Origin of the sequence: Isoptericola chiayiensis (genome assembly GCF_013149805.1) — a bacterium.
Lineage (GTDB): Bacteria > Actinomycetota > Actinomycetes > Actinomycetales > Cellulomonadaceae > Isoptericola > Isoptericola chiayiensis.
In genome coordinates this window covers 450,160-505,746 of the sequence record NZ_JABEZT010000002.1, presented here as the reverse complement: position 1 = coordinate 505,746, position 55,587 = coordinate 450,160, and the positions used below count along the sequence as shown (strand labels likewise).

Annotated in this window: 53 protein-coding genes (2 of these 53 cut by a window edge); 27 read left to right on the top strand and 26 right to left on the bottom strand. The window is 72.2% G+C overall.

All coding sequences use genetic code 11. From position 1 onward, the window contains the following. The 4 genes from HDG68_RS05405 to HDG68_RS05390 all read right to left on the bottom strand — a co-directional run. A protein-coding gene (locus HDG68_RS05405) for an ATP-binding protein (RefSeq protein WP_172149992.1) crosses the window boundary here: on the bottom strand, positions 1-754 show its 5' portion. The gene continues 704 nt to the left of window position 1, outside the view; 754 of the gene's 1,458 nt are visible here — the first part of the coding sequence; the start codon lies at positions 752-754; its stop codon lies beyond the left edge, outside the window. 36 nt (positions 755-790) lie between these two features. Continuing rightward, positions 791-1,237: an alternative ribosome rescue aminoacyl-tRNA hydrolase ArfB gene (arfB, locus tag HDG68_RS05400; protein WP_172149990.1), complete on the bottom strand. Its 447-nt coding sequence runs from the start codon at positions 1,235-1,237 to the stop codon at positions 791-793. Positions 1,238-1,312: 75 nt separating this feature from the next. Next, the gene (locus tag HDG68_RS05395; protein WP_172149988.1) at positions 1,313-2,815 is read right to left on the bottom strand and encodes a basic amino acid/polyamine antiporter; all 1,503 of its coding nucleotides are present in this window, start codon (positions 2,813-2,815) and stop codon (positions 1,313-1,315) included. A 25-nt stretch (positions 2,816-2,840) separates the two neighbouring features. Continuing rightward, complete coding sequence (locus HDG68_RS05390; protein WP_172149986.1) at positions 2,841-3,038, bottom strand: hypothetical protein; 198 nt, start codon at positions 3,036-3,038, stop codon at positions 2,841-2,843. A gap of 416 nt (positions 3,039-3,454) precedes the next feature. On the opposite strand from HDG68_RS05390, the gene HDG68_RS05385 reads away from it, so the two are divergent. Together HDG68_RS05385 and HDG68_RS05380 are read left to right on the top strand one after the other, a co-directional pair. Continuing rightward, positions 3,455-4,759: an arginine deiminase gene (locus HDG68_RS05385; protein WP_172149984.1), complete on the top strand. Its 1,305-nt coding sequence runs from the start codon at positions 3,455-3,457 to the stop codon at positions 4,757-4,759. Positions 4,760-4,795: 36 nt separating this feature from the next. Further along, complete coding sequence (locus tag HDG68_RS05380) at positions 4,796-5,632, top strand: META domain-containing protein (RefSeq protein ID WP_172149982.1); 837 nt, start codon at positions 4,796-4,798, stop codon at positions 5,630-5,632. 68 nt (positions 5,633-5,700) lie between these two features. Here the strand turns inward: HDG68_RS05380 and HDG68_RS05375 are convergent, their stop codons facing one another. The 7 genes from HDG68_RS05375 to HDG68_RS05345 all read right to left on the bottom strand — a co-directional run bounded on the left by HDG68_RS05375 (position 5,701) and on the right by HDG68_RS05345 (position 13,658). Then, positions 5,701-8,385: a helix-turn-helix transcriptional regulator gene (locus HDG68_RS05375; protein ID WP_172149980.1), complete on the bottom strand. Its 2,685-nt coding sequence runs from the start codon at positions 8,383-8,385 to the stop codon at positions 5,701-5,703. A 128-nt stretch (positions 8,386-8,513) separates the two neighbouring features. Further along, positions 8,514-9,374 (bottom strand): MurR/RpiR family transcriptional regulator, encoded by an 861-nt coding sequence (locus tag HDG68_RS05370; protein WP_343037440.1) that lies wholly within the window; start codon positions 9,372-9,374, stop codon positions 8,514-8,516. A gap of 1 nt (position 9,375) precedes the next feature. Then, on the bottom strand, positions 9,376-10,158 hold the full coding sequence (gene phnE, locus HDG68_RS05365) for a phosphonate ABC transporter, permease protein PhnE (protein WP_246253570.1): 783 nt from the start codon (positions 10,156-10,158) through the stop codon (positions 9,376-9,378). Between the two features lie 62 nt (positions 10,159-10,220). Further along, positions 10,221-11,045, bottom strand: a complete 825-nt coding sequence (gene phnE / locus HDG68_RS05360; protein ID WP_172149976.1) for a phosphonate ABC transporter, permease protein PhnE — start codon at positions 11,043-11,045, stop codon at positions 10,221-10,223. Further along, a complete protein-coding gene (gene phnC / locus HDG68_RS05355) occupies positions 11,042-11,869 on the bottom strand; it encodes a phosphonate ABC transporter ATP-binding protein (RefSeq protein WP_172149974.1) in 828 nt (275 codons plus the stop codon). Before phnC ends, phnE (HDG68_RS05360) begins: the two co-directional genes overlap by 4 nt. Positions 11,870-11,874: 5 nt before the next feature. Beyond that, entirely contained in the window at positions 11,875-12,900 is a 1,026-nt protein-coding gene (gene phnD / locus HDG68_RS05350; protein WP_172149972.1) for a phosphate/phosphite/phosphonate ABC transporter substrate-binding protein, read from the bottom strand. 8 nt (positions 12,901-12,908) lie between these two features. Continuing rightward, complete coding sequence (locus HDG68_RS05345) at positions 12,909-13,658, bottom strand: HAD family hydrolase (protein WP_216648000.1); 750 nt, start codon at positions 13,656-13,658, stop codon at positions 12,909-12,911. A gap of 400 nt (positions 13,659-14,058) precedes the next feature. On the opposite strand from HDG68_RS05345, the gene HDG68_RS05340 reads away from it, so the two are divergent. The 4 genes from HDG68_RS05340 (at position 14,059) to HDG68_RS05325 (ending at position 18,758) form a co-directional block, all read left to right on the top strand. Next, positions 14,059-15,864, top strand: a complete 1,806-nt coding sequence (locus tag HDG68_RS05340) for a KAP family P-loop NTPase fold protein (protein WP_172149970.1) — start codon at positions 14,059-14,061, stop codon at positions 15,862-15,864. A gap of 502 nt (positions 15,865-16,366) precedes the next feature. Continuing rightward, positions 16,367-16,720 carry a hypothetical protein gene (locus HDG68_RS05335; RefSeq protein WP_172149968.1) on the top strand — a complete coding sequence of 118 codons (354 nt, stop codon included), beginning with the start codon at positions 16,367-16,369 and terminating at the stop codon, positions 16,718-16,720. Between the two features lie 5 nt (positions 16,721-16,725). Next, a complete protein-coding gene (locus tag HDG68_RS05330) occupies positions 16,726-18,006 on the top strand; it encodes a 7-cyano-7-deazaguanine synthase (RefSeq protein WP_172149966.1) in 1,281 nt (426 codons plus the stop codon). Continuing rightward, positions 18,003-18,758 carry a TatD family hydrolase gene (locus HDG68_RS05325; RefSeq protein ID WP_172149964.1) on the top strand — a complete coding sequence of 252 codons (756 nt, stop codon included), beginning with the start codon at positions 18,003-18,005 and terminating at the stop codon, positions 18,756-18,758. The genes HDG68_RS05330 and HDG68_RS05325 overlap by 4 nt, the downstream gene beginning before the upstream one ends. 98 nt (positions 18,759-18,856) lie before the next feature. Here the strand turns inward: HDG68_RS05325 and HDG68_RS05320 are convergent, their stop codons facing one another. From HDG68_RS05320 to HDG68_RS05310, 3 genes are all read right to left on the bottom strand, one after another. Beyond that, complete coding sequence (locus HDG68_RS05320) at positions 18,857-19,582, bottom strand: DUF4145 domain-containing protein (RefSeq protein WP_172149962.1); 726 nt, start codon at positions 19,580-19,582, stop codon at positions 18,857-18,859. Between the two features lie 127 nt (positions 19,583-19,709). Next, a complete protein-coding gene (metH, locus tag HDG68_RS05315) occupies positions 19,710-23,306 on the bottom strand; it encodes a methionine synthase (RefSeq protein ID WP_172149960.1) in 3,597 nt (1,198 codons plus the stop codon). Between the two features lie 145 nt (positions 23,307-23,451). After that, on the bottom strand, positions 23,452-24,096 hold the full coding sequence (locus HDG68_RS05310) for a TetR/AcrR family transcriptional regulator (RefSeq protein WP_172149958.1): 645 nt from the start codon (positions 24,094-24,096) through the stop codon (positions 23,452-23,454). A gap of 144 nt (positions 24,097-24,240) precedes the next feature. On the opposite strand from HDG68_RS05310, the gene HDG68_RS05305 reads away from it, so the two are divergent. Next, a complete protein-coding gene (locus tag HDG68_RS05305) occupies positions 24,241-25,020 on the top strand; it encodes a glucose 1-dehydrogenase (RefSeq protein ID WP_172149956.1) in 780 nt (259 codons plus the stop codon). After that, positions 25,017-25,493: a PNPOx family protein gene (locus tag HDG68_RS05300; protein WP_172149954.1), complete on the top strand. Its 477-nt coding sequence runs from the start codon at positions 25,017-25,019 to the stop codon at positions 25,491-25,493. Before HDG68_RS05305 ends, HDG68_RS05300 begins: the two co-directional genes overlap by 4 nt. 168 nt (positions 25,494-25,661) lie before the next feature. Here HDG68_RS05300 and HDG68_RS05295 read toward each other — a convergent pair whose 3' ends face one another. After that, entirely contained in the window at positions 25,662-25,802 is a 141-nt protein-coding gene (locus tag HDG68_RS05295; protein WP_172149952.1) for a hypothetical protein, read from the bottom strand. A gap of 225 nt (positions 25,803-26,027) precedes the next feature. Between HDG68_RS05295 and HDG68_RS05290 the strand changes: the two genes are divergently transcribed. Both HDG68_RS05290 and HDG68_RS05285 read left to right on the top strand, forming a co-directional pair. Then, positions 26,028-27,146: a GNAT family N-acetyltransferase gene (locus HDG68_RS05290; protein ID WP_172149950.1), complete on the top strand. Its 1,119-nt coding sequence runs from the start codon at positions 26,028-26,030 to the stop codon at positions 27,144-27,146. 20 nt (positions 27,147-27,166) lie between these two features. Beyond that, on the top strand, positions 27,167-27,865 hold the full coding sequence (locus HDG68_RS05285) for a lysoplasmalogenase family protein (protein WP_172149948.1): 699 nt from the start codon (positions 27,167-27,169) through the stop codon (positions 27,863-27,865). On the opposite strand, the gene HDG68_RS05280 is transcribed toward HDG68_RS05285, so the two are convergent. Further along, positions 27,834-28,547: a class I SAM-dependent methyltransferase gene (locus HDG68_RS05280; RefSeq protein ID WP_172149946.1), complete on the bottom strand. Its 714-nt coding sequence runs from the start codon at positions 28,545-28,547 to the stop codon at positions 27,834-27,836. The two genes, HDG68_RS05285 and HDG68_RS05280, sit on opposite strands and share 32 nt — an antisense overlap. A gap of 60 nt (positions 28,548-28,607) precedes the next feature. Then, complete coding sequence (locus HDG68_RS05275; protein ID WP_172149944.1) at positions 28,608-29,021, bottom strand: GNAT family N-acetyltransferase; 414 nt, start codon at positions 29,019-29,021, stop codon at positions 28,608-28,610. A 65-nt stretch (positions 29,022-29,086) separates the two neighbouring features. Here HDG68_RS05275 and HDG68_RS05270 point away from each other — a divergent pair, with 65 nt between their 5' ends. The 3 genes from HDG68_RS05270 to HDG68_RS05260 all read left to right on the top strand — a co-directional run bounded on the left by HDG68_RS05270 (position 29,087) and on the right by HDG68_RS05260 (position 32,351). Then, on the top strand, positions 29,087-29,794 hold the full coding sequence (locus HDG68_RS05270; protein ID WP_172149942.1) for an alpha/beta fold hydrolase: 708 nt from the start codon (positions 29,087-29,089) through the stop codon (positions 29,792-29,794). Positions 29,795-29,886: 92 nt separating this feature from the next. Beyond that, positions 29,887-31,494 (top strand): MFS transporter, encoded by a 1,608-nt coding sequence (locus tag HDG68_RS05265; protein WP_172149940.1) that lies wholly within the window; start codon positions 29,887-29,889, stop codon positions 31,492-31,494. A gap of 152 nt (positions 31,495-31,646) precedes the next feature. Continuing rightward, complete coding sequence (locus HDG68_RS05260; protein ID WP_172149938.1) at positions 31,647-32,351, top strand: transcriptional regulator; 705 nt, start codon at positions 31,647-31,649, stop codon at positions 32,349-32,351. A 47-nt stretch (positions 32,352-32,398) separates the two neighbouring features. Here HDG68_RS05260 and HDG68_RS05255 read toward each other — a convergent pair whose 3' ends face one another. The 4 genes from HDG68_RS05255 to HDG68_RS05240 form a co-directional block, all read right to left on the bottom strand. Then, positions 32,399-32,929, bottom strand: coding sequence for a hypothetical protein (locus HDG68_RS05255; protein WP_172149937.1), 531 nt, complete (start codon positions 32,927-32,929; stop codon positions 32,399-32,401). Continuing rightward, positions 32,926-35,412, bottom strand: a complete 2,487-nt coding sequence (locus HDG68_RS05250) for a DNA gyrase/topoisomerase IV subunit A (protein WP_172149935.1) — start codon at positions 35,410-35,412, stop codon at positions 32,926-32,928. Before HDG68_RS05250 ends, HDG68_RS05255 begins: the two co-directional genes overlap by 4 nt. 170 nt (positions 35,413-35,582) lie before the next feature. After that, positions 35,583-36,203 carry a hemerythrin domain-containing protein gene (locus HDG68_RS05245; protein WP_246253568.1) on the bottom strand — a complete coding sequence of 207 codons (621 nt, stop codon included), beginning with the start codon at positions 36,201-36,203 and terminating at the stop codon, positions 35,583-35,585. A 161-nt stretch (positions 36,204-36,364) separates the two neighbouring features. Further along, the gene (locus HDG68_RS05240; RefSeq protein WP_172149933.1) at positions 36,365-37,009 is read right to left on the bottom strand and encodes a hypothetical protein; all 645 of its coding nucleotides are present in this window, start codon (positions 37,007-37,009) and stop codon (positions 36,365-36,367) included. A gap of 143 nt (positions 37,010-37,152) precedes the next feature. Between HDG68_RS05240 and HDG68_RS05235 the strand changes: the two genes are divergently transcribed. From HDG68_RS05235 to HDG68_RS05215, 5 genes are all read left to right on the top strand, one after another. Further along, positions 37,153-39,855, top strand: a complete 2,703-nt coding sequence (locus HDG68_RS05235; RefSeq protein WP_172149932.1) for a bifunctional acetate--CoA ligase family protein/GNAT family N-acetyltransferase — start codon at positions 37,153-37,155, stop codon at positions 39,853-39,855. Positions 39,856-39,923: 68 nt separating this feature from the next. Beyond that, entirely contained in the window at positions 39,924-40,523 is a 600-nt protein-coding gene (locus tag HDG68_RS05230) for a DUF5998 family protein (protein ID WP_172149931.1), read from the top strand. Next, entirely contained in the window at positions 40,520-41,740 is a 1,221-nt protein-coding gene (locus HDG68_RS05225) for an alkaline phosphatase family protein (protein ID WP_172149930.1), read from the top strand. Before HDG68_RS05230 ends, HDG68_RS05225 begins: the two co-directional genes overlap by 4 nt. Continuing rightward, positions 41,737-42,957, top strand: coding sequence for an MFS transporter (locus HDG68_RS05220; RefSeq protein WP_172149929.1), 1,221 nt, complete (start codon positions 41,737-41,739; stop codon positions 42,955-42,957). Before HDG68_RS05225 ends, HDG68_RS05220 begins: the two co-directional genes overlap by 4 nt. A gap of 42 nt (positions 42,958-42,999) precedes the next feature. Continuing rightward, positions 43,000-43,644: a thymidine kinase gene (locus tag HDG68_RS05215; protein ID WP_172149928.1), complete on the top strand. Its 645-nt coding sequence runs from the start codon at positions 43,000-43,002 to the stop codon at positions 43,642-43,644. 28 nt (positions 43,645-43,672) lie between these two features. Here the strand turns inward: HDG68_RS05215 and sepH are convergent, their stop codons facing one another. Next, a complete protein-coding gene (gene sepH, locus HDG68_RS05210; protein WP_172149927.1) occupies positions 43,673-44,941 on the bottom strand; it encodes a septation protein SepH in 1,269 nt (422 codons plus the stop codon). A gap of 140 nt (positions 44,942-45,081) precedes the next feature. Here sepH and HDG68_RS05205 point away from each other — a divergent pair, with 140 nt between their 5' ends. Next, positions 45,082-45,927, top strand: coding sequence for an inositol monophosphatase family protein (locus HDG68_RS05205; RefSeq protein ID WP_172149926.1), 846 nt, complete (start codon positions 45,082-45,084; stop codon positions 45,925-45,927). A 259-nt stretch (positions 45,928-46,186) separates the two neighbouring features. Beyond that, positions 46,187-46,486: a DUF4193 domain-containing protein gene (locus HDG68_RS05200; RefSeq protein ID WP_172150359.1), complete on the top strand. Its 300-nt coding sequence runs from the start codon at positions 46,187-46,189 to the stop codon at positions 46,484-46,486. 129 nt (positions 46,487-46,615) lie between these two features. Here the strand turns inward: HDG68_RS05200 and HDG68_RS05195 are convergent, their stop codons facing one another. Beyond that, a complete protein-coding gene (locus tag HDG68_RS05195; RefSeq protein ID WP_172149924.1) occupies positions 46,616-47,113 on the bottom strand; it encodes a DUF3093 domain-containing protein in 498 nt (165 codons plus the stop codon). A 43-nt stretch (positions 47,114-47,156) separates the two neighbouring features. Between HDG68_RS05195 and dut the strand changes: the two genes are divergently transcribed. From dut to HDG68_RS05175, 4 genes are all read left to right on the top strand, one after another. Next, on the top strand, positions 47,157-47,642 hold the full coding sequence (dut, locus tag HDG68_RS05190) for a dUTP diphosphatase (RefSeq protein ID WP_172149922.1): 486 nt from the start codon (positions 47,157-47,159) through the stop codon (positions 47,640-47,642). A 91-nt stretch (positions 47,643-47,733) separates the two neighbouring features. Next, positions 47,734-48,528, top strand: coding sequence for a DUF3710 domain-containing protein (locus tag HDG68_RS05185; protein WP_172149920.1), 795 nt, complete (start codon positions 47,734-47,736; stop codon positions 48,526-48,528). A 5-nt stretch (positions 48,529-48,533) separates the two neighbouring features. Further along, a complete protein-coding gene (locus HDG68_RS05180) occupies positions 48,534-48,902 on the top strand; it encodes an OB-fold nucleic acid binding domain-containing protein (RefSeq protein WP_172149918.1) in 369 nt (122 codons plus the stop codon). After that, positions 48,902-49,684 carry a DUF3159 domain-containing protein gene (locus tag HDG68_RS05175; protein ID WP_246253566.1) on the top strand — a complete coding sequence of 261 codons (783 nt, stop codon included), beginning with the start codon at positions 48,902-48,904 and terminating at the stop codon, positions 49,682-49,684. The genes HDG68_RS05180 and HDG68_RS05175 overlap by 1 nt, the downstream gene beginning before the upstream one ends. Before the next feature lie 12 nt (positions 49,685-49,696). Here HDG68_RS05175 and HDG68_RS05170 read toward each other — a convergent pair whose 3' ends face one another. Next, on the bottom strand, positions 49,697-50,371 hold the full coding sequence (locus HDG68_RS05170) for a potassium channel family protein (RefSeq protein WP_172149916.1): 675 nt from the start codon (positions 50,369-50,371) through the stop codon (positions 49,697-49,699). Next, positions 50,371-51,027, bottom strand: coding sequence for a potassium channel family protein (locus tag HDG68_RS05165; protein ID WP_172150357.1), 657 nt, complete (start codon positions 51,025-51,027; stop codon positions 50,371-50,373). Before HDG68_RS05165 ends, HDG68_RS05170 begins: the two co-directional genes overlap by 1 nt. Before the next feature lie 93 nt (positions 51,028-51,120). On the opposite strand from HDG68_RS05165, the gene HDG68_RS05160 reads away from it, so the two are divergent. The 3 genes from HDG68_RS05160 to HDG68_RS05150 are packed head-to-tail and all read left to right on the top strand — an operon-like array spanning position 51,121 to position 54,899. Next, the gene (locus HDG68_RS05160; protein ID WP_172149914.1) at positions 51,121-53,112 is read left to right on the top strand and encodes an amino acid permease; all 1,992 of its coding nucleotides are present in this window, start codon (positions 51,121-51,123) and stop codon (positions 53,110-53,112) included. A 28-nt stretch (positions 53,113-53,140) separates the two neighbouring features. Continuing rightward, a complete protein-coding gene (locus HDG68_RS05155; RefSeq protein WP_172149912.1) occupies positions 53,141-54,433 on the top strand; it encodes a TRAM domain-containing protein in 1,293 nt (430 codons plus the stop codon). Positions 54,434-54,476: 43 nt separating this feature from the next. Then, positions 54,477-54,899 (top strand): hypothetical protein, encoded by a 423-nt coding sequence (locus HDG68_RS05150; RefSeq protein ID WP_172149910.1) that lies wholly within the window; start codon positions 54,477-54,479, stop codon positions 54,897-54,899. Between the two features lie 45 nt (positions 54,900-54,944). Here HDG68_RS05150 and HDG68_RS05145 read toward each other — a convergent pair whose 3' ends face one another. Then, positions 54,945-55,587, bottom strand: the 3' portion of a protein-coding gene (locus HDG68_RS05145; RefSeq protein ID WP_172149909.1) for a hypothetical protein. It continues 47 nt past the right edge of the window; only the last 643 of its 690 coding nucleotides appear in the window; its start codon lies off the right edge, out of view; its stop codon occupies positions 54,945-54,947.

The window sequence follows — 55,587 nt, the reverse complement described above, 5'->3', positions numbered from 1 at the left end:
CGAGCGTGAAGCGTGCGGTCGAGACCAACGGGCTGTACAGGTCGGCGAAGGAATCGGCCACGTACCGCGGCACGTTGCCTCCCGACCGTGCGAGGTCGGTGACGAGGCGGGGGTAGCCGCCCGTGACGAGGTAGGCGTCGAAGACCTCGGTCGGTGTGGCGTCGGGGAGCGCCTGGGCGATCTCTGCCGGGTTGAGCGGGTCGACGACGAGCGGGCGGACGCGCCCGAACAGCGCTCGGCCGTACTCGGAGAGCCGGTCCATCATCGCGACGTCGGACCCGACCAGGATGAGCAGCACCGGTAGCTCTTCCAGTGTCTGGTCCCAGAGGTTCTGGAGGGTGCCCTCGAGAGACGGGTCGGCGGCGACGGCCCAGGGGAACTCGTCGAGCACGACGACGGTCGGCCCTTGGCGTGCTGCGGCCTCGACCGCGCGGAACCAGTCGCGCCACGTGCGCAGGGGGAGGCCCCCGACCATCTCGGTGCCGGGTAACGGCCGGGTCGACGATGTGAGCGCCTCGGTCGCTTCGGCGACCTGGGTGCGCGTCGGCGCGCCGAGTGTTCCTGCGGCGAAGACGTACGGCACGGCGGTGCCGCGGACGAAGGTGTCGATCGCCGTGGACTTGCCGACCTGGCGGCGACCTCGGACTGCGACGATGCGTCCTTGCCCATGGGTCTGGACCGCGTCGAGATGCTTGGTCAGCGTGGCGACGATGTCCGAGCGGCCGTAGAACGGAGCCACGGATCGAGCAGTCATAGAAGTATCATACATAGATGTACGTAAGGCGTCCGGTCAGTCGTCCTGCGACGGCCGGGACGAACGCATCCGTTTGGTCGCGGACCGCTGCTTCTTGGCCTGCAGCCGGCGTTCCTGGGACCCGCGGGTGCGCCGGGTGGCACGACGGCGGGGGCCGGGTGGCGCGACGGCCTCGGCGACGAGTGCCGCCAGGCGGTGGGCGGCCGCGTCCCGGTTGCGCCGCTGCTCGCGGTGCTCGGACGCCGTGACCGTCAGGACGCCGTCGGCCAGCCGGTGACCTATCCGGGCGACGATCCGCTCGCGCTGGACGCGGCTCAGCACCGCTGAGCGCTCGACGTCCCAGCACAGCTCCACCCGCGAGTCGGTGGTGTTCACGCCCTGACCCCCGGGGCCCGAGGACCGCGAGAACCGCTCGGTCAGTTCGGCCCGGGGGATCGTCAGGGACGGGCTGACGACGAGTCCGTCGCGGGTCGGTGAGGGCATGCCCCCATGGTGCCGTGGACGGTGGCCGTCGTGCAGCCGACGACGGCCACCGGTGTCCACGCCGGTGCGGCACCCCTACAGGTGGATCGCACCCGTGGCCAGCAGGACCACGCCGACGACCCCGCACGCGAGGACCGTCAGGAAGGTCGCCAGTGCCGGGCCCGTGAAGACCCTGTTCCGTCGCTCGCGTCGAGCGACGACGTACAGCACCGTGGCCGGTGCCAGCAGGAGGCACGCCAGGAAGAGGAACACGTAGCCCGCTGCCCAGAGGAGGAACACCGTGTAGACGGTCGCCACGCCGGCGATCGCGAGCTCGAGGCGCCGGGTCCCTCGGGGGACGCCGTCATAGCCGTCACGGCGGACCGCGATCTTCACGGCGTAGGCGGCCGCCAGCGCGAACGGTGCCAGCGAGAGCGCTGCCGTGAGGTCCAGCGTGAAGTCGAGGGCGTTGTCCACGAACTGCACGGCGAACAGGATGAGGGTGACGAAGACCGAGGTCCACAGCACGGCGTTCTGAGGGGCCCCGCGGCGGTTCTTCCGGGCGAAGTACCTGGGCAGGTCACCGTCCTCGGCCGCGGCGTACACGACGTCTGCCGCCAAGAGCTGCCAGGCGAGATAGGCGCCCAGGACCGAGACGATGAGTCCGATCCGGATCAAGGTCCCGCCCCACGGCCCGACGGCGGACTCCAGCACTCCGCCGATCGACGGCTGCTGCAGCTCGGCGATCTCGGCGCGCGGGAGGATCCCGAAGGACAGGATCGAGATGCTCGCGAACAGCGCCAGCACGGACGTGAAGCCCAGCACGGTGGCGCGACCGACGTCGCGCCGCTTGGTGGCGTACCGCGAGTAGACGCTCGCGCCCTCGATCCCCAGGAAGACGAAGACCGTGATCAGCATCGTGCCCTGCACCTGGGAGAACAGCGAGTCACCTCCCGGCAGGTCGTACCCGCCGGTGAGGTTGCCCGTGAACACGTTCCAGTCGAAGGCGAAGACCACCAGGACGAGGAAGAGGACCAGCGGGACGATCTTGGCGATGGTCACGACGAGGTTGACGACCGCGGCCTCCTTCACCCCCCGTCGGATGAGGGTGTAGAAGCCCCACACGGCGGCGCCCGACAGACCGAACGCGAGCCAGGTGTTCCCCTCGCCGAGAGCGGGCTCGAGTCCCGGGAAGAGCTGGGACACGGTGGTCATGATGAGCACCCAGTAGAACGCGTTGCCGGCGCAGGCGGACGCCCAGAAGCCGAACGCGGAGAGGAAGCCCGGGTAGGCGCCGAAGCCTTCCCTCGCGTAGACGTACACGCCGTTGTCCAGCGTCGGCTTGCGCAGCGCGAGCTTCTGGAAGACGAACGCGAGCGCGAGCATGCCCAGACCGGCGATGCCCCAGGCGATCAGTGCCCCGTAGACGCCGGTCTCCCCGGCGAATCTCGAGGGCAGCTGGAACACTCCCGCGCCGACCATCGAGCCCACGACCATCGCGGTCAGTGCGGGCAGGCCGAGGGTGGCGGTGCGAGAGGTCGTCGAGGCCCGGCCAGCACCCTCGATGCTGTCGGCCGGCCGGATGTCGGTCGTCGTCATGGTGATCTCCGGTCAGGGTGGCGCGTCAGATGCGCGGGAGCGGGTGGGTGGGAGCGAGCTCGCGCACGAGGTCTGCCAGGTCGATCTCCTCGCCGAGCGAGTCGAGATCGAGATCCGCCTCGGGCGGCAGGAGACCGCAGTCCATCTCGCGGACGAGACGGAGCGCCGCCTCGATCTGGTGGAGCTCGGGGAGGTCGTGGAGCGGGTCGAGGTGCAGGGTCATGGGTCTCTCCGTGTGGTGGGGGGCGCTCGGTCGGCGCGCTCGGTCGCGATGACTGCTCCAGCCTGCTGTCCTCGAGGGCGCCCGGGAGGGGGTTCCCGGTGGATTCGCCCCCGGCTTCACCCCGCGGGGCGAGCGGGCCCCGCGGGACGGTCGGACGCCGGTGACGCGCGGCGCGGCGGGCCGTCGGTGGGGCGCTCGTGGGGCGCTCGTAGGGCGCCAGGCGGTGCTGCCGGGCGCCGGCAGCACCGTCGACGGGGCGGCGGCGCACCGCGGGGGCGAACCCCGGGGTGAGATCGCCGTCGGTCGGGGTCGGGCCCCTCCCCGGGGCGCGGAACCTTGAGGTGTCGGACCGGCGATGACGCGTTCGGAGCCCGGTCCCGACAGTCCCTTCCCTTCGCAACCTCGTGAGGTACCCCATGACCAGCTCCCTGATCGACCAGTCGGTGGCCCTGCCGCTCGTCCCCTCCGCTCTCGGCGCCGACGCCTCCGCGACCACGGTCGGCGTCCACTCCGAGGTGGGGCGGCTCCGCAAGGTGCTCGTGTGCCGCCCCGGCCTCGCGCACCGCCGGCTGACCCCGACCAACTCCGACCAGCTCCTCTTCGACGACGTCCTGTGGGTCGACCGGGCGATCGAGGACCACGCCCGGTTCGTCGGCGACCTCGACTCGCTCGGCGTCGAGGTCCTCGAGCTGCACGACGTGCTCGCCGAGACGATGGCCGCCCCGGGGGCCCGCGACTGGCTCCTGGACCGACTCGTCGTCCCTGACGCGGTGGGCACCGGCCTCGTGGACGCCACCCGTGAGCACCTCGAGCGGATGTCGTCCGAGTGGCTCGCCGAGCACCTGATCGGCGGGCTGGCCACCAGCGACGTCCCGGACCTGCCGGCCGGGTACCGCGCGCTCGCCGAGTACTCGCCCGGCGCGCGCGAGTACCTGCTGCCGCCGCTGCCCAACACGCTCTTCACCCGGGACACGACCACGTGGCTCTACGGAGGCGTCACCCTCAATCCCTTGTACTGGCCGGCCCGGCACGGCGAGACGATCCTCATGAAGGCCGTCTACCAGTTCCACCCCGAGCTCGGCGGCTCCACGGTCTGGTGGGGCGACCCGGAGACGGACCACGGCCAGGCGACCTTCGAGGGCGGTGACATCATGCCCGTCGGCAACCGCACCGTCCTGATGGGGATGAGCGAGCGGACCTCCCGCCAGGCCATCACGCAGGTGGCCTCGGCGCTGTTCGACGCCGACGTGGCCGACCAGGTGGTGGTCGGCGGCATGCCGAAGCTGCGCGCGGCGATGCACCTGGACACCGTGATGACGTTCGTCGACGTCGACGCCGTCACGGTCTACCCGCGCATCGTCGACGCGATCCACCCGTTCGTGCTGCGTCCCAGCGACCGGCCGGGGCAGGTCCACGTCAGCGACGAGGGGAACCGTCCCTTCCTCGACGTCGTCGCTCGGGAGCTCGGCCTGGGCTCGCTGCGCGTGATCGAGACCGGCGGGGACGTCTACGAGGCCGAGCGCCAGCAGTGGGACTCGGGCAACAACGCCGTGGCGCTGGAACCGGGGGTGGTCTTCGCCTACGACCGCAACACCACGGCGAACGCCGCGATGCGTGCCGCGGGGATCGAGGTGCTCGAGATCGCCGGAGGCGAGCTCGGCCGCGGCCGCGGCGGCGGGCATTGCATGACCGGCCCGATCGAGCGCGACCCCGTCTTCTGACCCCCGTCCCGCCCCGTCGACACCCCGGAGACCATCATGAACACCCCTGACCGCACCCATCCGCCCGCCCGCCGACGCCGACGCGACCGCTGGCGCCGACGCCTGGCCCCCGCGGTCGTCACCACCATCGCCGGAGCCCTGCTGGTCACCGGCGGGGCCGCCGTGTTCGCCACGGGCGACACGCCGGACGCCGATCCCCTCGTGGGACGGTCGTTCACGGCCGTCCCGGCACCCGGAGCCACGGGCCCGGCCGAGCCGGTCACAATCCGCTTCGAGGAGGGCCGCGTCGCAGCGTCGGCGGGCTGCAACACGCTCGCCGCGCGGGCGCGGTGGGACGGTGGCCGGCTGGAGCTCGAGGGTGCCCTCGCGACGACGGGCAAGGCCTGCAGCCCCGCGCAGGAGGAGGCCGAGCAACGGCTCGCGACCTTCCTGCGGTCGGCCCCGGCGCTGCAGGTCGACGGCGAGGAGATCCGGCTCGGCGACGCGCACGAGCTGGTCCTCACCCGGCCACGCGCTGACCGGCTCGGCGGCGTCGTGTGGCGGGTCACCCATGTCCGGCGGGACGGACGCGAAACGGCCGTTCCCCGCACCGTGCAGGCCGACGTCTGGTTCACCGAGGAGACGATGCGCCTGCGCACGGGCTGCAACAGCGGCGTCGGGTCCGTGACGGTCACGCCCGACGTCGGCGCGGACCGGGGCACGCTCGACGTCGACCGGTTGCTCACCACGACGGGCGCCTGCACCCCGCAGGAGACGCCCGTCCAGGCCGCGGTGATCCGCACCCTGCGGGGGACCTCGTCCTTCGCGGTGTCGGGGGAGGAGCTCCGCCTCGACGGCGGCGCGGACGGGCTGGTGCTGACCCGGCTGGGCTGAGGACCCGTCCCGGCCGCACCGTGTCCGCGGGCCCCGACGCCGGCCGGCGTCGGGGCCCGCTCGCGTCGTCAGGCGTCGACGTCCTCCAGCAGCCCCAGGTCCACGGCCCGTGTCAGCGCCTCGGCACGGGTCCTGGCGCCGAGCTTGGCGTAGAGCGTCCGGAGCTGTGCCTTGACGGTGTTCACCGAGACGACCAGCTCGGCGGCGATCTCGGTCCGCGAGTCCGTCCCGGCCAGCGCGTGCAGCACCTCCCGCTCCCGGGGTGTCAGGGCAGGAGCCTGGGCGCGCTGCCACAGCCGTCCGTCGACGATGGCGGGCACCCGCGTGAACGCCAGCGCGAGCGTCGTCGCGGCGTCCTGAGCACCGTCCTGCTCGAGCGCCGCGAGGACGCCGGCACGGTCCTCCTCGGCCAGGAGCGTCACGGGCCAGTGGATCCCGTGCTGGTCCACCAACGCGGCAAGGGTGGTGCCGAACGCCGTGGCGCTCACGGCGGCGTCGGTCCGCTGCGCCACCGTGACGCCGGCCACCGCCACGAGCGCGTCCTGCAACGGGGTGCCGATCGCGCCCTGCGCCTGCGCCAGGAGGGCGACGGCGTCCTCCTCCTGACCGCGGGCCGCGGCGATGATCGACCGCAGGGCGCTGTCGGCCGCCTGACCGCGACCGCGCAGGCGCTGGCGGGACTCCTCGCGGGCGGCGCCGGTGGCGAGCCGCAGGATCGTGCGCATCGCTCCCAGGCGCCCGACGACGCTGGGCAGCGTCGTCGGGCGCACGCGCTCGCGGCGCAGCTGTGCCAGTCGGCGCTCGGCCTCGGAGGCGTGCCCCTGGAGCGCACGGGCGACGGCGCCGGCGGCTCCGGCGAACTCCCAGTGCTCCAGGGTGTCCAGATGCGGGGCGAGGGGTTCGAGCTCGGCGAGGGCGGCCGCGGCGTCGCCGTCGTCGATGTGCACCCAGGCCTGGGCGATGCTGCGGAACGCGCCCTGGTAGCCGTCGACCCAACCCGTGGGCCAGGCATCGGGCTGCACGACGGCGAGCTCGGCACGGGCCGCGACGAATCGCCCGTCCAGGACGTCGGCCATGGCGCGGCCGCACGCCGCGACGTTCGCCAGGTGCGGCCAGTCCCGCTCGGCGGACAGCGCGGTCAGCGCGTCGTACGCTTCCCGGGCCGCGGGGAGGTCATCGCCGAAGAAGAGGCTCGTGGCCGCCTGGGAGACGGCCAGTGCCGCGGCGCTGTCGATCGACGGGGCGCCGTCCAGGTCGTCGTCCTCCCGGGCCAGCGACAGCTCGCGCACGGCGCGTCGGGCCGTGTCCAGCATCCGGGTGCGCTGGCCGAGCAGCCGCCAGGCGGCGGTCTCGAGCCCGTACAGGACGACCCGTTCGGCCGCTGGCGCCGAGGCGATCCGCTGGTGCGACGCCTGCACGGCCGCCGCCAGGAACTCGGTCGCCCGCCGCTGCGTGCCCGGCCGGGCGTTGAGGACCAGTGCCAGGAACATCGCCAGGAACGGCTGGGAACGGACCTGGGCCGCGGGCATCGCCAGGAGCATCCGTGCGAGCCGTGCCGACTCCTGCGGCGGCAGCGGGAAGACCCGCACGAGCAGGTGGTCGGCAAAGCCGAGGTCCCCCGCGCGCAGCGCGTACTCGACGGCGGTCGCGGCGTCGTGACGCTGCTCCCACAGCCAGTGCGCCGCGGTGTCCAGGACCCGTGGCACCAGCGTCGGGTTCGTCTCCGCGAAGCGGGCCGCCGCCACCGCCCGCACCTGGTCGCTCAGCCGGAGCACCGGTGTGCCGTTGGGCTGCGTGGCCCAGTACCCGAGGCCCAGGCGCCCGAGCGTCGCCAACGGGTCGACCGCGGTCTCCGGGTCGGCGGGGGCGGTGACGACGCGCTCGAGCCGCTGCGCCAGCGCGGCGTCGGCGTACGGTGCCAGGGACACGGCCCCGAGCAGCTCGAGCAGGTGCGGGTCCCGGACGCGCGCCGACAGGTCCTGTCGCACCCCGGCCGCCAGTGCCTCGGCGGCCTGCGCCGCGGTCAGGGGCCGGCCGGGCGTCTGCGGGGCGCTCGCGGGGAGGCCGGCGAGGACGTCCAGCGCGTAGCGCAGCTCCAGGACCGACCGCCGTGCGGTGGACCGGAGCAGCAGGTCGACGGCGGAGTCGTCGAGCGGGACGTCGCTGCTCGCCACGACGGCGCGCGCCTCGTCCACGGTGAGGGCCAGGTCGTCGTCGGCGAGGACCACGGCGCCGAGCGTCCTGCGCGCGGCAGGGCCTTCGAGCACGGTCGGGAACCGGCCCGCCACGGCGCACCGTGCCGTCCGGACGCGCTGCAGGACGGCCAGCAGGTCGAGGCCGACGTCGTCCCAGAAGTCCCCGGCGGACGCGAAGTCGTCGAGCACCAGCAGCACCGGAGGTGCCGACGACAGGCTCCGGGTGATGGCGTCGCGCACGGAGGCGGCCGCGTCGGCGACGGCCACCAGCTCGCGGTAGAAGGTGCCGTCGTCGACCAGGCCGGCGCGATGCAGGCGGGAGAGCGCGTGCACCCAGAACCCGGCCCGCGACCGGATCTGGGCGTCCAGGGTGATCCACACGACGGCCTCGTCACCGCCGTCGTGAGCCGTCACCCACTGGGCGAGCAGCGTGGTCTTGCCCGATCCGCCCGCGCCCCGCAGGACCGCCAGGGGCGCGCCGTCGTCGAGGCGGCTCAGCAGCCGGGGCCGGGCGGCGAGCCACGGGGGGAGGCGTGGAACACCCGAGAGGTCGCGCATGCAGCACCTCGCTCCCGGTCGCCGAAGCCCCCCGGCTCCACGGTACGTCGCGGAGCCCGTGCACGGGCGGGCAGCGCGCGAACCGCCCGGGTGCCGCGCCGACGACCCGGCGACCGGAGGGCGGTCGGCTACTCCTCGATCGCCGAGCCCAGCTCGTGCAGGACGGCGGCCCGGGCGTCGCGTCCGCGTTCGCCGCGCCGGGTGACCAGCACCTCGACGAGCGCCTCGATCATGAGCATCAGCGCCGCGCGGGAGGTGTGCAGCAGCTCGTCGCGGAACGACTCGTTGACCGGCGGGACGACGAGCACGGTGTCGGCGAGCTGGGCGACGGGGGACTGCGCGAACGAGGTGATCGCCACGACCGGAGTGCCGCCGTCGTGCGCGGCCCGCATCACCTCGAGCGTGGCCTCGTTGGCCCCGGAGCCGGACACGACGAGGCAGACGGCCTCGGGGCCGAGCTGCCGGGCGGCGATGCGCTGGGCGAGGGCGTCGGCCAGCAGCTCGGCGGGCCGGCCGGCGGACGTCAGGCGCAGCACGAGGTCGAGGCCGAGCGGGGAGGAGAGCCCGTTGGCGACGACGAGCACGCGCCGGGCGTCGTCGAGGACGCGCACGAACTCCTGCAGGCCGTCCTCGGTCAGCCCGGCCACGGTGTGCCCGAGGCGGGCGGCGAACCGGTTGACGGACTCGCGCACCGCGCCGAGCATGGTGCCGTCGGGCGAGCCGTCCGATGCCGGGCGCAGCGCGAGCTCGCGGGCGACGGCGACGCGCAGCTGCGGGTAGCCCTCGTACCCGAGGGTCTGTGCGGCGCGCACGACGGTCGCCCGGCCCACCCCGACGTCGTCGGCCACCTGCTGGGCGGTGCGTTCGACGGCGGCGTCTAGGTCGGCGGCGATGGCCTCGGCGGCGCGGCGCTCGCCGGGGTGCATCGACGGCGCGAGCGCCACGATACGGGCGGTCAGCGGTGCGTCGGCCGAGCCGGTCCAGGTCACCTCAGGCCCCTTCCATGATGCGGCGGCGCAGCGCGCCCGAGACGGAGTCGACGGCCATGGTGGTCACGACGACCACGATCAGCAGCATGCCGACCGTGTCCCATTCACGATAGTTCGTGTAGTTGGCCAGCATGGAGCCGATGCCGCCGGCGCCGACGATGCCGAGCACCGCGGACATGCGGATGTTGATCTCGAACCGGTACAGCGCGAAGGACAGCAGCGCGGGCAGGGCGGCGGGCCACAGGGCCCAGCGGACGAGGGCGGTGCGGCCGCCGCCCGCGGCCCGCACGGCGTCGGCGGCGCCGTCGCGCAGCGTCTCGACGGTCTCGTAGGTCCACTTGCCCTGCGTGCCGATCCCGGCGATGCCGAGAGCGAGCGCGCCGGTGAACGGCGTGAGCCCGGTGACGGTGAGCAGCACGAGGGCGATGATGACCTCGGGCACGGCGCGGATGACGGCGAAGAGCCCGCGCAGGGCGAGGCGCAGCCAGGCCGGTCCGACGCCGTGGGCGGCGAGCATCCCGAGCGGGATCGACACGACGACGCAGAGCATCGCACCGAGCCAGGCCATGGAGATCGAGCGCCACATCTCGAACAGGGCGCGCGGCAGGCGCGACCAGTCCGGGTCGGCGAACATCAGCGCGGCGTACTCGGCCACGGCGGCGGGCAGCTCGCGCAGGTCGGACCACTCGACGTCCAGGGTCGCGGCGGAGACGAGCAGCACGAGGCCGACGACGGCGGTCGCGACGGTCTGCCCGAGCCGCGACGGGCGTGGGGGGAGAGCCAAGACGGGCCGCTCGCTGGCGGGGCGTGACGTGGCGGTGCGGGACCGGGAGTCCAGGGCGGCGTTCATGCGAGCCTCCGGCGCAGGACGTTCGAGGCGGCCTCGATGAGGAGCACGACGACGAGGATCTCCAGGATGATCACCGAGACGTCGCCGTAGGCGAAGAACCCGAATCGTTCGTCGAGCAGCCGGCCGATGCCGCCGGCGCCGACGATGCCGAGGATGGCCGAGATGCGGACGTTGAGCTCGAGGGCGTAGAGCCACTGGTTGCTGAACAACGGAAGGCTCTGGGGCAGCGCGAGGGCGCGGTTCATGCGGCCCTGGGTGGCGCCGCCGGCGCGGGCGGCCTCGAGGTAGGGGTGGTCGGTGGAATCGATCGCCTCGGAGACGAGCTTGACGACGATGCCGACGTCGAACAGCACGAGGGTGAGCAGGCCGGGCAGCGCGCCGACGCCCACCATGGCCACCAGGATGGTCGCCCAGACGAGGTCCGGGACGGCGCGGACGACGTTGATGACGGCGCGTACCGCGGTGCGGGTGACGGTGTTCGGGTTGGTGGGTCGGGCGGCCCACAACGTGAGCGGCACGGACAGCGCGGCGGCGATCGCGGCGCCGACGAACGCCATCTGCAGGGTCTCCAGCATCGGCTGGATCGTGCGCGGGACGAACGACCAGTTGGGCTGCAGCAGCGCGGACAGGTTGGCCGCGCCGTGACGCCAGTTCTGCGCGATGGCAGCCAGGTCGATCTCGATGCCGCCGATCGCGGGCAGGCAGGTCGCCACGGTGAACGCCGTCAGTGCCGAGAAGACCAGGGTGCGGCGCGGCCAGGTGCGCGGACGCGGCGGGAGGTCGAGGCGGGTGGCGGGCTCCGTCGTCGTGCCCGGGCTCACGTGCGGTCCCCGAGCCGGTCCTGCGGGCGGATGCGGCGGCCGTAGATCTGCTCGAAGTCGGCCTCGGTGGCCTCGGCCGCGGGGCCGTCGTAGACGAGCTCGCCGTCGCGCAGCCCGATCATGCGGCGGGTGTACTGCCGGGCGAGGTCCATCAGGTGCAGGTTGACCAGCACCGTGAGGTGGCGTTCGGCGTTGATGCGTTCCAGCTCGGACATCACGGCGTGCGCGGTGGGCGGGTCGAGGCTGGCGACGGGCTCGTCGGCGAGCATGATGCTCGGCTCCTGGGACAGGGCCCGGGCGATGGCGACGCGCTGCTGCTGCCCGCCGGACAGGGCTGCCGCCCGCGACCAGACCTTGTCGAGCATGCCGACGGTGTCCAGGGCGGTCAGGGCGACCTCGCGGTCGCGGGCACTGGTGACGCCGAGGAGCGTGCGCAGCCGCCCGGCACGGGCGAACCGGCCGACCAGTGTGTTGCGGTAGACGTCGACCCGGGTGGCCAGGTTGAAGCCCTGGAAGATCATGCCGACGTGCCCGCGCACCTCGCGCAGGCGGCGGCCGTGCAGACCGGAGACGGTGTGCGGGCCGACGGTCACCGTGCCGGCGGTGACGGGCACGAGGCCGTTGATGGTGCGGATCAGGGTCGACTTGCCCGAGCCGGACAGGCCGACGATCGAGACCATCTCGCCGGCGTCGATGTCCAGGGAGACGTCGCGCAGGGCGGTGGTGCCGTTGGGGTAGGTGACCGAGACGCCGTCGAGGCGGATCGGCCACGCGGCGGAGGCCGGGGCGTGCCCGGCCTCCGCCGCCTGGGTGTCGTGAGTCATGGCAGTCAGCCGGCGAACTGCTCGAGGATCTCGCCGTAGCGGGCGATCTCGTCGTCGGCGGTCTCGGCCGTCCAGTCGGACAGGCCGACGAGCTCGAACATGACGTCGGCGGCCTCGTCGGAGGAGTCGGCGTAGTCGTCCATGAGCTGGGTGAGCTCGGCGACGAGGTCGTCGGGCAGGGTGTCGGTGACGGCGACGCCGCCGTTGGGGATCATGTCGGTGTAGGCGAAGGCCACGGCCTTGTCGGCGATGTCGGGGACCTCCTCGGTGACCGTGGTGCGGGCGTCCCAGTAGGCGAACCCGACCTCGGCGTCGCCGTTGGCGACGGCGAGCACGGCGTTGTTGTTGCCCTCGACGGGGATCTGGGTGATGTCGGCGTCGGTGTCCAGGCCCGCCTCGCGCATGAGGACCACCGGGTACTGGTAGCCGGCCGGGGAGGTGGCGGCCTGCAGCGCGACGTCGGCGCCGGCGAGGTCGCCGAAGACGTCGGTGGCGGCCGGGCCCTGACCGGTCGCCGCGGCGCCGGCCTCCTCCAGGCCGTTGCAGTAGGACAGCTCGATGCCGCTGGCCTCGTAGGTGGCGAGCACCGGCTCGTCCTCGCAGTACTTGTCGGGGTTGTTCGTGTACGCGACCGACGCGTAGGACGTGGCGCCGAAGCGCACGTCGCGCAGCACGAGCTCGGCGCCGTAGCGCTCGGTCGCCTGGTACAGCGAGCCGGCGTCGGTGATGATCACCTGCGCCTGGTCGGCGCCGAGCGCCTCGACCGTGGCGGTGTAGTCGTTCGCGACGACGCCCTCGACCTCGATGCCGAGACCGTCCGAGAGGTAGGAGGTCAGCGGGTCGAGCGCCTCGGCGAGGTTCTCACCCTCGACGGACGGCACCAGCGACATGGTGATCGACTCGGGCCACTCGGTGCCGGCGTCGGTCGAGTCGGCGTCGGCGCTGCTGCCGGCGTCGTCGGCTCCGGCGCAACCGGCGAGCGCGAGGACGAGCGCCGCGGCGGCGCCGGGAGCGAGCAGGGACTTGCGCATGGGGAGGGTCACCTTTCGAGGGAGTCGGCCGTGCCGGTCGGCACGGACTCGGGGTGGGTCGCGGGGGTGGCTGAGGTGGGGGCTGCGGTGGTGGCTGTGTTGCTGGCTCGGTGGGCCCACGCCGTGATGTCGAGGGCGAGGGCGTCGAGGGTCCGCGCGTGCATCGTCACGGTGGACGGCGGCGTGTCGGCCGTGGGGCCGACCAGCGCCGTCGCGGCGCCGAGCGCCGTGGCGGGCGCAAGGTCGTTCTCCACGATGTCCCCGACGGCGAGCACCGGGCCGTCGGCGAGGGCGGCCTCGACGATCGGTGTGAGTCCGGCGGGCTTGCCGACGTCGTAGTGCAGGGCGGCAAAGCGCTCGCGGACGCCCCAGGTGGTCAGGAGGCGTTCGACGCCGACGCCGGGGGCGTTCGTGGCGAGGACGACGCGGACGTCGTGGGGGAGTGCGTCCAGGAGCTGGGTGAGCCCGGGGGCCGCGTCGACGGGTGCCTCGGGCGTGCCGAGGAGGCTGCGGCTGGCGAGGTAGGCATCCTGGAGGGCGGTGGGGTCGACGCCGTCCTGGCGGGCCAGGGTGCCGACGACGTCGTACCCGTCGCGGAACTGCGTGGCCGTTCCGGCGTCAAGGTCGCGCAACGTGGCCATCACCCGCTCGAGGTACCCGGGCCCGGCGTGACCCGCGACCTGCCGGGCGAACGCGAGCACGGGGCCGTCACCGACGGCGAGGGTGCCGTCGAAGTCGAACAGGATGGTCGGGGTCACGCGGGCTGCCTCCTCTGATGGACGATGCGTTCACGGTAGCCCTGCTGTGTGAACGGAAACGTCATGAGGAGGTGAACAGCGGATGTCGGCTGTTCGGAGTCCGCAGCCCTCGAGTCGGGGTCGTGACGTAGTTCAGCCTGAGCCGCCGCCAGTGACCCAGGAACGGAGGGGGAAGGTAGTCGCCGGCCCCAATTCAGCGCCCGACCCCACCAGGAATTCTGATCGGCATACCACTGCCGTTGACTTGACCGCAGGCGCCTTCGCGGCTGCGATCGGCCGGCCCCGAGCGAGTATTGGCGCCAATCGCCGACTCACCGGCGCGATGCGCTCCGCGTCCGCAAACGCCGTGGGTAGCGTAGCCTCTGGGCGCCAGTGTACTGGTCGACATCTGGTGGTTGGAATGAATACCGTGCAATCGGGCGAGGACCATCGCCAGAGACGGAGACAGACGTTGGCGGCAGGGCTTCCGCAGATACGGCTCTGGGACGACAACCCGAGCACATTAGACCTCCTCGGGTTCGACGCCGTGGTCGAGCCGATCGTCGCCGCGGTCCGCGAACGCAATATCCATCCGCTGACGCTGTCGGTGCAGAGCCCATGGGGCGGCGGAAAGTCCACGATCCTGAAGTTGATCGAGGCCGAGTTCAAGAATGACGACAACTGCATCGTCGTCGCGACCAACCCGTGGGCTTACGACGATCAGGTGGACGTCAAGGGCACGCTGATCTCTGAGATCCTGCACGGCATCGAGAATCAGGTCCCCGATGCAGGGATCAAGGCCGAGGTAGCGGAGAAGGCGAAGGAGCTGCTGGGGCGCATCAGCTGGAGCCGTGCTGCCGTTGCTATCGCTAGGGGAGCGCTGACCTTCCAGGTTGACCCGCAGCAGATAGCGGACATCTTCCGACCTAAGGACCCGGGCGGGCCGGACTCGATGGCGAGTTTCAACAACGCGTATAAGGAACTGCTCGCGCTCATACCTAACGTCGAGCGCGTGGTCGTCCTGGTCGACGACCTTGATCGCTGCCTGCCGGATGCAGTGACCGCGACGCTGGAGGCGATCAAGCTCTTCCTATCTACCGAGAAGATGGTGTTCGTCCTGGCAGCCGACCAGGACATGGTCCGAGATGCCATCTCGGTCAGTCTGGATGGTGCTCGGCGCGGCGACATCTTCGCCCAGCGGTACTTGGAGAAGATCGTTCAGCTCCCGATCGCCCTACCGCGCCTGTCCGCTACCGACGCCGCGGCGTACATCGGCATCCTGATCGCTGGCCGCTCGATGCATGACGCGGACTTGCGTGCGCTCGCGGCACACGTCCGCACACGACGGAACGCCCATCAGACTCCGCTGCTGCACGACTTCGAGGAGTTGGAAGTCCAACCAGCCGCCGATGATCTCGCCTTGGCCACCCAACTCGCCGAAGGATTGAGCGCCGATCGCCGCTCGAACCCACGCCAGATCAAGCGATTCCTCAACGCGTTCGGTGTCCGGGAGTCCATTGCCCGTGCACGCGGAGTGACGATTCCGCCGGCGGTGATGATCAAGATGCTATTGCTGGAAGAACTCCACCGCACGTCATTTAACACTCTGGCGGCGACGCCCGCCCAAGAACGCAAGACCATTCTGGCCCGGTGGGAATCCTGGGCGAACCCGTCCGGTGAGGAAGGTGAGGATGCGACCCTCCCAGACGGAGTCGATGAAGCGACGAAGGAATGGGCCGCTGCGCCACCTTCTCTCCGCAACGAGAATCTTGACCCCTATCTCACCCTCGCTGCAAGCCTGATCAACGTCAGCATGGGCGCCCAGGTTTCCGATGAGGTCCTCGCGCTCGTCAATGACCTGCTGGGCGAAAGTGAAGCTGCAAGGAACGTTGCCGCCGACTCCCTGAGTGAGCGCAGCGAGGACGAACAACTCGCAGCGTTGGAGGTTTTGTTTGCCACAGCCAAACGCATGGAGGACGCTGGAGCGGTGATCCGCGGCGCTGTCCTCTGGCTCGGAAGGACACCAGCACTGGAGCAGGCAACGGCGGTCGGCGTCGAAGCACACTGCTGGGGAACACGCTTGACCGCCGGCGCTATCGTCGAACTCGCGGCCAGCGGGCGCCCCGCTCTCCTTGACCTAGTGCGGCGTGCGGCTCAGGACACAACCTTGCATGCCACGACGCAGGCTGTGGCGCGCGATGAGTTGGAGCAGATAGATGGGCACTAGCGGTGCGTACGGCGGTAGCAACTCCGCCGAATGGAACGACTTTCGAGACGCTTGGGCCGACCTCGACTCCGGGAGTGCTGGAGCCGGCACGAGCGGCGTAGAGACTACCCAGCCATCGGATCAGCTCTTCGAGCCGTCGCAACCTGCTTCCGACCTTGACCGTGTCGGCCAAGCACTTATTAACGCTCTCTGGCGCGATGATCCTGCCACCAGAGGCAACGTCGTCCCGCCCATTACGCGGCCCCGCGTCTCCGGACGCCGTGGCGCCGGCGCAGGAGGACCAGGTGGAGCTGGAACCGGCGGAGGGTTCGCAGGTTCCGGCCGTTCTGGAAGCCGTTCGACGCGACAGGTCATCGGAGGTGCCTCACGCGGTGGTGCGACGATCGGAGCAGCGTACGCACTAAGGAACCGGGACGCTCAGAGACTGGTCGACTACGGACTTTCGCTCACCGAGTTCGATTCACTCAGCCCACGCGCTCGAATCAGCCGTCTCGTCACTCTCATGATCGGCGACGATGGGCACCCCGACGACCGTGCCATCCGTCAAGCGGCGACGGAACAGGTCAAGAGAATCGTGGCCGTCGACGGTGAACCTCCAACGGCTACCGAAGCGATCAAGGGCTTCGTCAGCGCCTACATCTTCCAGCTCGGCCTCGTTGAGCTCCAGGACCAGATCATCAACGGAACTCTCGACGGCAACGAAGCGGTTGTACGAGAGCGTGTGCTCCGCGGCTGGATCGATGCAAAGGTCCGTGGCCTCGACGTCGATGCAAGCCCCGCGCTTTCAGCGAACGCGCTTCACCAGGCCGCTGCCGGTCTTGCCCAACGAGCTATCCGTGTCCTGAGGGCGAGGTAAGCGACATGCCACTGACAAACTTCTATGTCTCCAGTGAAGACTCCATGAACCAGAGTCCCCCCGACTATCACCGACTCTATTGGCCCACCGGACCTGGCGCCACGGACACCGTCAAGAGTTCTATCGGCTGGTGGCTACCCTCGCTGGGCCAGGTCCCGACGCAGGCGATCGACCTGGTCCGCATCGCCGGTGCTGCATACCTGGTCGACCGGCTATCTCGCAGGCCGAGCGCCTTCACCCGGCGGCTCCACCTCGCGGTCGAAGTCGCAGATCCCGCAACATGGGAAGGTGAGGCGATCAACCAACTTGCTCAGCTGCTGTTCTGGCTCACCGGCGACACGTGGGATCTCGAACTGATCCAAGACCCCACCACTCCAGAGGCCCCGGCCGTTGAAACCTCTGACAGCGGGGGATCTGTCGCCCTGCTCAGCGGAGGACTCGACTCATATCTTGGTGCGTTGCATCTGCTCTCTACGTCCAGCGAACCGCTTCAACTTGTCGGCCATTACGACACCGCCACAGCTGTCCGTCGAGCTCAGAACACCATCCACAGTTGGCTCCAGGAGCACTACACGCCCCCTCCCTCGTACACTCAGATCGAGTTCGCGCAGGTCGCCGACAAGAAAGAAGGCTCGAGCAGGAGCCGATCATTGCTCTTTGTCGCCCTTGGAGCCGCCATCGCTGCCTGCCGTTCCGCATCGACACTCTTCGTGCCAGAGAACGGATTCACCAGCTTGAACCTGCCTCTGCATCCCAACCGCGCGGGCGCGCTCTCCACTCGTTCCACTCACCCTGAGACCTTCGACCGAGTGAAAACGCTTCTCCAGGCGGCCCGAATGCCGATATCGGTGACCAACCCCTTCGCCGCCCACACCAAGGGTGAAGAAATGCGCCTAGTCGCTGACAACAATCCGCCGGGCGGTTGGGACATCGTTGCCGGCCTAACGATCTCGTGCAGTAAGCTGGACGGCGCTCGGATTAAGGGCGGCGACTCCACGCTCAACTGCGGCCTCTGCTACGCATGCGTCACCCGACGAGGCGCTTTCATCAGGGCAGGTGTTGGCGACACAACCATTTACTTGTCGGAAAACCTCACTGGAGACGCGCGCCTTGAGCTCCTCGAACGGCGCTACAGCGACCGGGCCGCAATCGCCTATGCGACAACCCGTGGCATTGATGACGACGCGATTGACGCCGGGACCTGGCCCCCGAACACCGACTTAGACGCGATCAGTGAGCTCGCCCGCCGCGGTCTTGCCGAACTAGGAAAGGTCGACCTGAAATGACAAGCCCTTTCCTTCCTGCATTGGACGCCCACGCCCACATCGCACCGGACGTTACGCCGTCGCAGATCGTAGCACTCGGACAATCCGTGGTGTTTGCGATGACTCGAACTCTGGACGAAGCGCGTCAAGTCAGAAGCCGACGAGACACGGCTCTCGTCTGGGGAGTAGGTGTTCATCCAGGCTTGGCGGCAGCGCGTGCGGCATGGGACGCAGAACAGTTCAAGGAACTTATCGGCTCTTTTGCTCTGGTCGGTGAAATCGGATTGGACCGCCGTGGCGGCGACTTTCCGCGGCAACGCTCGATATTGAAGGAGATACTTAGCGTTGTGAGCGACGAGCCGGTGCTCGTGTCGGTCCATAGTAGCGGTGCGGCCGCTGAAGTCGTTGAGTGTCTGTGCGAGGCCGACGTTAGAGGCGCGATATTGCATTGGTTCAACGGTGACAGTGACGATACTATGCGGGCCGTCGATTCGGGTGCCTACTTTTCAGTCAACGCTGCAATGTCCCCAGATCGGGTGAGTATGTTCCCCCCTGAGAGGGTTCTATGCGAGACTGATTTTCCTGCTCGCAGGATCGGTGCCCGCCAGCCAGCAGACGTTCAGAGTGCCGAGAGGATGCTGAGCCAGATCTGGAACAAGACTGTCGCGGAGGTGCGCGCCAAGACTTGGTGGAACCTGCGCAACCTAAGTGAAAGTTCTGGAGCAATCGAACGACTTCCTTCGCAGGTCGCAGATACGCTTTTGTATCTCTAGCAGTAAACAATTGCGCAGCAAGAACTCGCCAGTACATCCGATCGATTCGAATCTAGTTCAGGCGTAATTGACTGCGGTAATGTTAGGTCTCAACGCTGTCAGGTCTTACGAACTCCGCGCGCACGGTTAATTTCGAGGGCCCGTTGCCTGATGCCATCCGCAGAAGAGTCGTAGAGTAGGGTCAATCCGTGTTCAAGAATCTTTGCGCCCTCAAGCACATCCGCCGTGGTTAGAGACTCCTCATGTGTTCCTTGGTTCCCGATCCATTTCACAGCTTCAAGGATCTCTGCTGCTCGTGTGTTGGTCTGCCGGAAGTTTTCAATCCTGCGATGGGTGCTCGACCGAGTGCGGGGAATGTTCTGATCGTCAAGAATGTGTTCAATGGCGAAGCGTAGACGGCTGGCGGCAGCGCCGGCGTCGCACCAGATGATCTGGGCGGCCTTCGTGACCGAATCCCTGACTTCGGAAGGACAGGAATCTGGTATCTCGATTATCGGCAGAGGCGGCAGTGTTGATCGCAGATGATAGAGGCTGGAGTATTCAATGCCTTCATCACTCCAGCCTGTTCCCGCGACTCGCCAGTCTCCATGGGCGACCGTCAGTTCGTGACATCGAGGTGTTTGGCAGCGAAGTTGGACAATGAAGAACCCGGATATCCACTCGGGCTCCCACGCGTCGTGGTCGCGTAGCCTCGACGAGCTGTTCGATTCGATGTTCTGCACCGTCTCGACAGCGAGTATCCCGCCGGTGCATTGAGGACAGTTTGTCTCCGGCCAGTCCTCCGCGTCGAACCAGTCAGCGTAAGGTGTTGCGTTTCTGGTCATTTATCACTTTCTGTCAGTTTGGACATGGATCTGCGCTTCTATGAAGGGTGCGGCAGGAGTTCGGATTGCCTCGTTAATTTGTTGGTTGGGTCTGTTTAGATAATTTTGTTGAAATGGCGTCCTGTTCTCACACGCTGTAGTACTTCGCTTCCGGATGATGCAGCACGAACGCGTCCGTCGACTGCTCCGGGTGCAGCTGCAGCTCGTCGCTGAGCGTCACGCCGACACGCTCAGGCCGAAGAAGCTCGACGACCTTCGTGCGGTCCTCCATGTCTGGGCACGCCGGGTACCCCAGTGACATCCGCGCGCCGCGGTACTCCAGCTTGAACATGCCCTCGACGTCGTCGGGGTCCTCGTCGCCGAACCCGAGCTCGGAGCGCACGCGGGAGTGCCAGAACTCGGCCAGCGCCTCGGTGAGCTGCACGGACAGACCGTGCAGCTCCATGTACTCGCGGTACTTGTTCTCGGCGAACAGCTTCGCCGTGTAGGCGGATACCGGGTCACCGACGGTGGCGAGCTGGATGGGCAGCACGTCGTAGCGGCCGGTCTCCTCGACCCAGGACTTGGGGCGGACGAAGTCGGCCAGGCACAGGTGCCGGTCGCGCTTCTGGCGCGGGAAGGTGAAGCGGAGTCGCTCGGTCCCGGGCTCGCCGCCGGATCCGCCGTCGCGCGCCCCGATGCCGGCCAGACCGGGGCCGTGATGCGCCACGACGATGTCGTCGCCCTCGGACCACACGGGGAAGTACCCGTAGACCACGGTGGGGTCCATGATCTGGTCGGTGCGGATCGTGTCGAGCCACTGGGCCAGGCGCGGCCGGCCCTCGGTCTCGACGAGCTCCTCGTACGACGCTCCGTCCTCACCGCGACCGGGCTTGAGGCCCCACTGGCCCATGAACGTGGCGCGCTCGTCGAGGAACGCGGCGTAGTCGGCGAGCTGGATGCCCTTGACCACGCGCGTGCCCCAGAACGGGGGAGCGGGTACCGGGTTGTCGGTCGCGACGTCGGACCGCTCGGGCAGGTCCTCGACCGCGGTCTCGGTCACCTTGACCACGTTGTGGCGGCGCTTGCGCAGCGCCGGCAGCCCGACCTCCTCCGGGTCGGCGCCGCGCGCCACGGCGACCAGCGGCTCCATGAGGCGCAGCCCCTCGAAGGCATCGCGGGCGTACCGCACGACCCCGGGGAACGCGGAGGCGAGGTCGTCCTCGACGAAGGTGCGGGTCAGGGCCGCGCCGCCGAGCAGAATCGGCCAGCGCTTCTCCATGCCGCGCGAGACGAGCTCCTCGAGGTTCTCCTTCATCACCACGGTCGACTTCACCAGCAGCCCGGACATGCCGATCACGTCGGCGTTGTGCTCCTCGGCGGCCTCGATCATGGCCGAGATCGGCTGCTTGATGCCGATGTTGACCACCGTGTAGCCGTTGTTCGTCAGGATGATGTCGACGAGGTTCTTGCCGATGTCGTGCACGTCCCCGCGCACGGTCGCCAGCACGATGACGCCCTTGGACTGCTCCTCGGCACCCTCGACCTTCTCCATGTGCGGCTCGAGCAGCGCGACGGCCGTCTTCATGACCTCGGCGGACTGCAGCACGAACGGCAGCTGCATCTGCCCCGACCCGAACAGCTCGCCGACGACCTTCATCCCGCCCAGCAGGTGGGTGTTGACGATGTCGAGGGCCTTCATGCCGTCGGCCAGCGCGGTGTCCAGGTCGTCCTCGAGACCCTTGCGCGCGCCGTCGATGATGCGCCGCTCCAGGCGTTCGCCCACGGGCAGTGCGGCGAGCTCGGCGGCCCGCTGGTCGCGCATCGCGGCGGCGTCGACGCCGGAGAACACCTCGAGCAGGTGCGACAGCGGGTCGTGGGTCAGGTTGCCTTCGTCGTCGTACTGGCGCCGGTCCCACACGAGGTCCTCGGCGGCCTGCCACTGCTCGTCGTCGATGGCGGTGCGCGGCAGGATCTTCGCCGCGTGCACGATGGCGGAGTCCAGCCCGGCCTGCGTGGCCTCGTGCAGGAACACCGAGTTCAGCACCGTGCGCGCGGCCGCGTTGAGGCCGAACGACACGTTCGAGACGCCGAGCGTGGTGTGCACGCCGGGGTAGAGACGGTTGATCTCGCGGATCGCCTCGATCGTCTCGATGGCGTCGCGGCGCGTCTCCTCCTGCCCGGTCGCGATGGGGAACGTCAGGGCGTCGACGATGATGTCGTCCACCCGCATGCCCCACTGCTCCGTGAGGGTGTCGATGAGGCGCGAGGCGATCGCGACCTTCTTCTCCGTGGTGCGGGCCTGGCCCTCCTCGTCGATGGTCAGGGCGACGACGGCGGCACCGTGCTCGCGCACGGCCGGCATGATCCGCTGGAACCGCGATCCGGGCCCGTCGGAGTCCTCGAAGTTCACCGAGTTCACCACGGCGCGCCCGCCCACCAGCTCCAGGCCGGCGCGGATCACCTCCGGCTCGGTGGAGTCGATGACCAGCGGCAGGGTCGAGGCGCTCGCCAGCCGCGAGACGACCTCCCGCACGTCCGCGACGCCGTCGCGCCCCACGTAGTCGACGCACACGTCGAGCAGGTGGGCGCCGTGCCGCGTCTGGTCGCGGGCGATGTCGACGATGTCGTCCCAGCGGCCCTCCAGCAGCGCCTCGCGGAACGCCTTGGAGCCGTTGGCGTTGGTGCGCTCACCGATCGCCAGGTACGAGGCGTCCTGGGACAGGTCCGTGTGCGAGTACAGCGACGCGACACCGCTGGTGCGCTCCACCTCGCGCTGCGGCAGCGGGCGACCGCGCACCGCCTCCACCACGCGCGCCAGGTGCTCCGGCGTCGTGCCGCAGCAGCCGCCCACCATGCCCAGGCCGAACTCGTCGACGAACTGGCTGTGTGCCGCCGCCAGCTCGTCCGGGGTCAGCGGGTAGACGGCGCCGTGCGGGCCCAGCTCGGGCAGACCGGCGTTCGGCATGCACGTGACCGGCACCTCGGCGTGCTTGGCCAGGTAGCGCAGATGCTCGCTCATCTGGTCCGGGCCGGTGGCGCAGTTCAGGCCGATGGCGTCCACGCCCACGGCCTGCAGCGTGGTCAGCGCCGCCCCGATCTCGGACCCCATCAGCATCGTGCCGGTGGTCTCGACGGTCACCGAGGCGATCACTGGCACGGTGCGTCCGACGGCGGTCATCGCCTCGTGCGCGCCCGTCACCGCGGCCTTGGTCTGCAGCAGGTCCTGGCTGGTCTCGACCAGGATCGCGTCCGCGCCGCCCTCCAGTAGCCCGGCGGCCTGCTCGGCGAACGTGTCGCGCAGGTTCTCGTAGGTGGTGTGCCCCAGCGAGGGCAGCTTGGTGCCCGGACCCATCGAGCCCAGCACCCAGCGCGGGTGGTCCGGCGTCGCGTAGACGTCGGCGCGCTCACGGGCCAGCTCCGCGCCGACGCGGGCCAGCTCGCGGATGCGGTCGTCGATGCCGTAGTCCGACAGGTTCGACCAGTTCGCGCCGAACGTGTTCGACTCGATCGCGTCCACGCCGACCTCGAGGAACCCGTCGTGCACGCCGCGCACGATGTCCGGGCGGGTGACGTTGAGGATCTCGTTGCAGCCCTCGAGCTGCTGGTAGTCCTCCAGGGTCGGGTCGGCGGCCTGGATCATGGTGCCCATGGCGCCGTCGGCCACCACCACCCGGGTGCGCAGCGCGTCGCGCAGGGCGGCAGAACGGGCGTCGGCAGCGGCGATGTCGAGCGTGGAGGTCACCGGGTCAGCCTAGTTCGGCGTGGCGAACGCGAGGTGCGACGCCTACCAGGTGAGAACGACGGAAGAGACGCTGTTGTCGTTCCGACGGTCGGGACTGAGGTCGACGGCCCTGACGCCAGGCACGTACATGACGTGACCGACCGACTCAACCGTTGGTGGCCGCGACTGGTCCATGTGCGCCGTACCGGGCAGCGATGGTGCGGACGGCCTCCTCGACCACCTGGTCGACGCGCTCGGCGCTGACTTCCCAGCCCGGTACGAGGAGTGTCGGCCAGAAGACGTAGTTGGAGATCATGCCGAGGAACTGGGTGGCTGCGAGATCCACGTCCTCGACTCGAACCGTCCCCGCTTCGTCCTCGGCCAGGAGGTAGCCGCGTACGGACTCGAAGTAGGGCATCTTCCCCTGCGAGAACTGCGCGCGGGCCAGCTCGGGGAAACGCGGTAGCTCGGCGATCACGATGCGGAACAGATCTGTCATCTTGGGCTGCGTCAAGAGCGCTGCGTAGCGGCGACCGATCGTGCCGAGCCCGTCGACGATGTTGCCGACAGGCGGCGGGTCCTCGTCCTCGGCAGTTGACCACGACTCGGTCACGATGGCGTCGAACAGCACGGCCTTGCTCGGGAACTGTTTGAAGAGCGTGGCCCGAGAAACGCCTGAGCGCTGCGCGATCTGTGCCAACGACGTCCGGTCGTAGCCGAGCTCGAGGAACAGCGCGGTCGCGGCCGTCACGATCAGCGCGCGCTTCTCCCGCGCGACTCGTTGGTGATACGTCGTCGGGGTCGCTGTCATGGGTCGACCCTACGAGGTGAGTGGCTTGACTCACCACCGGGCCGGATCTAGTGTCGAAGAGAGGTGAGTCGATTGACTCACCATCAGGCTGCCGGTCGCCCGCGTTGACTCCGGGCATCCGGCCCCGCATCGAAGGAGAACCTGATGCACCGCTTCGACAACCAGACTGTCCTCGTGACCGGTGGGACCGGTGGCCAGGGCTCCAGTCACGTACGGGCCTTCCATGCGGAAGGAGCGAACGTGGTGATCGGCGGGATCGACGCCGAACGCGGCGACGCCCTCGTCGACGAGCTGGGGGACCGCGCCCGCTTCGCGCACCTCGACGTCACCGACGAGAGTTCGTGGTCCGCTGCCGTGACAACCGCCGAACGCGCCTTCGGCGGGCTGAGCGTGCTCGTCAACAATGCCGGTGTCCAGAATCCGCCTGCGCTGATCGAGCACACGGATCAGGCCACGTGGTCGCGCATCCTGGACGTCAACCTCACCGGAGCCTTCCTCGGCATCAAGGCCGCCGTCCCCGCGCTGCGCCGGTCAACAGAAGGGGCCGTCGTGAACATCGCCTCGACCATGGGGCTGGGCGGCACGGCCCACTACGCGCCCTACGTCGCCAGCAAGTGGGCCCTGCGTGGTCTCACGCAGACTGCTGCGCTCGAGCTCGGCCGCGACCGCATCCGCGTGAACACCATCCACCCCGGCGTGATCGCGACCCCGTTCATCCACGAACCAGCAGCAGGAGCCGGCGCCGCCATCGCCGATTTCTACTCGCCCGAGCCGTTCGCCGTCCCCAGGCTCGGAGAACCGGCCGACGTCACCCGGCTCCTGCTGTTCCTCGCCTCACCCGAGGCGTCCTTCATCACCGGGTCTGAATACGTCATCGACGGTGGACTCCAACTCGGCCCCGCTCTCCAGGCGGAGGCAGCATGAGCGTCCCGCACCCGACCGGGGCGAGCGGCCGGGAGCCAGACGCGTCCCTGGCTCACCTGCCCGACCGCCTCCGGCGAGCGATCGAGATCACCCCAGCCGCGGGTACCCGCGAACGCATCATCGACATCACGACACGGGGCCGCCGCACCGGCACGATGCACCGCATCGAGATCTTCTTCTACCGAGCTCTCGGCGCCACCTACCTGTGCAGCGGTGCCGGGGGAGGTGCGACCGACTGGCACGCGAACCTGCTCGCCGAGCCCGACTTCACCTTCCACCTGAAGAACGGCATCAGGAGAGACCTGCCCGCGCGCGCCACGCCGGTGACCGACCCCGCCGAACGTCAGGCCGTCCTGACTGCGATCGTCGAGGATCTCAACCAGCCCCACGACCCAGGCACCATCCGGCCGACTCGGCTCGAAGACTGGGCCAGCAGCCGGCTGATGCGCATCACCTTTCACCACGAGCCGTGACTCGGGCTCCTTTTGGGCAGGGCGCCCAGGCGGGCCTATGTCGCATCGACGGGGACGGCGCGCGACGCGCACCTTGTCGTGAGGGTTCCGCGCGCGGAGAAGCGCTCTTGATCTCCGTGCGCAGGTGACGCGGCTCCCGCGCCCACCACGTGCCACGCCGAGCGCGATCTAGCGAGTCTTGCTTGACCGCCAGCGATCGAGCAGGACGACGAATCCGAGAGTGAGCGCGAAGGCCACCGCCGCGGCGACCACCGAGAGCACCTCGTCGGTGCCGGAGCCCAGGGAGATCGCGAGGACGACGGCGAACACGACGATCGGCAGGATCCAGTTGCCGGTGCCCTCAGGTCTGATGGTCCCGATCGTAGCCAGGAGTCCGTGAAGCCGTCGCGACTCGGCGACGCCGCGCGCAATCCTTGGAGTTGCTCTGCGGCGCCGCTTCCACCTCCTGAAGGGACCGGCTATCCGCTCGGCGCCAGCACACAGTCAGCGCAAATGGGGGTGCGGCGCACACCGGGTGAGACCTACTCTCCTGTCATGGCCACGACCACCCCGAGCCTCGCTCCGATCGCCGAGCGCGCCGCCGCACCCGAGACGCTGCCCGCGATCACGGCGGGCGGTCTGACGTGGCGCCCCGCTACCGCGGACGACGTCCCGGCACTGCTCGAGCTGCGCAACACCATCGCCGCGGCCGACAAGGAGCCCTACCGCGAGAGCCTCGAGGAGATCACCGAGCTGTTCGCCGCGCCCTGGCGCCGGTTCGACGTCGACTCGATCGTCGGCCTGGACGACGACGGCCGGATGCTCGCGTACGCGATGGTCGAGTCCCAGCCCGGCGACACCCGCACCATGCGCGCCTTCCTCTTCGGCGGCGTCCACCCGACCGTGCGCTGGCAGGGGATCGGCCGGGAACTCTTCGCCTGGCAGGTAGCCCGCGGCCGCCAGGTGCTCGCCGAGTCCGGCAAGGACCTGCCTGCCCGCCTCGGCGTGTTCGTCGAGGACGACGGTCCCGCCGCCAAGCGTCGCATCATCGAGGCCGCCGGGTTCGCACCGCGCCGGTACTACACGGAACTGCGCCGCGACCTGCGCGACCTGGCCGCCCAGCCCCTGCCCGACGTCAGGCCCGCCGGCGGACTGCGCGTCGTCCCCTTCAGCGACGAGCTCGACGAGGCCACCCGCCTGGCCCACAACGACGCCTTCCGCGACCACTGGGGCAGCGAACCGCAGACGCCCGAGCAGTGGCGCACCGGCCGCACCGCGTTCATGCCGCAGTGGTCGTTCGTCGTCGTCGACGACGCCCCCGACGTCACCGCGCTGCTCGCCGACCCCGACACCGACGCCGAGACCGCAGCCGCCCTGGAGGCCGGCGAACCCCTCGTCGTCGCCTACGAGATGGCGTCCAAGTTCACCGAGGACTTCGCCGTCAAGGGCTACACGTTCGGCTACACCGAGCTGCTCGGCACCCGCCGCGCCTACCGCGGACGCCGCGCCGGCCTCGCCGCGCTGGCCGCCGGCATGCGCGCCTTCGTCAACGACGAGATGGAGTACGCCGCCCTCGACGTCGACACCGCCAACCCGTCCGGGGCGCACGGGATGTACGCCAGCCTCGGCTACGAAGTCACCACCTCCTCGACGATGCTGTCGATCGAGCTGTAGGAGGCGCTACGCTGCGCCCCGTGACCGACGTCGTCCCTGATCAGCGCTCCCGGCTGTCCCGCAGCGCCCTCGTGGCGCTCGTCGTGCTCGGCGCCGCCACCGCCACGAACCTCGCCGCGCAGCTCCTCGGCGCCGCCACGCTCGCCGAGACCTCCCAGTGGTTCCTCATGCCGGCGCTCGCGGCCGTGCTGTGGTGCACGACGGCGGCACCCCGGTCGCGCCTCGAGCGTCTCGTCCTGCTGGCGCTCGGCTTCTCCTGGGTCGGTGACGTGCTGCCCGACTTCTTCACGGGCGACGCGGCCTTCCTCGCGATGGTCGGCGGGTTCCTGTGCGCGCAGGTCGTCTACGCCGTCGCGTTCCGGCCTTTCTGGCGCGAGTCGGTGCTCCACCTGCACCCGGCGGCCGGCGCGGTGTACGGGTTCCTGGCGATCACGCTGGTCACCCTGTGCCTGCCGGGCACGTCGGGACTGCTGTCGCTCGCCGTCGTGGTCTATGCCGCCTGCCTGACCGCGATGGCCGTGCTCGCCACTGGCGTGCACCGGCTCACCTGGGTCGGCGGGCTGCTGTTCCTCTTCTCCGACGCGCTCATCGCGCTCGGAGCATTCGCCGACTTCGTCCCGCCCGCGTCCGGGTTCTGGGTGATGGCCACCTACGTGCTCGGCCAGGCGCTCATCGTGGCCGGCGTGGTCAGTCGGGGCGGCGGAAGAGCGCGGCGTTGAGGAAGTCGGCGCCGAGCGTGCCGGGCCGGTCGTCGCGCACGGGGCGCGCCTCGACCTGGTCGAGGACCGTGCCGAAGATCGTGGACAGGTCCTCGAGCGTGAACGACGTGCCGCCGGCGGTGTCCCCGGTGGTCAGCACGGCGGTGTCGTCGGGGCTCGGCTGACGCTCCTGGGCGAACGCCACGATGCCGTACCGGCCACCGGGAGCCACCAGCGGCAGGATCCGCTCCAGGTAGGTGATCCGGCGGTGCGGTGCCAGGTGGTGGAAGCAGCCGGAGTCGTAGACGAGGTCGAACGGACCCGCGGGCAGGTCCTCCCGCAGCACGTCCACCGACCGCAGGGTGGCGCCGTCGGGCATGGTCGGTCGCATCGCGTCCAGCAGGTCGGTCGCGAGGTCGAGCCCGGTCGCCGTCGCACCGTGCTCGGCGAACCAGGCGGTGTTGCGGCCGTTGCCGCAGCCGACGTCGAGGACGCGTGCCCCCGAGAGGTTGCCGAGCAGGCCGCGAGCGTGCCAGTCGACCAGGGGTTCGTCCGGCAGGGACGTGTTCAGCGGGTGCCCCTCACCGGTGAGCATCCGCCGCCAGAAGTCCTCGGCGCCCCGCGCGGTACGGTCCCCGCGCTCGTGCGCGGCGACGACGCCGTCCAGCAGCTCTAGCAGCTCGTCCACGGTGCTCAGGCGCATGGTCGAATTCTCCCACCCGGCTCGCTGCCGGAGGCTGCGTGCTACGGGGTGTCGCGGCCCTCACCGCAGGCGTCGGCCCAGCCAGGTCTCCGGCTCGTCGAGCGTGTCGAAGCCCGCCCGGCGGTAGAGCTCGTGGCCGTCCGGCGACGCCTTGAGCAGCACACGCTTGAGTCCGAGGCCCTCCAGGTCGGCCATGAGGCCGTCGACGATCCGGGTGCCGAGCCCCTGGCGGCGGTGAGCCGGGTCGACGACGACGTCCGCCACCCAGGCGAAGGTCGCTCCGTCCGTCACGGCGCGGGCATAGGCGACCTGGGCGCCGTCGTCGGCGTACATCGCGTAGTTGCGCGACGCCGCGATGACGGTGTCCATGGTGGCGCGGGAGCGCCCACGGGCCCAGAACGTCGTGGACAGGATCGCGTGGACCCAGTCGACGTCGAGGCGGGCGGGGTCGGCGGAGAACTCGTACGCGGTCACGGCTCGATCCCATCACGACAGCCGGGCCCGACTGCTGTGTCGGAGGCCACATCTACGTTCAAGGTATGGACATCATCCTGGTTCCAGGCTTCTGGCTGGACGCGTCCGCGTGGGACGCCGTCACCCCGCCGCTCGTCGCAGCAGGGCACACCGTGCATCCGCTGACCCTGCCCGGCATGGAGTCGGTGGACGCCGACCGCTCGGGTATCACGCTCGCCGACCACGTAGACGCCGTCTTGGCCGCGATCGACGCGCTGCCCGACGACGCCGAGGTGGTGCTCGTGGGGCACTCGGCCGGCGGCCCGCTGGTCTACGCGGCCTCGGACGCTCGGCCGGGCCGTGTCCGCCGGGTCGTGTACGTCGACTCCGGGCCGCTCGCGGACGGGCAGGCGCTGAACGCCGACCTGCCCGCCGACGTCGTCGACCACCATCTCCCGCCGTGGGAGGAGCTCGATGAGGCGTCGCTGACCGGGCTCACCGACGAGCTGCGCGCAGAGTTCCGGGCACGGGCGATCCCACAGCCCGGCGGGACCGTGCGCGCACCGCACCGGCTCAGCGACGACGAGTCCCGGCTGGACGTGCCCACCACCGTCATCGCCTCGGAGATGTCGGCCGAGGTGCTGCGCGACCTCATGACCCAGGGTCACCCGTACGTCGCCGAGCTGGCTCGGCACCGCGACTACGAGATCGTCGACCTGCCCACCGGGCACTGGCCGATGTTCACCCGTCCGGTCGATCTGGCGGAGGTGATCGCCGCCGCCGTGGAGCGCTGACCGCGGTGGCGTCCGGAGCGTACAAGGCGTCGGCAGGGTGAACCGGGCGCGCTCGCCGTGTGAGCGGGGCGGTGGTTGCCTAGCCTCGCCCTATGGGCCGAGCCCAGGACGGCAGCCCCGGGCAGTCGTCGTCCGCCACCAGCACCGCCACCGACGCCGCGCCGCGCCGCATCGTCCTGGCGGCGCTGATCCTCGTCGCGGCCGTCGCCAACCTGAACCTCGCCGTGGCGAACGTCGCCCTGCCGGACATCGGTGACGCCCTGGACGCCTCGCAGGTGGACCTCAACCTCATCGCGGTGGGCTACTCGCTAGGACTGTCGGCCTCGGTGCTCTACCTCGGCGCGGTCGGCGACCGGTACGGCCGCACGGCGTTGCTGCTGCTGGGGACCGCGGGCGCTGTCCCGTTCAGCCTCCTGGCCGCGTGGGCGCCGTCGACGGAGATCCTCTTCCTCGCTCGGGTCGGCGGCGGGCTGTGCGCCGGCATGGCGTTCCCGACGACGCTCGCACTCGTCTCGGCCCTCTGGTCGGGGCAGGCGCGGACGCGGGCGATCGCCCTGTGGTCCGGCATCGGTGCCGCGTTCGCGGCGCTCGGGCCGCTGGCCGCCGGCTGGGTCCTCACCGAGTTCTGGTGGGGGTCGGTGTTCCTGCTGACGATCCCGCTGGCGGTCTTCGCCCTGGTCCTGGCGTGGATCGTGGTTCCCTCCCACGTCAACGAGAGCACCGAGCCCGTCGACCACCTGGGCGGCGTGCTGTCCGTGCTGCTCGTCGGGTCGCTGGTCATGGCCATCAATCTCACCGTGCTGCCGGGCGAGGGCGTCGTCATCGCGATCCTCGTCGGCGTGGTTCTCGTCGCGGGCACCGGGTTCGTCCTGCGTCAGCTGCGCACCGCGAAACCCCTGTACGACCTGCGCGTCGCCGCCCGGCCGACGTTCTGGGTGGCGGCCGTCGCCGGGCTCGTGATCTTCGGATCACTCATGGGCGCGATGTACGTGGGCCAGCAGTACATGCAGAACGTCCTCGGGTACAGCACCGTCGCCGCCGGGGCGGCGATCCTGCCGGGCGCCGTCGGCATGGTGCTCGTCGCGCCCCGGTCGGCCACGCTCGTCGTGCGCTACGGGTCGCGGGTCACCATGCTCAGCGGCTACGTGTTCGTGCTGGCCGGCTTCCTCGTGATGCTCCTGCTGTGGACCGAGGACGCGGCCTACTGGCCCGTCGGGCTCGGGTACTTCCTGGTCGGCGTCGGCGTGGGACTCTCGGGCACCCCGGCGTCCAACTCGCTCACGGGCTCGGTCCCGGTGCAGCGCGTGGGCATGGCGTCCGGGACGGCGGACCTGCAGCGCGACCTCGGCGGCGCGATCATGCAGTCGGTGTTCGGCTCGCTGCTCGCGTCCGGGTACTCCGGGTCCATCGCCGCGCAGATCAGCAGCTCACCCGACGGGTCGAAGGTCACGGCGACCACCGAGGCCGCCTTGCAGAAGTCCTTCGCCGGCGCCGAGGCGATCGCCGCCCGCTACCCGCAGTACGCCGACCAGATCACCTCGGCGGCCCGCGAGGCGTTCCTCGCGGGAGACCAGTGGGCCTATCTCGCGGGCATCGCGGCCGTGCTGATCGGTGCCGTGCTGGTGGCGATCTTCTTCCCGCGCCACGCCCGCGAGCGCGAGCTGCACGCCGCCTACCAGCCGCCGGAGACGACGACCTGAGGCTAGCTGCTCAGCACAGGTCGGTGACCGCTCGTGGGCTCGGCGAGGGTGCCTCCGACACGTCCACCTCCGCAGAAGCGGACGACGGCGCGTCCGACGGCGTTCCGTATCGGTCCTTGCCCCTGCGGCTGGGGGCTTTCTAGCCTGCAGTGATGGCACCGGAACACAGGAGCGACGACGCGGACCACCAGTGCCACGCCTCCGCGCGCGACCGCATGGTGTACGGCTGGTCTGTCGCACTGCTGGGCTGCGTCGCGGGCGCTGTGGTCGCCCTTGTCGCCGGCCAGGGCGACGCGGGGCTCAGCGGGATCGGCATACCGATCGCTACCGTCCTCGTTGCTGTGTCCTGGTGGCGTGAACTTGGCATCCGCGCTACGCCGCGGCATGCGCGCCGGACGGACCTCATCGGTTCGCTCCTGTCCTGCGTCCTGTGGGTGGCGATCTGGACGCAGTTCGCGTTCTTCGACGCGACAGCCCTCTCCCCGGTGCTCTCGGCCGCACTCGGCGCACTCGTCGCCGCACCCGCCGCGACGGCGGGGTGGCTCATCCGACGCGCGCAGCCGTCGACCGCACCGCACTCCCGCGCGGGGGACCGTCCGACGGCTGCCCCACAGGCCGCTGATCAGGTGCGGGACCGCATCATCACCGCACTCACGACGGTGGACGAGGCCGAGCGGGAGGTCGTCCACCGTGCTGTCCCGGTGGGCACCGCCATGTTCGACGACCAGGTCGCCGCACTGGAGTCGGCCGGCGACATCCGGGTACGTCAATGGTGGATCCGCGCTCATCCACGCACCTGGTTGCGTCTGACGGCGCGGGGGCGGGCGAAGGCCGAGCCCGCGGTGACGCCTGGCTGACGCCGCCTACCAGCCGCCGGAGACGACGACCTGAGGCCGGACGACTCTCAGCACAGGTCGGTGACCGATTCCTGCACGTCCAGCGCGAGCTCCTGGACGCGCGTGGGGAAGGCGTCGAAGTTCTGCGACTCCGGGTCGGCGGGGGAGACGTCTGCGGCGTAGTGCTCGGCGAGGTCCGCGACGTCGGCGGCGAGGTCGTCGTCGCCCAGGTCCTCGGCGGCAGAGGTGCTGACCGCCTCCAGCATCTCGACGTGCTCGGTCGAGCCGATCACCTCGCGGTCCACGACCCGCAGGGCGGGTGCCGCCGTCGCGCAGAAGGCGTCGACATCAGGCTCGTCACCGCCGTCGGCCCTGCCGTCGTCCTCGGCCGGTGGTTCCGAGACGTCGGCAGCGCTCGCCGGCTCGGGAGAGGCAGCCTGTGCCGGGTCCGCCGAGGAAGCGTCCGACGGCGACGCGTCCGACGCCGGTACCGCCGTCGTCGCGCCGTTGTCCGCCCCGCACCCGGCCAGCAGCACGACGGCCACCGTCAGCACCGCCGCCGCGACCGGCGTCGGACGGGCCGTGGCGCGACCCGTCACCCGATCGCCGCCACCGGACCCGGCAGGGGAGTGCCGGACCCGTCGCGGCGCGTGTTGCTCTCGGGCAGCTCGACCGGCTGGCCGCCCGAGCCGACCGCGCGCGCCGGACCCTCGCCCACCCAGGCGAGGACCAGCTCGTCCTCGCCCTTGAGGAACCGGTGGGCACGCACCCCGCCGGTGCCGCGGCCCTTGCCCGGGTACAGCTCGTACGGGGTGACCTTCACCGACCCGCCGCCCGTGCCCGGCAGCGCGCCGCCGGTGCCCGCCACGGTGACCACGGTGTGCAGGTCGCGGGTCCCGGCCCGCGCGACACCGAAGAACACCACACGCTGCCCGGCACCCAGGCGGATGCCCGCCATCCCCGCCGCCGCGCGGCCCTGCGGCCGCACCAGCGAGGCGTCGAAGTGCAGCAGGCTCGCGTCCGAGGCGAGGAACACCAGCTCGTCGTCCTCCGCCGCCGTCGCCGCGCCCACCACGGCGTCGCCGTCCTTGAGGCCGATGACGTCCCACACGTCACCGTTCTTCGGCGCGTCGCCCGCCGCCACCCGCTTCACGACACCCTGCCGGGTGCCGAGCGCGACCGTCGGGGCGTCCTCCGCCAGCGACACCACGGCCAGCGCCTGCTCGCCGGGCTCCAGCGACACCATCTCCGAGACCGGCACCCCGCCCGACAACGACGGCGGACCGTCCGTGGCCGGCAACGCCGGCAGCTCCATCACGGCGAGCCGGTGCAACCGCCCGGCCGAGGTGATCAGCCCGACGTCGGCACGCGTCATCGCCGCGACGTCACCGCGCAGCGCATCGTGCGAGTGGCGGCGACCCGCCCGCTCCACCGGAGCGTCCGCGCCCTCGCCCGACGTGCGGGCCAGCAGACCCGTCGCCGACAGCAGCACACGTGTGGGGGAGTCCTTGATCTCCAGGTCCAGGGCCGGCGCCTTCTTGCCGCGCGCCGGAACCGACGCCGCCGACGACGCCGTGCCCCCGGCCGAGTCCAGCAGCACCGTGCGGCGCGGCGTGCCGTACGTGGCCGCGACCTCCGCCATCTCGTCCGAGACGACGCCGTGCAGCCGCGCCTCGTCGGCCAGGATGGCCTCGAGCTCGGCGATCTCCGCCTCCAGCTCCGACTTCTCCGACTCCAGCTCGATCCGCGAGAACTTGGTCAGGCGGCGCAGCTGCAGGTCCAGGATGTAGGAGGCCTGCGGCTCGGACAGGTCGAACACCGACTGCAGGCGCTCGCGGGCCGCACCGGCGTCGTCCGAGGACCGGATCACCTGGATGACCTCGTCGATGTCCAGGATCGCGACCAGCAGACCCTCGACCAGGTGCAGGCGGTCACGGCGCTTGCCGAGGCGGAACGTCGACCGGCGGCGCACCACGTCGACGCGGTGGTCCACCCACACGCGCAGCAGGTCCACCAGCCCCAGCGTGCGCGGCTGCCCGTCCACGAGCGCCACGTTGTTGATGCCGAAGGAGTCCTCCAGCGGCGTGGTCCGGTAGAGCTGCTCCAGCACAGCGTCCGGGTCGAACCCCGTCTTGACCTCGATCACCAGGCGCATGCCGTGGGTGCGGTCCGTGAGGTCCTGGACGTTGGTGACGCCCTGGATCTTCTTGTTCTTCACGCCGTCGGCGACCTTCTCGATCACCTTCTCCGGGCCCACCGTGTACGGCAGCTCGGTGACGACGATGCCCTTGCGGCGCGCGGTGACGTTCTCGATCCGCGCGGTGGCCCGGGTGCGGAACGAGCCGCGACCCGTGCGGTAGGCGTCCCGGACGCCGTCGAGCCCCACGATCTTGCCGCCCGTGGGCAGGTCCGGTCCCGGGATGTACCGCATGATGTCGTCCAGCGACGCCTCGGGGTTCGCCAGCAGGTGCTGCGCCGCCGAGATCACCTCGACCAGGTTGTGCGGCGGCATGTTCGTGGCCATCCCCACCGCGATGCCGGACGCCCCGTTGACCAGCAGGTTCGGGATAGCCGCCGGGAGCACCTCCGGCTGGGTGAGCTTGTTGTCGTAGTTCGGGACGAAGTCGACGACGTCCTCGTCCAGGCCGCGCGTCATCGCCGTCGCGGCCGTCGCGCTGCGGGCCTCCGTGTACCGGGGAGCGGCCGGACCGTCGTCGAGCGAACCGAAGTTGCCGTGCCCGTCCACCAGCGGCAGCCGCATCGAGAAGTCCTGCGCGAGGCGCACCAGCGCGTCGTAGATCGCGCCGTCACCGTGCGGGTGCAGCTTGCCCATCACCTCGCCGACCACGCGCGAGGACTTCACGTACGGGCGGTCGGGCCGCAGGCCCATGTCCGCCATCATGTACAGGATGCGGCGGTGCACCGGCTTGAGGCCGTCGCGCGCGTCCGGCAGGGCGCGCGAGTAGATCACCGAGTACGCGTACTCGAGGAACGACGTCTCCATCTCCGAGGCGACGTCGATGTCGACGATGGTCTCGTCGTACGGCTCGTCGGCGACGGGTGCGGCCTTCTTGCGCGCCATGCGGTGCGGCTCCCTGGTGATCCTCGGCGTGGACGTGAGGCCCGACGGCGGCACGGCGGCCGCGTACGGACGTTCGACAGCGTAGCGCCAGCGCGGGCGCGCACCGCGCAGGCGGGCCGTCCGGCGGGCCAGGCGGGAGTGCCGGTCGAGCGGCCTGGCGAGCCCGAGGCTCAGGCTGGGCGGCGCAGGCCGGCGCGCTGCGCCGCATAGCGCCGCCGCCCCACCGCGCGCCACATGAGCCGGACGGGTGCCGGCAGGTGCGCTCGCAGCCACGCGTCGGGGTCGGGCTGCGCCGCCATGATGCCTCCCAGCTGGGTCCACAGGTGCCCGCGCGGAGTCGCACGCCTGCCGTGCTCGCTGAACCAGTCGACCTCCTCCTGGGTGAGGGTGGTCTCCATCACCGGCACGATCTCCCGCTCCTCGTCAGGCAGGTGCTCGGCGAGGGCGGCGTTGATGCCGTCCAGAGCGCTCAGCACGGTGCCGGCGGTATCCGCAGCAGGGTTCGCCCTCCAGGCCGGCAGGGCGGTGTCGAGCTCGGCGAGGTGCTCGAGCATCTGGGCGTGCTGGATCTTCATCCGCTCGACGTGCAGGGCGCACGCGGGGGCGCGGGACGCGAGCACGTCCCACAGGCGCTCGTCCTCGCCCTCGTGGTGGGTGTGCAGCGCCGTCGACAGCAACCAGAGCTGCTCGGACACGGCTGTCGCGTGGGAGACGTCTCCGGGGGCGACCCCGCGCACCAGCTCTGGCGCCTCGCCGAAGCCGGCGCGAAAGTAGCGGTGGATCTGGGCCATGCCGCTCGCGTCGCAGGTGACCGCGGGCTCCGGAGATCCGGGTGGTGAGGGTTTCGTCGGGGACATGGCCACGCCTCTCGCTGCGAGCTCTTGGATCTACGGTCCGGGGGCGGTCTCGCCGTGTCAAGACATTCGACGTCCGTGTGACGCTGCGGGAGGACTCACACGGTGTCCGCCGTGCTCCCGCGGACGGGGTCCGGGTACTCGGCCTGCACGGCGTCGGCGATCACGGCCGACAGCGCCGCTCGGCGTTCCTCGGCCTCGCGCTCCTCGATGAGCCCCTGGGCCGCGGCGACGTCGAGATGCTCGGCCGCGGCCGCGGTCAGTCCGGTCACCAGTGCGCCGACCGTGACGCCGTGTTCCTGGGCCACGTCGGCGAGAGTGGCGCCGTCCTGGCTGAGCGCGGCAGCCAGCGATGCCGCGTCGGTGCCGATGACGCGAGCAGCGGCGTCGAGGTCGAAGAGCCGCTCGTCGGCGTCGGCGGGCGCGGTGCCGTCGTCGCCGGACGACTGGGCGGCCCGGGCGACGTCGGCCGCGATGGCGTCGCGTTCCTCGCTGGACAGCGCGCCGTCGTCGACGAGCGTCTGCAGCACGTCGGTCAGCTCCTCGTCCCGGGCGGGCCGGGAGGTGACCGCCCGGGTCACGCGGGCGGTCGGCGCCGCGAGCGTCGAGGAGGGCGCCACCTGGACGACCGACGTCGACGCGGACGACGTCGCCGGTGTCGCCGCGGCGGCGCTGCCGGCGCCCAGGGCCGACAGGGCGAGGACGGTGCCGGCCGCGGTGCGGCGGAGGAATCGACGCTTCATGGTGCTGGCTCCTTCCGACCCGGAACTGTTCCGGTGGTCCCACCGTGGTGCGCGCACCTGCCGTGCCGCTGGGCCGCACCTGTGCGTGCGCTGACGCGGCTGGACGTCCGGTGGACGTCGGCCCCAGCGGTTAACCTGCTGCGATGGACTCCTCGCACGCCGACTACCCCGTGGAGTGGGAGGCCGACGTCGTGCTGCGCGACGGCAGCACCATGCACGTGCGCCCCATCCGCGCCGAGGACGCCGACGCGCTGCAGCGGTTCCACACGGGCCAGTCGGAGCGGTCCACGTACATGCGTTTCTTCGCGCCGATCGCGCGTCTGACGGACCGTGAGCTGCGCCGGCTGGTCGAGGTGGACCACCGCGACCGGGTCGCCCTGGTGGCGGTCCGTCCCGGGCAGGACGAGGACGGCGGCGAGCGCGAGGACATCCTCGGCGTCGCGCGCTTCGACGTCATCGGCGACGGCGAGGCCGAGGTGGCGTTCAACATCTCCGACGCCCTGCAAGGCAAGGGCCTGGCCTCGGTGCTGCTCGAGCACGTGGCCGTGGCCGCCCGCGAACGCGGCGTGCGCCGCTTCACCGCGGAGGTGCTGCCGCAGAACGGGTCGATGCTGGGCGTCTTCCGGGACGCCGGGTACGAGATCAGCCAGCACCTGGACGACGGGTTCGTCTCCGTCGGCATCGACCTGGACCCCACCGAGAAGTCCCGTGCCGTCATGGCCGACCGGGAGCACCGCACCGAGGCACGCTCGATGGCGGGACTGCTGTCCGCACGCCGCGTCCTGCTGGTGGGCCCCGGGTCCGACGACGGCACCCCGGAGGCGCTGCTGGCCCGCCGCGTCCTGGACGCCCACGCCGAGGACCCCGGGGACACCGAGCTGCTGGTCCTCGACCCGCCCGGCGACGTCCCCGAGGCGGTGACACGTCTGGACGGCTGGGCGCAGGTGACCGGCGTCGACCTCGCCGTGCTGGCCGTGGCGCCGGGTGACGCGCTGACCGCCGTGCGGCGCCTGCACGGCACGGGCGCTCGCGGCGTCGTCGTGCTCTCCGGCGGGTACGCCGAGTCCGGCCCCGACGGGCTGGAGCGGCGCCGCGAGCTGGTGCGCGCCGCGCACTCCGGCGGGATGCGGGTGGTCGGCCCCGTGTCCTACGGGCTGCTGACCACCACCCCCGGCAACGCGCTGCGCGCCAGCCTCGCCGAGCGGGCGCCGCACCCCGGCGTCATCGGCCTGTTCTGCCAGTCCGCTGCCGCCGCCGTCACCCTGACGGCGACGCTCGAGCGTCGCGGCCTGGGCGTCTCGTCGCTGGTCTCCGCCGGCCACCGCGCCGACGTGTCCGGCAACGACCTCATGCAGTACTGGCAGGACGACGACGCCACCCAGGTCGTGTGCCTGTACCTGGAGTCCATCGGCAACCCGCGCAAGTTCTCCCGCATCGCCCGGCGCCTGTCGGCGAGCAAGCCCGTCGTGGTCACCACCGCCGGGCGCTCCGGGCACGTCGTCCCGCCGGGGCACGCCGTCCGCGCCACCCGGGCGCCGCGCCGCCTGCTCGACGAGCTGCTGCGCCAGTCCGGCGTCATCCAGGCCGACAACACCCACCAGCTCATGGACGTCGCCCAGGTGCTCGCCCACCAGCCGCTGCCGTCCGGCAACCGGGTCGGCATCCTCGCCTCCTCGGCGGCGCTGGCCGCCCTGGTCGCCGAGGCCGCGGCCTCCGCGGGCCTGGAGGTGGCGGCCTCCAGCGACTACCTGCCGCCCCACGCCCACGAGACCGATATCGCCCGCACCGTCGACGCGCTGTACGCACCGGGTGCGTGCGACGCCGTCGTCGCCGTCGACGTGCCCGTGGTCCAGCCCCGCACCGGGGCGATCGCCCGGGCCGTCGCCGAGGCGGCCGCCCGCAGCGGCCGCACCACCGTCGCCTCCATGCTCGGCCTGCACGGCATGCCCGACGAGCTCGCCGCCACCGGCCCCGACGGCGGGGAGACCCGCATCCCGGCGTTCTCCACCCCCGAGGACGCCGTCGTCGCGCTCGGCAAGGTCGTCGAGCACGCCGAGCGCCGCGAGGCGCCCCGGGGCCACCACGTCGAACCCGACGGCGTCGACCCCCGGCGGGCCCGCCGGCTCGTCGAGTCGTGGCTCGCCGACGGCTCCGGCCGCGAGCTCACCGTCCCCGAGGCCGCCGAGCTGCTCGACTGCTACGGCATCCGCCTCTGGGCCGCGCGCCGGGTCCGCACCGCCGACGAGGCCGTCGCCGCCGCCGACCAGGTCGGCTGGCCCGTCGCCCTCAAGAGCGCCTCGCCCGGCCTGCGGCACCGCTCCGACCTCGGGGGAGTGCGGCTCGACATCGCCGACGCCGAGGACCTGCGCGAGGACGTCGCCCGCCTGACAGCGGTGGCCACCGCCGTGCTCGGCGACGACGCCCCCGAGTTCGAGGTGCAGGCCATGGCTCCCGCCGGCGTGGCCTGCGTGGTCCGCTCCGCCGAGGACCCGCTGTTCGGCCCGATGGTCTCCTTCGGGCTCGCCGGCGACGCCGTCGACCTGCTCGACGACGTCGCCCACGGCATCCCGCCGCTGACCGACGTCGACGTCGCCGCCATGATCTCCACCGTGCGGGCCGCCCCGCGCCTCTACGGGTACGGCGGCACCCCGCCCGCCGACGTCGACGCCCTCGAGGACGTCCTCGCCCGCGTGGCGGTCATGGCCGACGACCTGCCCGAGCTCGCCGCCCTCGAGCTGTACCCCGTCGTCGTCGCCGAGCACGGCGCCTCCGTGCTGCACGCCGACGTCCGGCTGCGCCCCGCGGGCCGCCGCGCCGACACGCTGCGCCGCGCGCTGCCCGGGTAGAGCCGAGGCCGTTCACAGCCGCCCGCTACCGACTCCGCCGGCGGCGCGAACAGTGGGACAATGCCCTGGTGCCTTCTGCGACCACCGGAAAGAACCTCCGCGACGAGCTGACCGCGCACGTCTACCGTGCCGGCTACTACCCGGACCTCGTGACCGACGTCCTCGACGTCGCGCTCGCGGACGAGTCCGTGCTGGCCCACCTGGTCCAGGCGGAGACCACGTTCGACTCCCAGGTCCGTCGCCACCTGACCGTCCTGGCCCTGACGCCCACCCGGCTGGTCGCCGCCCACGTCGACGACCACGAGGGTGACGCCGCCAACCCCTCCTCGGCGGCCGCCACCACCGAGGCCGTGCCGCTCGGGGAGATCCGCTCCGTCGCGCTCACCCACGTCGTCGCCGAACCCGCCGAGCACCGTCCCGGGGACAGCGCCGCCGAGCTCACGCTCGCCATCGGCTGGGGGAGCATCTCGCGCGTGGACCTCGAACCCGCGCAGTGCGGGGACCCGAACTGCGAGGCCGACCACGGCCTCACCGGCCAGATCACCCCCGACGACGTCGTGGTGCGGGTCAGCGACGCCGCCGAGGGGTCCGACGCCGTGCGACGGGCCGCCGCGTTCGCCCGGCAGCTCTCCGCGGCCACCGGCGTCGGCGGGCGCCCGCGTCGATGACGGCGTCGCCCACCCTGCCCGCCGGGTTCGTCGCGCCGTCGTACGCCGAGGACTCCCTCGCCGCCGTGCTGCCCGCCGTCGCCGGCGCGCTCGGACTCGACCTGACCACGTCCACGGGACTGCGCTCCCCGGACATCGCGCGGGCGCTCGGCCTGCCGTCCGTCCGCCGCGCCGTCGTCGTCCTCGTCGACGGGCTCGGGCTGCACAACCTCTCCGAACGCGGCGGGCACGCCCCGTTCCTGCGCGGCCTGCTGCCCGACGCCCGGTCGCTGACCTCCAGCGTGCCCTCCACGACGGCGGCGGCCCTGGCCACCTTCGGCACCGGCACCCCGCCCGGGTGCACGGGCCTGCTCGGGTACACCCAGCGCAACCCCGCCACCGGGGGACTGGCCACCATGGTCTCCTGGACCGAGCAGTCCGACCCCTACCGGCCGGGCACCAAGACCGCGGCGCCGCTGCGCACCGACCCGGCCGACCTGCAGCGCGAGCCCACCGTCCTGGAACAGGTCGGCGCCGCGACCACCGTCGTCGCCCCCGGCCCGCGCAAGTTCGCCGGGTCCGGCATGACGCGCGCCGCCCTGCGCGGCCCCCGCTACGTCGGCGCCGAGACCTTCGCCGACCGGGTCGACGCCACCGTGACCGCCCTGCGCGACCCCGGGCTCGTCTACCTCTACCAGGGCGACGTCGACAAGACCGGCCACCAGCACGGCCCCGACTCCTGGCAGTGGGGCGACGCCCTCGAAGCCACCGACGCCGAGCTGCGCCGCCTCGTCCGGTCCCTGCCCGCCGGCACGCTCGTGCTCGTCACCGCCGACCACGGCCAGATCACCTCCAACCTGACCCGCCAGCACGACGTCGCCGAGCGCCCCGAGCTCGCCCGCGACGTCGCCCTGCTCGGCGGCGAACCCCGGTTCACGCACGTGTACGCCACACCCGGCGCGGACACGGCGGCGGTCGCGGACCGGTGGGCCGGGGGGCTGGGTGACGACGCGCTCGTCGTGACCCGGGACGCCGCGATCAAGGCCGGCTGGTTCGGACCCGTCGCCGACCACGTCCTGCCCGCCGTCGGCGACGTGCTGGTCGCCGCCCGCGGGCGCGCCACCGTCGTCGACTCCCGCCTGCATCCCGCCGCCGCGCGGCACATGCCCGGCGTGCACGGGTCCCTGACACCGGAGGAGATGATCGTCCCCCTGCTCGTGGCCGAGGGGACGCGATGACCCGCGACTTCCGCCTCCTGCTGTGGGCGACGGCGTCGGCGTTCGCCGGGTTCGCGCCGCTGCTGTCCGTGGTGCCGCTGTGGGCGGCCTCCGGCGGTGCCGCCTCCGGAGCGGTCGGTGCCACCACCGGCGTCATGATGGGCGCCACCGTCGCCGTCCAGCTCGCCATGCCGCGACTCCTGCGCGTCCTGACCCTGCGGCGGGCCTCCGTCATCGGCGGTCTGCTGCTCGGCGTGCCGACCTTCGCCTACCTGCTGTCCACGGGGATCGGCTGGGTGCTCGTCGTCTCCGCCGTGCGCGGCATCGGGTTCGGCATGTTCGTCGTCGCCGGCAGCGCCCTGGTCGCCGAGCTGGTGCCGCCCGAACGACGGGGCCGCGGCCTGGGTGCCTACGGCGTCGCGATCGGGGTGCCGCAGGCGCTCCTGCTGCCCGTCGGGGTGTGGGCCGCCGAGCACGTCGGCTTCGGCGTCGTCTTCTCCGTGGCCGGCGCCGCCTCGGTGCTCGGCGCGCTCGTGACGCTCGCGATCCACGAGAGCGGACGCACGGCCACCTCGCCCGACCCCGACGGGTCCGATATGGGCATGCCCGGCGCCGCCGGGGCCGACGACGGCACCGGTCTCGCCGCCGTCGGGCCGGCGGCCGGCCCCGTGCGCTACCGCACGCTCGCGGGCTCCGGCGTGCTGCTGCTCGTCGCCTCGTGCGCGTTCGGCGGCGCCACCTCGTTCGTGCCGCTGGCCTTCCCCGCCACGACGGCCTCCCTCGTGCTTCTCGCGATCAGCCTCACCATGACCGTCGGACGCTGGTGGGCCGGCGTGCGCGCCGACTCCGAGGGCGTCGGCCCGCTGCTGCCGCTCGGGATCGGGGCGTGCACCGTCGGGACGCTCGGGATCGCCCTCGCGGCCGGCACGCTCACCGGGGCGCTCGCCGTCGTCGTCGCGATGACCGCGGGCCTGCTGTACGGCGTCGGCTTCGGCGCGCTGCAGAACGACACGCTCGTGCTCATGTTCCGCGAGGCCGGCCCGCAGGGGCACGGCACGGCCAGCGCCGCCTGGAACATCGCCTACGACGGCGGCACGGGGGCCGGGTCGCTCGGCGTCGGTGTCGTCGCCCAGGGCGTCGGCCTCAGCGGGGCGCTCGGCGCCTCGGCGCTGCCGCTGGTCGCCGTCCTGCCGCACGCGGTACGCCGGGCGCGCGCCGCCAGGGCCGCTCGCGCCTGAACGGGCACGCCGCGACCCCCGGGCATCTGGAAGGATCACCGCATGGCCGAGCTCGTCTTCTTCTCCGGGACCATGGACAGCGGCAAGTCGACGCTGGCCCTGCAGACGGACCACAACCACCGCGCCCGGGGCCGCCAGGGGCTGATCTTCACCCGGGACGACCGGGCCGGTGTCGCGCGGCTCTCCTCACGCCTCGGCCTCGAGGTCCAGGCCCGCGAGGTCGACGACGACACCGACTTCTGGGAGGTCATCGGCGCCGAACGCCGCCAGGGCCACCTGGTCGACTACCTGGTGTGCGACGAGGCGCAGTTCTACTCGCCCGAGCAGGTCGAGCAGCTCGCCCGGCTGGTCGACGAGAACGAGATCGACGTGTTCGCGTTCGGGATCACCGCCGACTTCCGTACGCGTCTCTTCCCGGGCTCGGCGCGCCTCGTCGAGCTCGCCGACCGGATCGAGGTGCTGCAGGTCCAGTCGCTGTGCTGGTGCGGGGCGCGAGCCACCCACAACGCCCGCACCGTCGACGGCGTCATGGTCGTCGAGGGCGACCAGGTCGTGGTCGGGGACGTCGCCGCCGGGGCGGACGTCGCCTACGAGGTGCTGTGCCGCCGTCACCACATGCGCCGCATGACCGCCGACGCCGCCCGGCGGCTGGCACCGGCGTCGGACACCATGCTCGACGTGCGCTGAGCCGTGCCGCGCCCCGTGCCCTGAGTCCTCAGGAGGACGGGCGTGCGCCGCCGAACACGATCTCGTCCCAGCTCGGCATCTGCGCCCGGCCCTTGCGCGCGTTGCGGCGCGCCGCCGGTCCCGGACGGGGCGCCGACCCGGCGGTCGGGACAGGCCCGGCGTCCGACGTCGGCGCGGCCTCGTCGGCGGCCCTGCCCTGCGTTGCCGGGACGGGACCGGGCGGGGTGCTCGGCGTGTCCGTCGCGTCCGTCGCGTCCGCGGCGGAGGACTCGGCGTCGGCGGCCACGGGTCGCGGAGCCTCGGGTCCGGAGACCTCAGGTGCGGCGGCCTTGCGGGCCGGCGCGTCGCTCGGCGACCCCTCGGCCTCCGCGACGTCCCCGCCGTCGGAGTCCTTCCCCCGGTGCGACGACACCTCCGCGGGCGCGTCCCCGGGGGAGCCCGCCGAGGCGTTCGCGTCAGGACCCGTCCGCTGGGCGTTGCGTCGGGCACCCAGGTCGACGACGCTCGCCCCGGTCGCCTCGGCGGGCGCGGGTACCGGCGGGGACTGCAGACCGAGCGGGAGCTCGTCGTCCTGCGGGCCGCGCTCCGGGCGGCTGCGCTGCGGGCGCTGTCCGCGCCGTCCCGCGAGGTCGTCCAGCAGGGCCGCGGTGGCGTCCTGCGCCGGGTGCGGCTCCGGCGCGGGCGCACGCCCGGACTCGAGCCGGGACGGCACGCCGAGGATCTCGGGGGAGACCGGGTCGTCCGGCTGGCCGAGCCAGCGCGCCTCGTCGTCCAGGGCGGTGACCACGCGACCCTTGGGGTCGAACGACCACTCGGCGTCGCGCTCGCGCCCCCCGGCCGAGAAGTGCACCGAGACGCGCCACGGCGCGTTGCCGTCGCGGCGCGCCGACCACGACGCCTCCTGCGCGTCGACCCCCCGGGCGGCCAGCCGTGCGTCCGCGAGCTCGCCGAGGGTCACCTCCTTCTCGGTGTCCACCCGGTGGTCACGCACGCGCGCGACCACGTGGTCCCGCTCCGCGGCCACGGGCCACTCGTAGCGGCGCACGTGCTCCAGGGGCAGCCCGGACTCGGCGGCGAGATCCTCGGCGGTGGCCCCGGCACGCAGCCGCGACTGGATCTCCCGGGGGCGCAGCGGTGCCTCGGCGGCGGCCTGCAGCGCCTCCGTGCGGGGTCGGTCGCGGCGGACCGCGGCACGCAGGGCCTCCGAGATCGCCAGGGTGTGCTCGACGCCGTCCGGGTCGCGCAGGACCAGGCGTTCGGCGTCCTCGTGCAACGTCACGAGCTCGAGCTCGGCCATGGTTCCTCCTCACGCCCGCCAGCGTGGCGGGCCCGCTCGTTCGAGGGTGCCACCCGGTCCGGGCGTCCCGCGGCAGGCGCGTCGGTGTGCCGTCGATCCCACAGGGCCCACGGGGGCCGCGAATCGGGCAGGATGGACACGTGAGCTCTGCAGCTGCCCTGCCCACCGAGTCCGAGATCACCGACCTGCGTGCCCAGGCACGCTCCCTGGCCGCCGAGGCGGGCGCCCTCGTCCGCGGCGGTCGCCCCGCCCGCGTGGAGGTCGCGGCGACCAAGTCCACCGCCGTCGACCCGGTCACCGACATGGACCGCGCGTCGGAGGACCTGCTGCGGCGGCGCCTCGCCGCGCGGCGCCCGCACGACGCGATCCTCGGCGAGGAGGGCGACGACGTGCCGGGCACCAGCGGGCTGACCTGGGTGCTCGACCCGATCGACGGCACCGTCAACTACCTGTACGGCGTCGCGTCCTACGCGGTGTCCGTCGCCGTCGTGGCCGGGGAGCCCGACCCGGCGCGCTGGACCGTGCTGGCCGGCGCCGTGCACTCCGTCGTGGACGGCGTGACCTGGACGGCGGCCCGCGGTCAGGGGGCGGACCGGGACGGCGAGCCGGTGCAGGTGCGCCGCGCGGACTCGTTGGCCACGAGCCTGGTCAGCACCGGTTTCGGCTACGACGCCGGGCGGCGTGCGCACCAGGCGCAGGTGCTGGCCGCGGTGCTGCCGCAGGTGCGCGACATCCGCCGGCTGGGTGCCGCCGCGATCGACCTGTGCCTCGTCGCCGAGGGCGCGCTCGACCTCTACTACGAGCGCGGGCTGAACCCGTGGGACGTCGCGGCCGGGGGACTGGTCGCCGTCGAGGCCGGTGCGGCGCTGACCGGGCTGCGCGGCGAGCCCGCCACCGGTCTGATGACCGTGGCCGGCTGCCCCGAGCGTCAGGCCGAGCTGGTCGGCCTGCTCGAGTCCGCCGGGGCCGACGGCGCCGAGGGCTGATCGCACCGGCTCGCCGTCTCGGTGTCGCCCCGGGCACCGGCCCGGGCGGTCGCGGCCGGGGTGCGGACCGGTTTGCGCACCGGACACCCGGGATCTACCGTTCGTGCAGGTCAGAGGGCATGTGACCGGCGCGACAGCGTGCCATGTCGCGAGCCCGTCGCGGATGGTGCACAATCCGTGGGCCGAGCGGGAACAAAACCCGGGCGAGGCGCATTATCAGCGCGTACCGACACCGAGATCACGGAGCGTGACACCACAGATGGCCACCGACTACGACGCACCCCGCAAGAACGACGAGGACAACGAGCAGGACTCCATCCAGGAGCTCCAGGCCCGTCGCTCCGACAAGTCCTCGGGGGTCGTCGACGAGGACGAGACGGAGGCGGCGGAAGGATTCGAGCTTCCGGGTGCCGACCTCTCCGGTGAGGAGCTCGCCGTGCGGGTCCTGCCGCGTCAGGCGGACGAGTTCACCTGCTCGAGCTGCTTCCTCGTGCACCACCGCAGCCAGCTGGCCTACGAGAAGAAGGGCCAGATGGTCTGCACCGAGTGCGCGGCCTGAGCCGAACGACGCCGCGCTCCCGTCGCACCGACCGGTAGACCGTCATGCCCCCGGGGCGTGGCGGTCTTCGTCGTCCCCGGGCCCGTCCGTGGCTGCTCCGACGGGACCGGCGGGCCCTTCCGGCGGGCCTCAGCGCCGCGCCGACTCCTCGTCGAGCGCCGCAGCCAGGTCGTCGGGTCGCCGGGTCGAGACGAGCCAGTAGGGGGTCGGGTCGGCCGGGTCGCGCAGGTCCACCCGCAACCCCGTCCGGGCCCAGCTGCGCAGGCACACGTACGCGCGGGCGTCCAGCTCCGGTCCCAGCGCGACCCGCATCTCCTCGGCGCTGAAGATCGGCGTCACCTCGCCGAGCACGTCCACCGGCACACGGGCGGGACCGGCCCGCAGCGCGCCGTCGCCGACCTCGATCACCGGGGCGGTCGCCACCAGGGTCGCGACCGTCGCCGCGGCGACCAGCACCCCGGCGCCCGGCGCGACGAGCGGCGCCAGGGGCAGCACGAGCACCGCGACCAGGATCCCGAGCCCCAGGGCGGTCACCCAGGCCCCGGGCCCGGGCAGGAGCCGCTCACGGTACAGGGGCGTCGCAGCGGGTCCGGTCGGGCTGCCCGGACGGGCGGGCGCGTCGTTCATGCCCCCATGATCGCAGGTCCGGAAGGTCCGATAGGCTGCCCGCGTGCCAGCCGAGACCACCCCTGCCGACACCGACGGGAGCACCGTCGACGTCCTCGTGACCCTGCTCGACGACGGCGTCGCCCCGCCGGCGTACGCGCACCCCGGTGACGCCGGGGCGGACCTGACCACCACCGAGGACGTCGAGCTCGGCCCGCTGCAGCGTGCCGTCGTCCCGACCGGCATCGCGATCGCGCTGCCCGACGGGTACGCGGCGTTCGTGCACCCGCGCTCCGGCCTGGCGGCCAAGCACGGCGTCACGGTCGTCAACGCCCCGGGCACCGTGGACGCCGGCTACCGCGGCGAGATCAAGGTCGTCCTCGCCAACACAGACCCGACCGCGACGGTGCGGCTCGAGCGCGGCGACCGGATCGCCCAGCTCGTGGTCCAGCGCGTCGAACGGGCGCGGTTCGTGACCGCGCAGAAGCTGCCCGGATCGCACCGCGGAGCGGGCGGTTTCGGTTCCAGCGGCGGCCACACCGGCGCCTGACCAGCACGTTCCCTCACGGTTCGCGGACCGGTCTACCCTGGAAGACGGCCGGCGGAGCGCCGTGCCGATCGACGAGACAAGGAGATCCCTGGTGGGTCTGTTCCGGCGCAAGACGTCGACCAACGCGACCGAGGCCGCCGAGGCGACCGAGCCCGCCTCGGCGGAGGCAGCGGCCACGGGACCGGACGAGTCGGCCGAGCCGGCCACCGAGCCGAAGGCGCGCGGTCCGTTCGACTCGTCGCAGGTCGACGCCATGGGACCCCGGGTGGACCTCGGCGCCATCTGGCTGCCCGTGCTGCCCGGTCTGCAGCTGCGCATGGAGGTCGACAAGAAGTCGCAGAAGGTGACCGGCGTCGCCGCCTCCCTCAAGGGGTCGGTGCTGCAGGTGCAGGCCTTCGCCGCACCGAAGTCCGAGGGCATCTGGGACGAGGTCCGCGGTGAGATCGCCGCGTCGCTCACCAAGCAGGGCGGCACGGTCGACGACGTCCCGGGCACGTTCGGGCGCGAGCTGCTGGCCCGCATCCCCGCCACGACGAAGGAAGGCGAGCCCGCCGTCCGCCCCGCGCGGTTCATCGGGTTCGACGGGCCCCGCTGGTTCCTGCGGGGCGTGCTGTCCGGACGCGCCGCCGTCGACGCCGAGGCCGCCAAGCCGCTCGAGTCCGTGTTCGCCAACGTGGTCGTGGTCCGCGACGGCAGCCCGCGCCCGCCGCGCGACCTGCTCGCCCTCACCCTGCCGCAGCAGGCGCAGAAGCCGGGCGCCGACGGTGCCGAGGGGGCCGAGGCCGCGGGGCCCGGGGAAGCCGCCGCCGGGCCCGAGGGCGCCACGCCGCGGACGCCGTCGTTCGACCCGCTCGAGCGCGGGCCCGAGATCACCGAGACCCGGTGACCGCCATGTCCCTGCGAACCCTGGTGCGCTCCGCGCTCGCCTCGACCGACACGGTCGCGGCCGACGAGGAACGCCACGCCACCGCCGCCGTCAGCGGCTGCACCCCCCTCGTCGACGTCCGCCACCGCGACCGCGTCGCCGCCACCGGCGTGCTGCGCTCCGTGGTGCTGCACCCCCGCCAGGAGGTGCCGACGGTCGAGGCCGAGCTGTTCGACGGGTCCGGCTCGATCGACCTCGTGTGGATGGGACGGCGTCAGATCGCCGGCATCCAGCCCGGACGCCGCCTGCGCGTCGAGGGGATGGTCGCCGACCGCGACGGCCGCCGCACCATGTTCAACCCGCGCTACGAGCTGCGCGCGCGGGCCGGCGAGTGATGGCGGAGGACCCCCTGGACGCCCGTCGGCACGAGCAGACGGCCGACGGCGAGCCCGCCGCCCGTGGGATGCGTGCGGTGACCGGAGAGACGTTCTCGTTCGCCGCCGCCGTGGGGGGAGTGCGGGGCGTCGTCGAGGCGATCCTGCCGGGCCTCGTCTTCGTCGTCGTGTTCGTGGTCACCGAGGACCTGACGTGGTCGCTGGTCTCGTCGTGCGCGGCCGCGCTGGTCGCCGTCGTCGCGCGGCTGGTGCAGCGCACCCCGGTCACGCAGGCGCTCGGCGGTGTGCTGGGCATCGCCGTCGGCGTCGTGTGGGCGTGGCGCACCGGTGCGGCCGAGGACTTCTACGCCGTGGGCCTGTGGACCAACGCCGCCTACCTGCTGGCGTTCCTCGTCTCGATCGCCGTGCGCTGGCCGCTGGTCGGGCTCTTCGTCGAGGCCGTCCGGACCGGGTTCTCCGACCTGTCCGGCGGGGCGCGCACCGAGGACGAGCGGGACGACGACGAGGCCTCCGCCGGCAGCGAGCCGAGCCCCTGGGCCGCGATGGTCGCCTGGCGCCAGGACCCCGACCTGGTGCGCCGCTACCTGATCGCGAGCTGGTTCTGGGTCGGTCTGTTCGCGATCCGCCTCGCGGTCAAGGTGCCGCTGTACCTCGCCGGTGACGTCGGCTGGCTCGGCACCATGCACCTCGTGCTCGGCGTGCCGCTGTGGGGCCTGGTGCTGTGGCTGACCTGGGTCGTGGTGCGCGGCGCCCACCGTCCGGAACCGGCCCCGACCGCCTGAGCGCCACGCTGCTCAGCCGAGCTCGGGACCGTCCGCGACGAGCTGCTGGAGCACCGCCGGGTCCGCCTCCTGACCGGTGACGAACATCAGCTCGTCGCCCGACTCGAGGGCGTCGTCGGACGTGGGGCTGAACGGCTGCGTCCCGCGCACCACGCAGGCCAGGACGGTGTCGGCCGGCCAGCGCACGTCGTTGACCCGCAGGCCCACCAGCGGCGACTCCTCGGGCAGCGTGACCTCGAAGATGTCCGCACCGGACTGGTGGAACGTGAAGATGCGCACCAGGTCGCCGACCGCGACGGCCTCCTCGACCATCGCCGTCATGATGCGCGGCGTCGAGACCGCGACGTCAACGCCCCACGAGTCGTCGAACATCCACTCGTTGCGCGGGTTGTTGACGCGCGCCACGGTGCGCGGCACGGCGAACTCGGTCTTGGCCAGCAGGGAGAACACCAGGTTGACCTTGTCGTCACCCGTGGCGCCCACCACCACGTCGGCCGAGCCCACGTCGGCGCCGTCGAGCGACGACGTCTCGCAGGCGTCGGCGAGCAGCCAGTCCGCCTCGGGGACCTGGGCGACGCGCATGGCGGTCGGGTTCTTGTCGACCAGGACCACCTCGTGGTCGTTGGCGAGCAGCTCGGAGGCGATGGACCGGCCCACGGAGCCCGCGCCGGCGATGACGACGCGCATCAGTCCTCCTCCTCCGGGCCGGGAGCATGGGTCAGCAGCCGTTCCACGCGCGGGGCGTCGTCGGCGTGCATGAGCACGTGCAGCACGTCGTTCTCCTGCAGGAGCGTGTCGGGTCCGGCGATGGTGCCCTCGGCGTAGCGGGTCAGGAACGCCACGCGGGCGCCGGTCGTGGCCTCGATGCGCCGCACCGACAGTCCGAGCCAGCCACGGTGGTAGTCGACCTCCGCCAGCCGCACCGAGCCCGAGGGGTCGCGGTACTCGTCGGTGGCGCCCAGCGGCAGCATGCGCCGCAGCACCTGGTCCGCCGTCCAGCGCACCGTCGCGACCGTCGGGATCCCGAGGCGCTGGTAGACCTCGGCGCGGTGCGGGTCGTAGATGCGCGCCACCACGTGCTCGACGCCGTACGTCTCACGTGCCACCCGGGCCGCGAGCACGTTGGAGTTGTCGCCGTCGGACACCGCCGCGAACCCGTAGGTGTCGTCGATGCCCGCCTGGGCGAGGGTCTCCCGGTCGAACCCGACCCCCGTCACCTTGTGCCCCGAGAAGTCCGGGGGGAGCCGGCGGAACGCGTCGGGGTTCTGGTCGATGACGGCGACCGAGTGGCCGTTCGCCTCGATCCGCTGGGCGAGCGTGGACCCGACGCGGCCACATCCCATGATCACGAAGTGCACAGCACGAAACGCTATACCCCCCACCGCGCCGACGCCGACCTGCGCTCCCGGCCCCGATCGGGCATAGCATGAGTCTCCGTGTCGGACATCGCGGACGCCGCCAAACGGCTGCTCCTAGGGCGCCCCCTGCGCAGCGAGAGCTCGCAGCGCTCCCTGCTGCCCAAGCGGGTGGCCCTGCCCGTGTTCGCCTCGGACGCGCTGTCGTCCATGGCGTACGCCCCGGACGAGATCCTGCTGATGCTCGCCCTGGCCGGGCTGACGGCCACGGTCATCTCGCCGTGGGTGGGCCTGGCCGTCGTCGTCGTCCTGCTCGTCGTGGTGGCCTCCTACCGCCAGATCGTGCGCGCCTACCCCTCCGGCGGCGGAGACTACGAGGTCGCCACCACCAACCTCGGCCCGACGGCGGGCATCGGCGTGGCCTCGGCGCTCCTGCTCGACTACGTGCTCACCGTCGCCGTGTCGCTGTCCGCCGGGGCCCAGTACCTCGTCGTGCTGCTGCCCTTCGCCGCCGGCTACGAGGAGCTGGTGGCCGTCGCCCTCGTCGTGGCCGTGACCGTGGTCAACCTGCGCGGCGTGCGGGAGTCGGCGTGGGTGTTCGTCGTGGTGATCTACTGCTTCATGGCGGCGCTCGGCGTGCTCGCCGTCGCCGGGGCGGTGCAGTACCTGGCCGGGGACCTGCCGCAGGCCGACAGCGCCGACCTCGACCTGGTGCCCGCGGCCGGGTTCGAGCAGGGTCTCGTGGGTGTGGCCGGAGCGTTCCTCGTGGCGCGCGCGTTCGCCTCCGGCGCCGTCGCGCTGACCGGCGTGGAGTCGATCACCAGCGAGGTGCCCTCGTTCCAGCGCCCCAAGCGCCGCAACGCGGCCGCCACCCTCGCGCTGCTCGGCGCGATCTCCGCCGCGATGCTCATGACCATCCTGTTCCTGGCCCACGCCACCGGGGTCAAGTTCGTCGAGGACCCGGCCACCCAGCTCACCCGCGACGGCGCACCCGTGGGGGAGGAGTACACCCAGCACCCCGTGCTCGCCCAGCTCGCCGAGACCGTGTTCGGCGGCGCCGGCATCGTCGCCGGCGTGCTGATCGCCGCCACCGCCCTGGTGCTGCTGCTGGCCGCCAACACCGCCTTCCACGGCTTCCCGGTGCTGGGCTCCCTGCTCGCCAAGGACGGCTACCTGCCGCGCCAGCTCCACACCCGCGGCGACCGGATGGCGTTCTCGAACGGCATCGTCACCCTCGCCGTCGCCGCCATCGTGCTGATCCTGGCCTTCGGCGCCGAGGTCACCGCCCTCATCCAGCTCTACATCGTGGGCGTGTTCGTCTCCTTCACGCTGTCCCAGCTCGGCATGCTGCGGCACTGGACCCGCGCGCTGCGCAAGGAACCCAACCCCCGCGAGCGCAACCGCATGAAGTGGTCCCGGGTCCTCAACGGGATCGGGTTCGCGCTCACCGCCGCCGTCCTCGTCATCGTGCTGGTCACCAAGTTCACCCACGGCGCCTGGATCACCCTGGTCGCGATGGGTTCGCTGTTCGTGCTGATGCGTGCCATCCACCGCCACTACTCGCGGGTGCGCGAGGAGCTCGCGCTCGGCGACGTCTCCGGCGCGCGCGCCCTGCCGAGCCGGGTGCACGCCGTCGTTCTGGTCTCCCGTGTGCACAAGCCGACGATGCGGGCGCTCGCGTACGCCCGGGCGTCGCGCCCGTCCAGCCTCGAGGCGGTGACCGTGGGCGTCGACGCCGACGAGATCGCCGACCTGCGCGCCCGGTGGGAGGAGCTCGAGCTGCCGATCGCGCTGCGGGTGCTCGACTCGCCGTACCGGGAGATCACCCGGCCCGTGCTGCAGTACGTGCGCTCGCTGCGCCGCGACTCCCCACGCGACCTGGTGGTGGTGTACATCCCCGAGTACGTCGTCGGGCACTGGTGGGAGCACCTGCTGCACAACCAGTCGGCGCTGCGGCTCAAGGGGCGGCTGCTGTTCACTCCCGGTGTCGTGGTGGCGTCGGTGCCGTGGCAGCTGTCGTCCTCGGCCGGGCAGACGGGGCTCGACGTCGACGGGCTGCCGGGCGGACGCTGAACCCCCGCGGACGGGGGACAATAGGGCCGTGCCCCGACCTCGCCGTTCCGCGCCGCGCCCTCGCCCCACCGATCCCGCCGTCGGCCTCGAGCTGGAGCTCGAGGTCGGTCCCGTCGCGCACGGCGGGCACTGCGTCGCCCGCCACGAGGGCCGGGTCGTGTTCGTGCGGCACACCCTGCCCGGCGAGCGGGTGCTGGCCCGCGTCACCGAGGGCGGGTCCAGGTTCTGGCGGGCCGACGCCGTCGCGGTGCGCGAGGCCTCGCCCGACCGGGTGGCGCCGGCGTGGCCGGCCGCCGGACCCGGCGGCGTGGGCGGTGCCGAGCTGTCGCACGTCGCGCTGGACGCCCAGCGCCGCTGGAAGGCCGACGTCGTCGCCGAGCAGCTGCAGCGGCTCGCCGGCCTGACCCTGCCGGTCACGGTCGAGTCGGCACCCGAGGACGACGAGCGCGGCGGGCTCGGCTACCGCACCCGCATCGAGCTGGTGACCGACGCCGAGGGCCGGGCCGGCATGCGCCGCTTCCGGTCCCACGACGTCGTCCCGCTGGACGCGATGCCCCTCGGCACCGACGACGTCGCGGCGCTGGCCGCCACCGAGGACGTGTTCGGCCGGCGCTGGCGTCCCGGTCAGCGGATCGACGTCGTCGCGCCGGCCGACGGCGGGCCCGGCATGGTCCTCGTCGACGGCGTCCCCTGGCGGCGCGGCCGACCCGACCAGCGGCCGAACGCCCGGCGCTCGGTCACCGAGTCGGTGCGCGCGGCGGGCCACGAGCACCGCTACCGCGTGGCCGCCGACGGGTTCTGGCAGGTGCACCGGGAGGCGCCGGCGATGCTCACCGAGGCCGTGCTGTCCGCGGCCGGCGACCTCGACGGCGCGCACGTCCTCGACCTGTACGCCGGGGCCGGGCTGTTCACCCTGCCGCTGGCGGCAGCGGTCGGGGATCGCGGCCGGGTCGTGTCCGTCGAGTCCGACGCCCGGGCCGTCAAGGACGCCCGGCGCAACGCCCACGACCGCCCCCGGGTCGAGCTGCACCAGGGTGCGGTGGACCGCGTGCTGCTCGACGGCGACGCGTCCGGGGACGGCGCCGGAGACGCCGACGTCGTCGTCCTCGACCCGCCGCGTGCCGGCGCGAGCCGTGCGGTCGTCGACGCGATCGCCGCCCGGGGGCCGCAGCGCGTCGTCTACGTGGCGTGCGACCCGGCCGCCCTGGCTCGCGACGTCGCCTACCTGGCCGGCCACGGGTACACCGTGGCGGGGCTGCGGGCGTTCGACCTCTTTCCCCACACCCACCACGTGGAGTGCGTCGCGGTCCTGGAGCGCTGACCGGCCACGGGCCGGGCGGCGTCGCCGGCGGTACCGTCGCCCCATGACCACAGGGGACGGGACCCGGCGCTGGCTGCCGATGCGGTTGGCGATCATCGCCCTGGTCGTCCTCGTGGCCCTGCTCGTGGCGATCCTCGCGCGTCCCGGGCAGCAGGAGCTGGTGCTCGAGACCTACCGGGGTCTGCCGGCCGCCGCCGAGGAGGACCCGGCCGCGGTGGACCTCGAGCCGGGCTGGGTGCTCGGCGAGGACGGGCGGCTCGCCGTGTACGCGGTGGGGAGCTCGACCTGCCCCTGGACACCCACGTCGGTGACGGCCGACGGCGACCGCGTGACGGTGGCGCTGGAGATCGTGGACGGTCCGCAGTGCACCGCCGACCTGGTCCCCACGACGCACGTCGTCGCGCTGCCGTCCGGCGTCGACCCGGACCGCGTCGAGGTGGACGTCAGGCTCGTCGACGCGGTCTGAACCGGCTCCGGGGCGGGTGCCGGACTCGCCGCGCGGGCGCGGGACTCAGACCCGCGCGAGCAGCCCCGTGAGCGCGGCCGCGACCCCCTCCGGGTCGACGAGCGGGTGCAGGTGGCCGCCCGGCAGGGTGTCGGTGGGCCAGCCCGCCTCGCGGGCGCGGCTCGTCTCCGCCGCGTACGTGTCGCCGAACGCGAGGTAGGCGAGGCGGCCCCGCTCCCATCCGGCCGGCACCTCCACGCTCGACCCGACGTAGGACACCGGCATCCGCGGCGCCTCGTCGACGAGCCGGTCGAACGTCTCGTCGTCCGGCACCAGCGGGCGCACCTGCTCGCGCGGCCACCACTGCGGCCAGGGCGGCAGCGTCCCGTCGGGACCGGCGAGACCCTGCAGCTCCGCACGCAGCGCGGGCGGGGTCAGGGGCGCCTCGCCGGAGGACGGCGGCAGCGCGGCGTCGACGAACACCGTCGCTGCCGGCGGGCCGGCGGCGGCGATCGCCGGCACGTACAGGCCGGCGTTCGAGTGGGGGACCAGCACGAGCGGTGCGTCGTCCGGCAGCGAGGCCTCGCACCGGTCGAGCACCTCGGCCGGCGACGTGCCGGAGGTGTCGGCGACGTGCGTCTGCCAGCCGTGCGTGCGCAGCCGCTCGGCCACGGGGTCCCAGAGGGAGGGACCGAGGAACGGGCTGGGC

Excerpts from the sequence above, each read along its gene's own strand:
- arfB (WP_172149990.1), bottom strand. The coding sequence starts at position 1,237 with ATGCCCTCACCGACCCGCGACGGACTCGTCGTCAGCCCGTCCCTGACG.
- HDG68_RS05395 (WP_172149988.1), bottom strand. The coding sequence starts at position 2,815 with ATGACGACGACCGACATCCGGCCGGCCGACAGCATCGAGGGTGCTGGC.
- HDG68_RS05390 (WP_172149986.1), bottom strand. The coding sequence starts at position 3,038 with ATGACCCTGCACCTCGACCCGCTCCACGACCTCCCCGAGCTCCACCAG.
- HDG68_RS05385 (WP_172149984.1), top strand. The coding sequence starts at position 3,455 with ATGACCAGCTCCCTGATCGACCAGTCGGTGGCCCTGCCGCTCGTCCCC.
- HDG68_RS05380 (WP_172149982.1), top strand. The coding sequence starts at position 4,796 with ATGAACACCCCTGACCGCACCCATCCGCCCGCCCGCCGACGCCGACGC.
- HDG68_RS05375 (WP_172149980.1), bottom strand. The coding sequence starts at position 8,385 with ATGCGCGACCTCTCGGGTGTTCCACGCCTCCCCCCGTGGCTCGCCGCC.
- phnC (WP_172149974.1), bottom strand. The coding sequence starts at position 11,869 with ATGACTCACGACACCCAGGCGGCGGAGGCCGGGCACGCCCCGGCCTCC.
- phnD (WP_172149972.1), bottom strand. The coding sequence starts at position 12,900 with ATGCGCAAGTCCCTGCTCGCTCCCGGCGCCGCCGCGGCGCTCGTCCTC.
- HDG68_RS05340 (WP_172149970.1), top strand. The coding sequence starts at position 14,059 with ATGAATACCGTGCAATCGGGCGAGGACCATCGCCAGAGACGGAGACAG.
- HDG68_RS05335 (WP_172149968.1), top strand. The coding sequence starts at position 16,367 with ATGATCGGCGACGATGGGCACCCCGACGACCGTGCCATCCGTCAAGCG.
- HDG68_RS05330 (WP_172149966.1), top strand. The coding sequence starts at position 16,726 with ATGCCACTGACAAACTTCTATGTCTCCAGTGAAGACTCCATGAACCAG.
- HDG68_RS05325 (WP_172149964.1), top strand. The coding sequence starts at position 18,003 with ATGACAAGCCCTTTCCTTCCTGCATTGGACGCCCACGCCCACATCGCA.
- HDG68_RS05320 (WP_172149962.1), bottom strand. The coding sequence starts at position 19,582 with ATGACCAGAAACGCAACACCTTACGCTGACTGGTTCGACGCGGAGGAC.
- HDG68_RS05310 (WP_172149958.1), bottom strand. The coding sequence starts at position 24,096 with ATGACAGCGACCCCGACGACGTATCACCAACGAGTCGCGCGGGAGAAG.
- HDG68_RS05305 (WP_172149956.1), top strand. The coding sequence starts at position 24,241 with ATGCACCGCTTCGACAACCAGACTGTCCTCGTGACCGGTGGGACCGGT.
- HDG68_RS05300 (WP_172149954.1), top strand. The coding sequence starts at position 25,017 with ATGAGCGTCCCGCACCCGACCGGGGCGAGCGGCCGGGAGCCAGACGCG.
- HDG68_RS05290 (WP_172149950.1), top strand. The coding sequence starts at position 26,028 with ATGGCCACGACCACCCCGAGCCTCGCTCCGATCGCCGAGCGCGCCGCC.
- HDG68_RS05280 (WP_172149946.1), bottom strand. The coding sequence starts at position 28,547 with ATGCGCCTGAGCACCGTGGACGAGCTGCTAGAGCTGCTGGACGGCGTC.
- HDG68_RS05270 (WP_172149942.1), top strand. The coding sequence starts at position 29,087 with ATGGACATCATCCTGGTTCCAGGCTTCTGGCTGGACGCGTCCGCGTGG.
- HDG68_RS05265 (WP_172149940.1), top strand. The coding sequence starts at position 29,887 with ATGGGCCGAGCCCAGGACGGCAGCCCCGGGCAGTCGTCGTCCGCCACC.
- HDG68_RS05260 (WP_172149938.1), top strand. The coding sequence starts at position 31,647 with ATGGCACCGGAACACAGGAGCGACGACGCGGACCACCAGTGCCACGCC.
- HDG68_RS05250 (WP_172149935.1), bottom strand. The coding sequence starts at position 35,412 with ATGGCGCGCAAGAAGGCCGCACCCGTCGCCGACGAGCCGTACGACGAG.
- HDG68_RS05245 (WP_246253568.1), bottom strand. The coding sequence starts at position 36,203 with ATGGCCCAGATCCACCGCTACTTTCGCGCCGGCTTCGGCGAGGCGCCA.
- HDG68_RS05240 (WP_172149933.1), bottom strand. The coding sequence starts at position 37,009 with ATGAAGCGTCGATTCCTCCGCCGCACCGCGGCCGGCACCGTCCTCGCC.
- HDG68_RS05235 (WP_172149932.1), top strand. The coding sequence starts at position 37,153 with ATGGACTCCTCGCACGCCGACTACCCCGTGGAGTGGGAGGCCGACGTC.
- HDG68_RS05225 (WP_172149930.1), top strand. The coding sequence starts at position 40,520 with ATGACGGCGTCGCCCACCCTGCCCGCCGGGTTCGTCGCGCCGTCGTAC.
- HDG68_RS05220 (WP_172149929.1), top strand. The coding sequence starts at position 41,737 with ATGACCCGCGACTTCCGCCTCCTGCTGTGGGCGACGGCGTCGGCGTTC.
- HDG68_RS05215 (WP_172149928.1), top strand. The coding sequence starts at position 43,000 with ATGGCCGAGCTCGTCTTCTTCTCCGGGACCATGGACAGCGGCAAGTCG.
- sepH (WP_172149927.1), bottom strand. The coding sequence starts at position 44,941 with ATGGCCGAGCTCGAGCTCGTGACGTTGCACGAGGACGCCGAACGCCTG.
- HDG68_RS05200 (WP_172150359.1), top strand. The coding sequence starts at position 46,187 with ATGGCCACCGACTACGACGCACCCCGCAAGAACGACGAGGACAACGAG.
- HDG68_RS05195 (WP_172149924.1), bottom strand. The coding sequence starts at position 47,113 with ATGAACGACGCGCCCGCCCGTCCGGGCAGCCCGACCGGACCCGCTGCG.
- HDG68_RS05180 (WP_172149918.1), top strand. The coding sequence starts at position 48,534 with ATGTCCCTGCGAACCCTGGTGCGCTCCGCGCTCGCCTCGACCGACACG.
- HDG68_RS05175 (WP_246253566.1), top strand. The coding sequence starts at position 48,902 with ATGGCGGAGGACCCCCTGGACGCCCGTCGGCACGAGCAGACGGCCGAC.
- HDG68_RS05170 (WP_172149916.1), bottom strand. The coding sequence starts at position 50,371 with ATGCGCGTCGTCATCGCCGGCGCGGGCTCCGTGGGCCGGTCCATCGCC.
- HDG68_RS05165 (WP_172150357.1), bottom strand. The coding sequence starts at position 51,027 with ATGGGATGTGGCCGCGTCGGGTCCACGCTCGCCCAGCGGATCGAGGCG.
- HDG68_RS05150 (WP_172149910.1), top strand. The coding sequence starts at position 54,477 with ATGACCACAGGGGACGGGACCCGGCGCTGGCTGCCGATGCGGTTGGCG.